Source organism: Microbispora sp. GKU 823 (genome assembly GCF_002027145.1).
In the GTDB taxonomy this organism is placed as follows: Bacteria; Actinomycetota; Actinomycetes; order Streptosporangiales; family Streptosporangiaceae; genus Microbispora; species Microbispora siamensis.
Genome location: NZ_MWJN01000066.1, coordinates 1 through 51,982, shown reverse-complemented (window position 1 = coordinate 51,982; position 51,982 = coordinate 1). Strand labels below are relative to the sequence as shown.

53 protein-coding genes and 4 pseudogenes are annotated in these 51,982 nt (G+C 70.6%); 30 read left to right on the top strand and 27 right to left on the bottom strand.

All coding sequences use genetic code 11. The annotated features are described in order from the left end of the window. Positions 1–230 precede the first annotated feature (230 nt). Entirely contained in the window at positions 231–518 is a 288-nt protein-coding gene (locus tag B1L11_RS29135; RefSeq protein ID WP_079318195.1) for a TipAS antibiotic-recognition domain-containing protein, read from the top strand. A gap of 27 nt (positions 519–545) precedes the next feature. Here the strand turns inward: B1L11_RS29135 and B1L11_RS29130 are convergent, their stop codons facing one another. Next, positions 546–992 carry an SRPBCC domain-containing protein gene (locus B1L11_RS29130; protein ID WP_079318193.1) on the bottom strand — a complete coding sequence of 149 codons (447 nt, stop codon included), beginning with the start codon at positions 990–992 and terminating at the stop codon, positions 546–548. Continuing rightward, positions 989–1,411, bottom strand: coding sequence for a helix-turn-helix transcriptional regulator (locus B1L11_RS29125; protein WP_079318191.1), 423 nt, complete (start codon positions 1,409–1,411; stop codon positions 989–991). The genes B1L11_RS29130 and B1L11_RS29125 overlap by 4 nt, the downstream gene beginning before the upstream one ends. A 96-nt stretch (positions 1,412–1,507) precedes the next feature. Between B1L11_RS29125 and B1L11_RS29120 the strand changes: the two genes are divergently transcribed. Continuing rightward, entirely contained in the window at positions 1,508–2,245 is a 738-nt protein-coding gene (locus tag B1L11_RS29120) for an HAD family hydrolase (RefSeq protein ID WP_179155376.1), read from the top strand. A gap of 11 nt (positions 2,246–2,256) precedes the next feature. Here the strand turns inward: B1L11_RS29120 and B1L11_RS29115 are convergent, their stop codons facing one another. Both B1L11_RS29115 and purB read right to left on the bottom strand, forming a co-directional pair. Next, complete coding sequence (locus B1L11_RS29115; RefSeq protein ID WP_079318187.1) at positions 2,257–3,024, bottom strand: GNAT family N-acetyltransferase; 768 nt, start codon at positions 3,022–3,024, stop codon at positions 2,257–2,259. Between the two features lie 8 nt (positions 3,025–3,032). After that, positions 3,033–4,460, bottom strand: coding sequence for an adenylosuccinate lyase (gene purB, locus B1L11_RS29110; protein WP_079318185.1), 1,428 nt, complete (start codon positions 4,458–4,460; stop codon positions 3,033–3,035). Between the two features lie 382 nt (positions 4,461–4,842). Here purB and B1L11_RS47220 point away from each other — a divergent pair, with 382 nt between their 5' ends. Next, positions 4,843–5,016, top strand: coding sequence for a hypothetical protein (locus B1L11_RS47220; RefSeq protein WP_179155375.1), 174 nt, complete (start codon positions 4,843–4,845; stop codon positions 5,014–5,016). On the opposite strand, the gene B1L11_RS29100 is transcribed toward B1L11_RS47220, so the two are convergent. Next, the gene (locus tag B1L11_RS29100) at positions 5,006–5,512 is read right to left on the bottom strand and encodes a TetR/AcrR family transcriptional regulator C-terminal domain-containing protein (RefSeq protein WP_079318205.1); all 507 of its coding nucleotides are present in this window, start codon (positions 5,510–5,512) and stop codon (positions 5,006–5,008) included. The genes B1L11_RS47220 and B1L11_RS29100 overlap by 11 nt on opposite strands. On the opposite strand from B1L11_RS29100, the gene B1L11_RS29095 reads away from it, so the two are divergent. Next, entirely contained in the window at positions 5,405–6,565 is a 1,161-nt protein-coding gene (locus tag B1L11_RS29095; RefSeq protein ID WP_079318183.1) for an NAD(P)/FAD-dependent oxidoreductase, read from the top strand. The genes B1L11_RS29100 and B1L11_RS29095 overlap by 108 nt on opposite strands. Positions 6,566–6,601: 36 nt before the next feature. On the opposite strand, the gene B1L11_RS29090 is transcribed toward B1L11_RS29095, so the two are convergent. From B1L11_RS29090 to B1L11_RS52240, 4 genes are all read right to left on the bottom strand, one after another. Next, positions 6,602–7,918: an MFS transporter gene (locus B1L11_RS29090; protein ID WP_079318169.1), complete on the bottom strand. Its 1,317-nt coding sequence runs from the start codon at positions 7,916–7,918 to the stop codon at positions 6,602–6,604. Continuing rightward, positions 7,915–8,544 carry a transcriptional regulator gene (locus B1L11_RS29085; RefSeq protein ID WP_079318203.1) on the bottom strand — a complete coding sequence of 210 codons (630 nt, stop codon included), beginning with the start codon at positions 8,542–8,544 and terminating at the stop codon, positions 7,915–7,917. Before B1L11_RS29085 ends, B1L11_RS29090 begins: the two co-directional genes overlap by 4 nt. An 86-nt stretch (positions 8,545–8,630) precedes the next feature. Continuing rightward, entirely contained in the window at positions 8,631–10,991 is a 2,361-nt protein-coding gene (locus tag B1L11_RS29080; RefSeq protein WP_256862993.1) for an efflux RND transporter permease subunit, read from the bottom strand. Next, positions 10,874–11,893: an efflux RND transporter permease subunit gene (locus B1L11_RS52240; RefSeq protein ID WP_256862990.1), complete on the bottom strand. Its 1,020-nt coding sequence runs from the start codon at positions 11,891–11,893 to the stop codon at positions 10,874–10,876. Before B1L11_RS52240 ends, B1L11_RS29080 begins: the two co-directional genes overlap by 118 nt. Before the next feature lie 281 nt (positions 11,894–12,174). Between B1L11_RS52240 and B1L11_RS29070 the strand changes: the two genes are divergently transcribed. From B1L11_RS29070 to B1L11_RS29035, 8 genes are all read left to right on the top strand, one after another. Next, positions 12,175–12,573 carry a MarR family winged helix-turn-helix transcriptional regulator gene (locus B1L11_RS29070; RefSeq protein WP_079318163.1) on the top strand — a complete coding sequence of 133 codons (399 nt, stop codon included), beginning with the start codon at positions 12,175–12,177 and terminating at the stop codon, positions 12,571–12,573. A 128-nt stretch (positions 12,574–12,701) separates the two neighbouring features. Beyond that, positions 12,702–13,391 carry an SDR family NAD(P)-dependent oxidoreductase gene (locus tag B1L11_RS29065; protein ID WP_143737625.1) on the top strand — a complete coding sequence of 230 codons (690 nt, stop codon included), beginning with the start codon at positions 12,702–12,704 and terminating at the stop codon, positions 13,389–13,391. 172 nt (positions 13,392–13,563) lie between these two features. Continuing rightward, the gene (locus B1L11_RS29060) at positions 13,564–13,995 is read left to right on the top strand and encodes a hypothetical protein (protein ID WP_143737624.1); all 432 of its coding nucleotides are present in this window, start codon (positions 13,564–13,566) and stop codon (positions 13,993–13,995) included. A gap of 189 nt (positions 13,996–14,184) precedes the next feature. Further along, positions 14,185–15,069, top strand: coding sequence for a DUF2268 domain-containing protein (locus B1L11_RS29055; RefSeq protein ID WP_079318159.1), 885 nt, complete (start codon positions 14,185–14,187; stop codon positions 15,067–15,069). 10 nt (positions 15,070–15,079) lie between these two features. After that, entirely contained in the window at positions 15,080–15,838 is a 759-nt protein-coding gene (locus tag B1L11_RS29050) for a MerR family transcriptional regulator (protein ID WP_079318157.1), read from the top strand. Positions 15,839–16,309: 471 nt separating this feature from the next. Beyond that, positions 16,310–18,127 carry a cellulose binding domain-containing protein gene (locus B1L11_RS29045; RefSeq protein WP_256862992.1) on the top strand — a complete coding sequence of 606 codons (1,818 nt, stop codon included), beginning with the start codon at positions 16,310–16,312 and terminating at the stop codon, positions 18,125–18,127. Between the two features lie 60 nt (positions 18,128–18,187). Continuing rightward, on the top strand, positions 18,188–18,565 hold the full coding sequence (locus tag B1L11_RS29040; RefSeq protein WP_079318155.1) for a MerR family transcriptional regulator: 378 nt from the start codon (positions 18,188–18,190) through the stop codon (positions 18,563–18,565). Beyond that, positions 18,562–19,524, top strand: coding sequence for an aldo/keto reductase (locus B1L11_RS29035; RefSeq protein WP_079318153.1), 963 nt, complete (start codon positions 18,562–18,564; stop codon positions 19,522–19,524). Before B1L11_RS29040 ends, B1L11_RS29035 begins: the two co-directional genes overlap by 4 nt. A 126-nt stretch (positions 19,525–19,650) precedes the next feature. Here B1L11_RS29035 and B1L11_RS48745 read toward each other — a convergent pair whose 3' ends face one another. The 6 genes from B1L11_RS48745 to B1L11_RS29005 form a co-directional block, all read right to left on the bottom strand. Beyond that, the gene (locus B1L11_RS48745) at positions 19,651–19,914 is read right to left on the bottom strand and encodes an alpha/beta fold hydrolase (RefSeq protein WP_218671380.1); all 264 of its coding nucleotides are present in this window, start codon (positions 19,912–19,914) and stop codon (positions 19,651–19,653) included. Positions 19,915–20,077: 163 nt separating this feature from the next. Beyond that, on the bottom strand, positions 20,078–20,395 hold the full coding sequence (locus tag B1L11_RS48740) for an alpha/beta fold hydrolase (RefSeq protein ID WP_218671379.1): 318 nt from the start codon (positions 20,393–20,395) through the stop codon (positions 20,078–20,080). Next, positions 20,392–21,195 carry a LysE family translocator gene (locus B1L11_RS29025; RefSeq protein WP_256862989.1) on the bottom strand — a complete coding sequence of 268 codons (804 nt, stop codon included), beginning with the start codon at positions 21,193–21,195 and terminating at the stop codon, positions 20,392–20,394. Before B1L11_RS29025 ends, B1L11_RS48740 begins: the two co-directional genes overlap by 4 nt. A gap of 198 nt (positions 21,196–21,393) precedes the next feature. Then, a complete protein-coding gene (locus tag B1L11_RS29020; RefSeq protein WP_079318151.1) occupies positions 21,394–22,479 on the bottom strand; it encodes an NAD(P)/FAD-dependent oxidoreductase in 1,086 nt (361 codons plus the stop codon). 94 nt (positions 22,480–22,573) lie between these two features. Then, on the bottom strand, positions 22,574–23,002 hold the full coding sequence (locus B1L11_RS29015; protein ID WP_218671378.1) for a MarR family winged helix-turn-helix transcriptional regulator: 429 nt from the start codon (positions 23,000–23,002) through the stop codon (positions 22,574–22,576). A gap of 343 nt (positions 23,003–23,345) precedes the next feature. After that, on the bottom strand, positions 23,346–23,567 hold the full coding sequence (locus tag B1L11_RS29005) for a hypothetical protein (protein ID WP_079318147.1): 222 nt from the start codon (positions 23,565–23,567) through the stop codon (positions 23,346–23,348). Positions 23,568–23,621: 54 nt separating this feature from the next. Between B1L11_RS29005 and B1L11_RS48735 the strand changes: the two genes are divergently transcribed. From B1L11_RS48735 to B1L11_RS48725, 4 genes and pseudogenes are all read left to right on the top strand, one after another. After that, on the top strand, positions 23,622–24,077 hold the full coding sequence (locus tag B1L11_RS48735; RefSeq protein WP_218671377.1) for a DUF4158 domain-containing protein: 456 nt from the start codon (positions 23,622–23,624) through the stop codon (positions 24,075–24,077). Then, a complete protein-coding gene (locus B1L11_RS52235; RefSeq protein WP_256862988.1) occupies positions 24,074–24,574 on the top strand; it encodes a hypothetical protein in 501 nt (166 codons plus the stop codon). Before B1L11_RS48735 ends, B1L11_RS52235 begins: the two co-directional genes overlap by 4 nt. 427 nt (positions 24,575–25,001) lie before the next feature. Then, a pseudogene (locus tag B1L11_RS52230) lies at positions 25,002–25,568 on the top strand (Tn3 family transposase); the annotation flags it as partial. A 19-nt stretch (positions 25,569–25,587) separates the two neighbouring features. Further along, positions 25,588–26,328: a Tn3 family transposase gene (locus B1L11_RS48725; RefSeq protein ID WP_218671386.1), complete on the top strand. Its 741-nt coding sequence runs from the start codon at positions 25,588–25,590 to the stop codon at positions 26,326–26,328. Here B1L11_RS48725 and B1L11_RS28995 read toward each other — a convergent pair. After that, a complete protein-coding gene (locus B1L11_RS28995; protein ID WP_079318145.1) occupies positions 26,258–26,875 on the bottom strand; it encodes a TetR/AcrR family transcriptional regulator in 618 nt (205 codons plus the stop codon). The two genes, B1L11_RS48725 and B1L11_RS28995, sit on opposite strands and share 71 nt — an antisense overlap. 140 nt (positions 26,876–27,015) lie before the next feature. Between B1L11_RS28995 and B1L11_RS28990 the strand changes: the two genes are divergently transcribed. The 5 genes and pseudogenes from B1L11_RS28990 to B1L11_RS52220 all read left to right on the top strand — a co-directional run bounded on the left by B1L11_RS28990 (position 27,016) and on the right by B1L11_RS52220 (position 33,605). Continuing rightward, positions 27,016–27,939 (top strand): SDR family oxidoreductase, encoded by a 924-nt coding sequence (locus tag B1L11_RS28990; protein WP_079318143.1) that lies wholly within the window; start codon positions 27,016–27,018, stop codon positions 27,937–27,939. A gap of 125 nt (positions 27,940–28,064) precedes the next feature. Beyond that, positions 28,065–29,048: an alpha/beta hydrolase gene (locus tag B1L11_RS28985; RefSeq protein WP_079318129.1), complete on the top strand. Its 984-nt coding sequence runs from the start codon at positions 28,065–28,067 to the stop codon at positions 29,046–29,048. A gap of 122 nt (positions 29,049–29,170) precedes the next feature. Then, positions 29,171–29,806 (top strand): annotated as a pseudogene (locus B1L11_RS55250) (MFS transporter); the annotation flags it as partial. 193 nt (positions 29,807–29,999) lie between these two features. Beyond that, positions 30,000–31,022 (top strand): MFS transporter, encoded by a 1,023-nt coding sequence (locus tag B1L11_RS28975; protein ID WP_079318127.1) that lies wholly within the window; start codon positions 30,000–30,002, stop codon positions 31,020–31,022. Between the two features lie 1,323 nt (positions 31,023–32,345). Continuing rightward, positions 32,346–33,605 carry a cellulose binding domain-containing protein gene (locus B1L11_RS52220; RefSeq protein ID WP_143737622.1) on the top strand — a complete coding sequence of 420 codons (1,260 nt, stop codon included), beginning with the start codon at positions 32,346–32,348 and terminating at the stop codon, positions 33,603–33,605. A 264-nt stretch (positions 33,606–33,869) separates the two neighbouring features. On the opposite strand, the gene B1L11_RS28965 is transcribed toward B1L11_RS52220, so the two are convergent. Then, the gene (locus B1L11_RS28965) at positions 33,870–34,697 is read right to left on the bottom strand and encodes a MarR family winged helix-turn-helix transcriptional regulator (protein WP_218671376.1); all 828 of its coding nucleotides are present in this window, start codon (positions 34,695–34,697) and stop codon (positions 33,870–33,872) included. 224 nt (positions 34,698–34,921) lie between these two features. Further along, a complete protein-coding gene (locus tag B1L11_RS28960; protein WP_079318123.1) occupies positions 34,922–35,539 on the bottom strand; it encodes a hypothetical protein in 618 nt (205 codons plus the stop codon). A gap of 534 nt (positions 35,540–36,073) precedes the next feature. On the opposite strand from B1L11_RS28960, the pseudogene helR reads away from it, so the two are divergent. Continuing rightward, positions 36,074–38,220 (top strand): annotated as a pseudogene (gene helR / locus B1L11_RS28955) (RNA polymerase recycling motor ATPase HelR). 34 nt (positions 38,221–38,254) lie between these two features. Here helR and B1L11_RS28950 read toward each other — a convergent pair. Then, positions 38,255–38,998 carry an SDR family oxidoreductase gene (locus B1L11_RS28950; protein ID WP_079318121.1) on the bottom strand — a complete coding sequence of 248 codons (744 nt, stop codon included), beginning with the start codon at positions 38,996–38,998 and terminating at the stop codon, positions 38,255–38,257. Between the two features lie 196 nt (positions 38,999–39,194). Here B1L11_RS28950 and B1L11_RS28945 point away from each other — a divergent pair, with 196 nt between their 5' ends. Beyond that, positions 39,195–40,136, top strand: a complete 942-nt coding sequence (locus B1L11_RS28945; RefSeq protein ID WP_372974740.1) for an RNA polymerase sigma-70 factor — start codon at positions 39,195–39,197, stop codon at positions 40,134–40,136. A gap of 141 nt (positions 40,137–40,277) precedes the next feature. On the opposite strand, the gene B1L11_RS28940 is transcribed toward B1L11_RS28945, so the two are convergent. The 4 genes and pseudogenes from B1L11_RS28940 to B1L11_RS28930 all read right to left on the bottom strand — a co-directional run bounded on the left by B1L11_RS28940 (position 40,278) and on the right by B1L11_RS28930 (position 42,781). Then, on the bottom strand, positions 40,278–40,625 hold the full coding sequence (locus B1L11_RS28940) for a cyclophilin-like fold protein (RefSeq protein WP_079318117.1): 348 nt from the start codon (positions 40,623–40,625) through the stop codon (positions 40,278–40,280). 227 nt (positions 40,626–40,852) lie between these two features. Then, complete coding sequence (locus tag B1L11_RS28935) at positions 40,853–41,263, bottom strand: cupin domain-containing protein (RefSeq protein WP_079318115.1); 411 nt, start codon at positions 41,261–41,263, stop codon at positions 40,853–40,855. A gap of 67 nt (positions 41,264–41,330) precedes the next feature. Beyond that, positions 41,331–41,450, bottom strand: a pseudogene (locus B1L11_RS45720) (IMP dehydrogenase); the annotation flags it as partial. 332 nt (positions 41,451–41,782) lie between these two features. Continuing rightward, positions 41,783–42,781 carry a YafY family protein gene (locus B1L11_RS28930; protein ID WP_079318113.1) on the bottom strand — a complete coding sequence of 333 codons (999 nt, stop codon included), beginning with the start codon at positions 42,779–42,781 and terminating at the stop codon, positions 41,783–41,785. Positions 42,782–42,851: 70 nt separating this feature from the next. Between B1L11_RS28930 and B1L11_RS52215 the strand changes: the two genes are divergently transcribed. The 4 genes from B1L11_RS52215 to B1L11_RS52210 all read left to right on the top strand — a co-directional run bounded on the left by B1L11_RS52215 (position 42,852) and on the right by B1L11_RS52210 (position 45,540). Continuing rightward, positions 42,852–43,022, top strand: coding sequence for a DeoR family transcriptional regulator (locus B1L11_RS52215; protein WP_256862986.1), 171 nt, complete (start codon positions 42,852–42,854; stop codon positions 43,020–43,022). Between the two features lie 113 nt (positions 43,023–43,135). Further along, positions 43,136–43,630, top strand: a complete 495-nt coding sequence (locus B1L11_RS28925; protein ID WP_256862985.1) for a DeoR/GlpR family DNA-binding transcription regulator — start codon at positions 43,136–43,138, stop codon at positions 43,628–43,630. Between the two features lie 379 nt (positions 43,631–44,009). Further along, a complete protein-coding gene (locus B1L11_RS28920) occupies positions 44,010–45,230 on the top strand; it encodes an MFS transporter (protein ID WP_079318111.1) in 1,221 nt (406 codons plus the stop codon). A 175-nt stretch (positions 45,231–45,405) separates the two neighbouring features. Continuing rightward, on the top strand, positions 45,406–45,540 hold the full coding sequence (locus tag B1L11_RS52210) for a hypothetical protein (protein WP_256862984.1): 135 nt from the start codon (positions 45,406–45,408) through the stop codon (positions 45,538–45,540). Between the two features lie 36 nt (positions 45,541–45,576). Here the strand turns inward: B1L11_RS52210 and B1L11_RS28915 are convergent, their stop codons facing one another. The 3 genes from B1L11_RS28915 to B1L11_RS28905 are packed head-to-tail and all read right to left on the bottom strand — an operon-like array spanning position 45,577 to position 48,316. Next, positions 45,577–46,176 carry a GNAT family N-acetyltransferase gene (locus B1L11_RS28915; protein ID WP_079318110.1) on the bottom strand — a complete coding sequence of 200 codons (600 nt, stop codon included), beginning with the start codon at positions 46,174–46,176 and terminating at the stop codon, positions 45,577–45,579. After that, a complete protein-coding gene (locus B1L11_RS28910; protein WP_143737621.1) occupies positions 46,173–47,645 on the bottom strand; it encodes an APC family permease in 1,473 nt (490 codons plus the stop codon). The genes B1L11_RS28915 and B1L11_RS28910 overlap by 4 nt, the downstream gene beginning before the upstream one ends. A gap of 29 nt (positions 47,646–47,674) precedes the next feature. Continuing rightward, positions 47,675–48,316 carry a GPP34 family phosphoprotein gene (locus B1L11_RS28905; RefSeq protein ID WP_179155373.1) on the bottom strand — a complete coding sequence of 214 codons (642 nt, stop codon included), beginning with the start codon at positions 48,314–48,316 and terminating at the stop codon, positions 47,675–47,677. Between the two features lie 459 nt (positions 48,317–48,775). On the opposite strand from B1L11_RS28905, the gene B1L11_RS28900 reads away from it, so the two are divergent. Together B1L11_RS28900 and B1L11_RS28895 are read left to right on the top strand one after the other, a co-directional pair. Beyond that, the gene (locus B1L11_RS28900; protein WP_204048550.1) at positions 48,776–49,315 is read left to right on the top strand and encodes a hypothetical protein; all 540 of its coding nucleotides are present in this window, start codon (positions 48,776–48,778) and stop codon (positions 49,313–49,315) included. Positions 49,316–49,375: 60 nt separating this feature from the next. Next, positions 49,376–49,576 (top strand): DUF3072 domain-containing protein, encoded by a 201-nt coding sequence (locus tag B1L11_RS28895; RefSeq protein WP_079318106.1) that lies wholly within the window; start codon positions 49,376–49,378, stop codon positions 49,574–49,576. A 90-nt stretch (positions 49,577–49,666) separates the two neighbouring features. On the opposite strand, the gene B1L11_RS28890 is transcribed toward B1L11_RS28895, so the two are convergent. Next, entirely contained in the window at positions 49,667–50,530 is an 864-nt protein-coding gene (locus B1L11_RS28890; protein WP_079318104.1) for an SDR family oxidoreductase, read from the bottom strand. A gap of 135 nt (positions 50,531–50,665) precedes the next feature. Between B1L11_RS28890 and B1L11_RS45710 the strand changes: the two genes are divergently transcribed. Then, on the top strand, positions 50,666–51,982 hold a 1,317-nt coding region (locus B1L11_RS45710; RefSeq protein WP_179155372.1), incomplete at its 3' end, for a pentapeptide repeat-containing protein.

The following is a 51,982-nucleotide window of genomic DNA, read 5'->3' as shown; positions in this document are numbered from 1 at the left end:
TGTTTCGGGGGGTGTGGGGGGCATCTGCGCTCCTTCGGACGCGCCGGGTGAACGGGAGGACCGCTGCTCGCCCCGGGATTGCCTGCGCCGGCGCGAGAGCCCCCGCACCGTAGAATCACATTCCGGAATATGTCAATCGCCCAAACTAACTCCCTCTCGTTCCTGCTGGTCAATCGTGTGAACCGGCGGGAACTTTCATCGCGGCGCGCCCCGGTTGACCCTCAGGCCGCGTGAGACCGCAGGCTTGGAGCCCGGAAGGGAGGAGAGCCCATGGGCTACTCGGTCGGCGGGCGGATACCGGCGCTACGGCGAGCGGCAAGCGGGCGATGGACGTGGCCGAACGGCACCGCGCGCACATCACCCGCTGGTTCTACGACTGCACCTACGAGATCCACAAGGGTCTCGGGGAGATGTACGTCACCGATCCGCGCTTCGCGGCGAACTACGAGCGGGTCGCCGAGGGGCTGAGCCGGTACGTCCGCGACGCGGTCCACGCCAACGCGGCGCGGCACGCCTGACCCCCGGTGGTCAGCTCAGGGTGATCCTCACAGTACGGCGGCGAGCGAGTTCGTCATCAGGTGGCGCCATCCGCCGTCCATGATGGAGCGGGCCCGCCGCTGCATCTCGTTGCCGGGGTCGAAGCCCTCGTGGGCCAGGAACAGCCGGGTGCCCCGGCCTTCGGGTTCGAGCGTCCAGGTGATCGTCCAGTCGGCGGCGCTGGGGCTGCCGGGGTCGGCGTCGCGCCAGGCCAGGCGGAGCATGCGCTCGGGCTCGAAGGCCAGCACCTCGGCCTGGACGGTGCCGGAGAACCCGGTGCCGGGCATGGCCGTCCCGCGCATCGTGTAGCGGTGGCCCACGCTCAGGCGGAAGTCGCCCGGCATGAACCATTGGGCGAGCAGGCCGGGGTCGGTCAGGGCCTGCCACACCCGGGCGGGCGGGTGCGCCAGGTATTCGTCCAGGCGCAGCACCGTCGGGTCGTCGAGGTCGGTCATGGTCTCTCCTCGTCCTGGTCCGTCCGGGGGCCGCTGCCGCTGTCGTGCGGGCGGCCACCGGTTCCTGTGTCGGTGTCGTCGAGCAGGTGGCGCAGGGCGGACAGCCGGTCGCGCCAGAACCGCTCGTAGGGGTCCAGCCAGTCGCGGACGCGGACGAGCGGGACGGGCTCCAGGCGGTAGAGCCGGCGCCTGCCGTCCCTGCGTTCGCTGACCAGGCCCGCCTCGCGCAGCACCCGCAGGTGCTCGGAGAAGCTGGGCCGGGCCATGGAGAAGCAGGAGGCCAGGTCCTGCACGGACTGGGGGCCGCGCTCGCGGAGCAGGCGCAGCACCTCGCGCCGCACCGGGCTGGCGAGTGCGGCGAAGATCTCGTCTTCCGCCGGTGACGACGGCTGCCGTACGGCGGTGGGGGTGACGTCCACGACCCCATAATAGGTAGGAAATTTCCTACCTGTCACCTGGGGGGCTTCACAACCCGGAAACGCGACGGAAACAGGCCTCTGTCAAGATGGGGACTCGTGATCAGGGCCATTCTGTTCGACCTCGACGAGACCCTTTTCGATCATCGCCGGGCGGTCGCGCACGCCGCGACCCGCTGGACCGAGTCGGTCTGCCCCGGTCACGAGCTGCTGCCGGAGACGCCGGCGCTCTGGCTCGACCTGGAGGACAAGCACCTGCCCGCCTGGCACGCCGGGGAGTGCTCGTTCGCCGAGCAGCGGCGCAGGCGGCTGCGCGAGTTCTGCCGGCGGCTCGGGCTGCCCGAGCCGGCCGACCCGGACGCGGCGTTCGCCCGCTTCCTGACCCACTACGAGTCGGCCTGGGCCGCCTTCCCCGACGTGCCCGAGATGCTGGACGCGCTGGCGGCCCTCGACGACGCCCCCGTGCTGGGTGTCCTCACCAACGGCGTGGCCGTGCAGCAGGAGGCCAAGCTGCGCCGCATCGGGCTGATGGACCGCATGGAGGTGGTCCTGACGCCCGACACGCTCGGCGCGTTCAAGCCCGCCCCGCAGTGCTACCACGAGGCGGCGGCGAAGCTCGGCCTGCGCCCGCAGGAGGTGCTCATGGTCGGCGACAACCTCATGCTCGACGCGATCGCCCCTGCCCGGGCGGGGCTGCACGGGGTGTGGCTCGACCGCTACCGCGCCGAGCCCGGCACCTCCTCCCCCACCGTGACGAGGATCACCACACTGCGCGACCTGCCCGAGGTGCTGGCCGCGCTGAACCCGCGCCTGATCGGCCCGTCACGCGCCGCCTGACCTCGAAGGGCTCAGGTGCAGGTGTACAGGCCGGCGGCGGCGACGCGGCGGCGGGCGAAGCCGAGCCGTTCGTAGACGGCGACGGCCGCCCGGTTCCAGTCGTCCACCATCAGCGCCGCGCGGCCGTGCTCCGCCAGCAGCGCGGACGCCACGAACCGGCACACCCGCTCCCCCAGGCCGCGTCCTCGCGCCGGTGCGGCGGTCGCGACGCCGGCGAGCAGGCCCACCGTCGGCGCGGACCACGCGTCGGCCGCGACCGCCAGCAGGGCGCCCGAGCCGTCCCGTACGCCGGCCCACCGGCGTACGGGCGGCAGGCCCGGCACGGCGTAGGAGCCGGGGTTGGCGGCGGCGAGCAGCTCGGCCACCTCAGGGGCGGCGGACTCCGCCAGCCAGGAGGCCGCCCCCTCCTGGCCCGCCACCTCCCGGCTCGTCTCCTGTCGGGGCGGCGCGAGCTTCTCGGTGCCCATCCAGGAGAAGCGGCCGGCGAGCTCCAGCTCCGGCGCGGCCTCGACGACCTGTTCGATCAGCGCGGCGTCGCCGAGTGGCCGATACGACGGCCCGGCCTCGGCCAGGGCGTGCCGTACGAGCGGGACGACCTGGGCGGCCGGGCCCCGCACCGCCAGGCGGTCGCGCCGCGACGCCTCGGGGCTGGCCACCGCCACCGCGTCCCCGTACGCCCAGGCGCGCACGCCGGGCCGCATGCCCTGCGCCGCCCACACGACGAGGTCGTCGTCTCCCGAGGCGGCGACGACCTCGGCCTCGCTCACCAGCTCACGCACGCGCGTCCCTACAGGATCGCGCCCGGCGCGTAGGCGGCGTCGTCCGGATGGCGTGCGGTGATCTCGCCGATCCGCGTGGTCACGGCCGCCACCTGACCGGCGGCCGCGCCGGCGAAGGAGGCCCGGTCGGCCAGCAGCGCGTCGAGCTCGGCCCGGCCGAGCGGGAAACGGTCGTCGGCGGCCAGCCGGTCGAGCAGCTCGTTGCCGGCGCCCCGCGACCGCATGGCCAGCGCCGAGGCGACCGCGTGCTCCTTGATGATCTCGTGGGCGGTCTCGCGGCCTACCCCGGCCCGCACGGCCGCCATGAGCATCTTGGTCGTGGCGAGGAACGGCAGGTAGCGGCCCAGCTCGGCCTCGATGACCGCCGGGAACGCGCCGAACTCGTCCAGCACGGTCAGCATGGTCTCCACCAGGCCGTCGAAGGCGAAGAACGCGTCGGGCAGGGCGACACGGCGGACGACCGAGCACGACACGTCGCCCTCGTTCCACTGGTCGCCGGCGAGCTCCCCGGCCATCGAGGCGTACCCGCGCAGGATCACGGTCAGGCCGTTGACGCGCTCGCAGGAGCGGGTGTTCATCTTGTGCGGCATCGCCGACGAGCCGACCTGGCCTTCCTTGAAGCCCTCGGTGACCAGCTCGTGCCCGGCCATCAGGCGGATGGTCTTGGCCAGGGACGACGGCGCGGCGGCCAGCTGCACCAGCGCGGTCAGCACGTCGTAGTCGAGCGAGCGGGGGTAGACCTGGCCGACGCTGGTGAAGCGGCGGGCGAACCCCAGGTGCGCGGCCACGCGGTCCTCCAGCGCGGCCAGCCGGTCGGCGCCGCCGAGCAGGTCGAGCATGTCCTGCGCGGTGCCGACCGGGCCCTTGATCCCGCGCAGCGGGTAGCGCTCCAGCAGGTCCTCCAGCCGCTCGTAGGCCACCAGCAGCTCGTCGGCGGCGGTCGCGAAGCGCTTACCGAGCGTGGTCGCCTGCGCGGCGACGTTGTGCGAGCGCCCCGCCATGACCGTCGAGGAGTGCTCGGCGGCCAGGCGGCCCAGGCGGGCCAGCAGCGCCACGACCCGGCCGCGCACCAGCAGCAGGCTGTCGCGGATCTGCAGTTGCTCGACGTTCTCGGTCAGGTCGCGGGAGGTCATGCCCTTGTGCACGTGCTCGTGCCCGGCCAGGGCGTTGAACTCCTCGATGCGGGCCTTCACGTCGTGGCGGGTGACCTTCTCCCGCTCGGCGATGGAGGCCAGGTCGACCTGCTCGGCGACCTTCTCGTAGTCGGCGATCGCCTGCTCGGGCACCTCGATCCCGAGGTCGGCCTGGGCCTTCAGCACGGCGAGCCAGAGCCTGCGCTCCAGCACCACCTTGTGCTCGGGAGACCACAGGCGGGCCAGCTCCGGCGAAGCGTAACGAGCGGCCAGGACATTCGGGATACGCGGCTTGGCATTCACGTTGGCCCAGTCTATTGAGCCCGTTCCCGCCGCCTGTCCGCAGGTGCCGGGGACGCCCGGGGGCGTCTCACGGAGCCGGCCAAGATCGGCGCGGCCGTGCTCGCCGGGATCGGGCTGCGCGGCGTCGGCGGCAGGGGCGCGATGATCGAGGCACGCACGCGGGTCGAGGGCGACGAGCTGGACGTGCTCGTCGACAAGCTCGGCGGCCGGGAGAGCCTGCTGCTGGTCGGCAACTGCGAGCACCTGATCGACGCCGTGGCCCACCTGGTGGCGGCGCTGCTGTCCCGCTGCCCAGGGCTGCGTGTGCTCGCCACCAGCCGCGAACCCCTCGCGGTCGACGGCGAGGCGTTGGTGCCGCAGTCGACCCGCCCCGGCTGTGCAGGTGACCAGTGCGCAGGTGACCAGTGCGCAGGTGACCAGTGCGCAGGTGACCAGTGCGCAGGTGACCAGTGCGCAGGTGACCAGTGCGCAGGCGACCAGACGCCGGGTGATCCGGCCGGGGTGTGCGGACTCGGGCGGCCCGGCGGAGTGCCCGATCGCGGCGGCTACGTGGTGACTGAGTGGATCGCGGTGATGCCGGCGAGGATGAGAGCGATCCCGGCGAGGAACTGTTCGCGGTCGTCGTGCCCGCGCACCTGTTTCGCCACGGCACGGGTGAACGGGTAGTCGTCGGGGTCGAGCCCTTCCCACGCCGCCGACACGGCGTCGAGGAAATCGGCGCGGTCCACATCGGGCCTGGCGGTGCCGGCACTCGCGGTGTTCGCGGCGTTCTGGCCGGCGGCGCCGAGGATGTAGTGCATCAGCGCCGATGTCGCCGTGAACCAGCTTTCCTCGGGCACGCCCAGCGCGCGGACCTGCCGGCCGATGCTTTCGAAGATCCGCGGCGCCACCGTTCCCCAGGGGCTGCGGGAGAGCTGGGTCGCGAGCTGCGTGGCAAGCCACGGATGTTCTTCGATCGCGTCGAACAGGCCGAGCGCGACGGCGCGGATCCCGTCCTGCGGCGAGTCGGCGGACTCGGCGGCCTCACGCTCGCCCGCGTCCTGCACGTCCACGGAATCCCGGCCACCGTCTACGAGGCGGAGTCCTCCCCGGCGGCGCGCGCCCAGGGCGGGATGCTCGACATCCACGACCACAACGGCCAACCGGCTCTCCAGGCGGCGGGCCTGATCGAGGAGTTCCGCGGCCTCGTCCTGGAGGGCCGCCAGGCGGCACGGGCCCTCGCCCCCGACGGGACCGTCCTGTTCGAAGAACCCGACGACGGCACGGGCGGACGCCCCGAGGTGATGCGCGGCGAACTGCGCCGGATGCTGCTCGACTCGCTTCCGGCCGGCACCATCCGATGGGGTCACAAGGCCGGCGACGTCCGCGCCCTCGGCGACGGCCGCCACGAGGTGACCTTCGCCGACGGCACCTCCGTCGTCACGAGCCTGCTGGTCGGCGCGGACGGCGCGTGGTCACGGGTCCGGCCGCTGCTCTCCGACGCCACACCCGAGTACGTCGGCATGTCGTTCATCGAGACCTACCTGTTCGACGCCGACACCCGGCACCCGGCCGGCGCGAAAGCGGTCGGCGACGGGGCGATGTACGCGCTCGCGCCGGGCAAGGCGATCCTGGCTCACCGGGAGAGCGGCGGGACCCTCCACACCTACGTGGCGCTCCGCAAACCGCAGGAATGGTTCGCCGTCATCGATTTCACCGATCCACCCGCGGCCACCGCACGGATCGCGCAGGAGTTCGACGGCTGGGCGCCGGAGCTCACCACGCTGATCACCGACAGCGACACCGCGCCGGTCCTGCGCCCCCTCAACACCCTGCCCAGCGGGCACCGGTGGGATCGCGTGCCGGGCGTGACCCTGCTCGGCGACGCCGCCCACCTCATGCCCCCGTCCGGCGAAGGCGCCAACCTGGCCATGTACGACGGCGCGGAACTCGGCAAGGCCATCGCCGCGCACCCCGGAGACGCCGAGGCCGCGCTCACCGAATACGAGCAGGCCCTGTTCCCCCGCAGCGCCGCGGAAGCCGCCGACGCCGCCCACCTCCACGAGCTCATGTTCGGCGACGACGCACCCCACAGCCTGATCGGCATGTTCACCGGACACGAATAGGCGTCGGTCCCGGCCGCCGCCGCGCACGAGGTCACCTCACAGAACGTCTCCGCCGACGGGAGCCGGATCGGCCGCCCGGGACTCCCGGGCGCCCCGGCCGCGCAGGCGGTCCACCTCACGCCACTGCGGCAGCAGCGCGGCCAGGTTGGTGGTCAGGAAGTATGCCGCGCCGGCCGTCAGCAACACCGGCGCGAGCCCGGACCACGCCACCGCCGCCCCGGCGATCAGCCCGCCCAGAGGGATGCCCGCCCACGCCATCGCGTCACCCAGCGCGTTGACCCGGCCGCGCAGGCCATGCGGCACCCGCTCGAAGGTGATCGCCCCCAGGATCGGATTGAGGAAGCCCCCACCGGCCCCGCTCACCGCGAACACCCCCAGCACCGCCCACATCGGCGCGTCGGCGGCCAGCACCAGGAACCGCGGCGCCCCGGCCAGCAGGAATCCCGCGAAGAACACCGCCCGGCGCGGCATCCGGTGCGCGACGGCCGCGGCGACCAGGCTTCCCGCGACCGCCGTGGCGCTCCACACGCCGTTGCTCAGGCCGATCGCGGCCGGGCCGTTGCCGGACCGCTCAGCCCACACGGGCAGCAGGACGGTGCCGAACGCCGCGTCCAGCAGGTTGGTGATCCCGACCATGACGATGATGGTGAGCAGCAGCGGCTCGCCACGCAGGAAGGCGAAGCCCTCGCCGAAACGCCGCCAGTAGCCGGAAGCGGGCGGGGCGCCGTCCGCCGGGCGTCCCATGCCGCGCGGCAGGGCCAGCGAGATGATCAGCGACCCGAGGGCGAAGCACGCGGCGTTGAGCACGAGACCGGTCATCGGGCCCAGCAAGGCCACGAGAAGGCCGCCGGCCGCCGGTCCGACGGTGGAGGCCAGCCGCTCGGTCACGCCGGACAGGCCGGTCGCCCGCTCCAGCGGCACGCCGGTGCGCTCGGCCGCGTCCGGGACCATCACATGCTTGGCCAGGTCGCCGGGGCCGCGTACGGCACCGATGACCGCGACCAGGGCAAGCAGCACGGGGAAGGACAGCAGACCCGCGGCGTGCAGCAGGGGAATCGCGCCGGCGGCGGCCGCGCTGACCGCATCGGTGCTCCAGGAGACGACCCGCGGGCCGGCCCGATCCACCAGCGGTCCAGTCAGCGCCTTGACCACCACGTACGGAGTCATCTCGCAGAAGGCCACCAGCCCGGTCTGGGTGGCGCTGCCTGTCGTGACCAGCACGAACCACGGCAGCGCGATGGCCGACACCCGGGTGCCGGTCAACGCGACCGCCATGGCCGCGAGCAGCCCGCCCAGCGGCCGCAGCCTGCGCGCGCGAGAGGAACCGCCGGTGATCGCGTCCTTGTCCGTCATCGGGCGTCGTCTTCCTGGCCCTGGGGCGCGTCCAGCTCGGGCAGGATCTGCACGATCACCGACACCCGCTCCGCGCCTTCCGGGGCGCCCGCCGCCTCAGGAGTGTCGCGGCGGTATCGCGTGACGACCGCCCACAGCTCCTCCCGCAGGGCGGTGGCCTCCTGCGAGGTCAGCCGCAGCGCCCAGTCGCTCATGTCGCACGCGGCGCGCCACGCGCGCGGCATCGTCTGGAGCTCGTTGATCGCCCGCTGGGTGCGCATGGTGTAGGTGGCGGCGACGGACTGCAGGTAGGCCACCGTGGCCTCGGGCTCCCGCTCGGCCAGGTCCAGGTCGTCCAGGAAGGTGGACCGGTGGACCGCGCGCCACCAGCGCTCCCGCGCGTTCCCGCGTTCGGTGTCCTCCTGCACGAAGCCCGCGGCGGCGAGCCGGCGCAGGTGGTAGCTGGCCGCGCCGGAGTTGATGTTCAGCAACTCGGCGAGCCGGGTGGCCGTCGACGGGCCGTGCTTGCGCAGCAGGCCCACCACCTGGACGCGCACCGGATGCGCGAGGGCGCGAAGCCCCTTCGCGTCCAGGACGACCGCGTCCTCCGCGTCCGGGGAGTAAAAGGTGTCGCCGTGATCGGTCATGAACCCCACCGTAAACCGCAAACAGTTCTTCGCGAAGAATCCTTCGCGAAGAACTGTTTGCGGTTAGCTACATGTGGCGGCCAGGCTCACTTGGCCGGTTCGAGGGCCTCCTTGCCGTACACGGTCAGATCCCCCTCGCCGTCGCCCGAGGCGGGCTGCTTCGGCGTACGGCGCATCCGCTCCTTCAGCCGCTCCACCATCGTGTACAGCGTCGGCACCAGCACCAGCGTCAGCAGCGTCGAGGAGATCAGGCCGCCGATCACGACGATGGCCAGCGGCTGGGAGATGAACCCACCCGAACCGGTCACGCCCAGCGCCATCGGGGTGAGCGCGCAGATCGTCGCGATCGCGGTCATCAGGATCGGGCGAAGCCGCCGCCGGCCGCCCTCCATGACCGCCTCCACCACGCCCAGCCCCTGCTCGCGGTACTGGTTGATCAGGTCGATCAGCACGATCGCGTTGGTGACGACGATGCCGATCAGCATCAGCATGCCGATCAGCGCGGGCACGCCGAGCGCCGTGTCGGTGACCAGCAGCAGCCCGATCGCGCCGGTCGCCGCGAACGGGATGGACACCAGCAGGATCAGCGGCTGCACCAGGCTGCGGAACGTCGCCACCATGATCATGAAGACGATCGCCACCGCGAGCAGCATGGCCACCCCCAGGTCGGCGAACGCGTCCTGCTGGTCGGAGCTCGCACCGCCGATCTTGTACGTCACCCCTGCCGGCAGCGTCAGCGTCTTCAGCTTGTCGGTGACCTTCGTGGTGATCGCACCGAGGTCGGACGCGTCGGCGGTGCCCGACACCGTCGCGGTGCGGTCGCCGTCCTGCCGGGTGATCTGGGTGGGCCCGTCGGCCTTCACCACGTCGGCGACGTCGCCGAGCTTCACCATGCCCGTCGCCGTGGGGATCGCGAGCTTCCTGATCGCCGCGATGTCGTCGGGCGCGTCACCGCCGGCGCGCAGGATCACGTCGCTGGAGCGGCCGTCGACGTCGATCGAGCCGACCGGGGCGCCGCGGAACGCCTGCGCGACCAACTGCCCGATCCCGGCCTCGGTCAGGCCCCTGGCGGCGGCCTTCTCCCGGTCCACGTGCACCTCGACCCGAGGGACGCTGTCTTCGAGGTTGGAGGCGACGTCCCGCAGCCCGTCGACCCCGGCCATGGCGTCGCGCACCGTGGTGGCCGCCGTCTTCAGCGCGGCCTGGTCCGAGCCCTGCACGATGACCTGCACCTGGTCGGAGTTGAACCCGCCGTCGCTGCCGCCGACCGTGATGTCGCCGATCCCCGTCAGGCCCTTCAGCCTCTCCCTCAGCCGGTCCTCCAGGGCGGACGTCTCCACGCCCTCCTTGAGGGTCACCGAGAACGACGCGCGGTCGGAGCCCCCGCCCAGCCCGCCGAGGAAGCGGTTCCCGCCGCCGACCGTCACCTGGTAGGACTTCACGCCCCCGTCGGCCGCGAGCACCGCCTCGACCTTCTTGGCCGCCGCGTCGGTGGTCGCCAGGTCGGTCCCGGCCGGCATCCGCTGGCTGATCTGCGTGGTGTCGTTGCCCGAGTTGTCGAGGAAGTTCGTCTTCAGGTTGGGCGCCAGCGCCATCGTGGCGACGAACACCACCACCCCGATCAGCACCGTGATCAGGCGCCGCCGCGTCGCGAAACGCAGCACCGGCAGGTAGATCCGCTGCAGCGGGCTGCGCAGCTCCTTGCGCTCGGCGTCCTCGCGTACGGCCTGCACCTCCTGCGGCGTGAGCACCGGCGCCTTGAGGAACCAGTACGCCAGCACCGGGATGACGGTCAGCGCGACCAGCAGCGACGCGAGCAGCGCCACGGTCACCGTGATCGCGAACGGGCTGAACAGCTGCCCCACCATCCCGCCGACGAAGGCGATCGGCAGGAACACCGCGACCGTCGTGAGCGTCGAGGCGGTCACCGCGCCGGACACCTCGCGCACCGCGCCGAGGATCGCCCGCCGCTTCTCCTCACCGTAGGCGAGATGGCGCTTGATGTTCTCCAGCACCACGATCGAGTCGTCGACCACCCGGCCCACGGCGATCGTCAGCGCCCCCAGCGTCAGCAGGTTCAGCGAGTAGTCGCCGATCCACAGCGCGATCAGCGCGATCACCACCGACAACGGGATCGACACGGCCGTGACCAGGGTCGAGCGGACCGACAGTAGGAACACCAGGATCACGACCACGGCGAACGCCAGGCCCAGCAGGCCCTCGGTGGTCAGGTCCTCGATGGACCGCTCGACGTACGGCGCCTGGTCGAACACCACCGTCAGCTCGGCGCTGTCGCCGAGGGCGCGCGTCAGGTCCGGCAGGGCGTCGTTCACGTCGTGGGAGATCTGCACGGCGTTGCCGTCGGGCACCATCGTGATCGACACGCCGAGACTCGGGATGCCGTTGGTGCGGGTGAGCGTGGTCGCGGACGCGTCCTCGACCTTGATGTCGGCCACGTCGCCGAGCTTGACCGGCTTCGGCCGGGCCGCGGCGGCGCGTGCCTGTGCCGCCGCCGTCGCCGAGCTCTGCGGCGCCCCCGCCCGGCGGCCGCGCCCTGTCCTGCGCCTTGTCCCGCGCCGGCGCCGCCGCCCTGGCCCGCCGCGGGCGCGGCAGGGGTCAGGTACAGGTTCTCGAGGTCCTTCACCGTACGCACCGGGTCGCCGATCTGCACGGTCAGCGACTTGCCGTCCTCGGTCAGCGTGCCGGCCGGGATGGACACCCCGTTGGCCCGCAGGAGGTCGGGGATGGCCGCGGCCGACAGCCCCAGCAGGGCGAGCCTGCCCTGATCGGGAGTGATGACGACCTGCTGATCCCGGGCGCCGCTGACGGTGACGTCCCGGACGCCCTCGATCGACTGCAGCTCCGGCACCATGATCTTTTCGATCTTGTCGGCCATGGCGTGCTGGTCGCCGCCGTCGCCCACCGCGATCGCCATCACCGGAATGTCGTCCGTGCTGCCCGCGACCACCTGCGGATCGACGTCGGCCGGAAGCTGGGCCTTGATCCGGCTCACGGCCTGCTGCATCTTCCCGATCATCTGGTCGATGTCGGTGCCGTAGTCATAGGCCACCTGCACCTGGGACATCCCCTCCCGTGAGGTGGAGGTGATGTCGGTGACACCGGCGATACCCTGGAACGCGCTCTCGATCGGCTTGGTGACCTGCTCCTCCACGATCTCGGGAGCGGCACCCGGATAACTCGCAACCGTGAACGCCGCCGGGAACTCCAGCGACGGGAAAAGCTGTTGCTTCAGCGAGGGAATCGCGAACAAGCCGAAACCCGCGAGCACCAGCGTGATCATGATCACGAGAGTGCGGTTGGCAAGGCTCAGCCTGGCCAAGGAGGTCATCCGAGCTCCTGACATCGGGGGAAGTGTTCGCCCCAGCCTAACACTTCGCATCATCCGAACATTCAGCTCTCGTATTAACGGCTGGTAACCTCTTGACCCGAGAGGTGACAGTGAACGACAGCCCAGCCGAGCGCCGCACCGGAACCGGCGCGGGCGGCCGCCCCCCACCCCCAGGACGACCCCGCCACCCTCGGGGAGGACACCGAGCGCGGGTGCATCATCGCCCGCCTCGCGGAGCTGCAGCGCAGCAGTGGGCCGGTTCTTCGCCCGCGACCGCTCGGATGCCGCTGCTGGCCTCCACCCTCACGATGCAGCAGCTCAAGGTCGTCATGTTCCTGTCGTTCGCCGGGTCCGCCTCCGGGCAGGAACTCGCCCGCCACCTCGGCGTCGGCCTGGCCACCGTCACCGGCATCGTCGACCGCGTGGTCGCCCAGGGCCTGGCCGGCCGTCACGAGGACCCCCACGACCGCCGCGTACGCCGCGTCGAGCTCACCGAGGCCGGGCGGCGGCTCACCAGCGAGATCATCGAAGCCGGGACCGGCGGCTACATCCGCCTCCTGCGGCGCCTCGACACCGAGACCCTGCGCACCATGGAGACGGTGATGCGCAAAATCGAGGACGCGATGCGCGAGATGCACGCCGAAGACGCCGAAGACGCCGAAGACGCCGACCCCGCCTGACCCGTCCGCCGGGCCCGCCCCGGCCTGCTGCTACCTTCCGGCGATATGCCGACCTACATCGAGGAACTCTTCTCACTCACCGGCCGGTCGCCCTCGTCACCGGAGGCAGTTCCGGCATCGGATACGCCATGGCGGAGGCGCTCGGACGCGCCGGGGCGGCCGTGGTCCTGGTCGCCCGGCGGCGCAAGGAACTCGCCGAGGCCGTCGGCGAACTCGAAGGCCACGGCGTGCGCGCGGCCGCGATCAGCGCCGACCTCGGGGACCGCGCCGACGTCGCCCGCGTGTGCGAGGAGACGGACGGGTTCTTCGGCGAGATCGACATCCTCGTCAACGACGCCGCCAACAACATCCGCAGGCCCATGGCCGAACTGACCGTCGGCGACTACGACCAGACCATCGCCGTCAACCTCACCGCGCCGTTCCTGCTCGGGCAGCACTTCGGCCCCCGCATGGCGGCCCGGGGGCGGGGACGCATCATCAACATCGGCTCCCAGCAGTCGATCAGCGCCTTCGGCGACAGCGGCGTCTACGGCGCGGCCAAGGCCGCCGTCTGCGGGCTGACCCGCTCCCAGGCCGAGGCATGGTCGGCGCACGGGGTCACCAGCAACACGATCATCCCCGGCTTCGTCCTGACCCCGCTGACCGCGCCCGCCCAGGCCGTCCCCGGACGGGTTGAGCAACTGGCCGCCCGGTCCATGTCCGGGCGCAACGGCGTCCCCGACGACTTCCGCGGCGTGGCCGTCTTCCTCGCCTCCGACGCCTCGTCGTACGTCACCGGCCAGGCCATCTGCGTCGACGGCGGCTTCAGCGTCCACTAGGCCCTACCCCTCGGTCTACCTGCGGGTTTCCCGGGCCGTGGAGGACAGCTGATCGCCACTTGGCCCACCGCCGCAGCTACGGAGTTCCAGGCCGGGTATGAGCCTCACGTCCCGGCGGAACCGGACGAGCGACAGCGAACGCCGGGTCAGGAACAGGAAGGCACGTACCGAGATGTCCCGCTCCCGCGCGCGCGACCCGCGCGACACCAAGGTCCTCGCGATGGTCCTCGCGCCCCGGCGGCTGGCCATGGCCGCGCTCGTGATCACGGCGGTGGGGACCGCGGCCGCGCAGCCCGCGATCGCCCGCGTCGCCCCGCATCACGCGCGCGCGGGGCACGCGGCGCTCCGCGACCCCGGTCCGGGCGGTGGCGGCGGCCAGGTGATCAAAGGAGGGCGCGCGGGCGGCGGCCAGGGGCGGTCCGGTGCGGGCCGGTTCAACCAGAACCTGACCGGCGTCATCGCCCCCACCTTCGTGAAGGGACAGGCGCAGCAGGCCATCACCGACCAAGGCGGTTTCGAGGTGCAGTCCGCCTTCTGCGGATCCCAGCCGGACATCTGCCTGCTCGGGCAGAACATGCCGGTCCGTCACGGTCACGGATCCTGACGTCCCCGCTGTCCGCCGCCCGGCCGCCCCGGGTAGCCGTGCGGTGAGCGGCCTCGGAAACCGGCATGGCGGGCGCTGACCCGCACGCGACGTCGGCCGGGGATGAAGGCATATGGCGATCGCCGGTCACCGCGGTCGCGGTGCTGTTGGCTTGACCTTGACGCTGCGTCAACTTCTAGCATCGCGGCCATGTCGATCACTGTTCTTGACACCCACTCCGCCATGAAGCGGATCCTGCTGGCCCCGGTCGCGGACCGCGTCGACCTGCTGCGTTCGATGCTGGAGCCCAGCAGGGGCATGTACCGCTACCACCCCGGCGAGGTCGACCTGGTCGCCATGCACCTCGAAGCGTCCGGGTTCCCCATCGACCGCGACGAGGAGCGTTGCCTCGACGCGCTCGAAACCCTGGCGACGGCCGGAGCCTGGGAGCGGATGCAACGCGCCCTCGACGAGGCTCTCACCGTACTGCTTGAGGCGACGCCAGGGCTGGGGGCCCCGGACATCACCGTGCTGTTCGTGCTCGGCGATCCGGGTGACGAGCACTTCATGGGTCCCTGCCAAGGAGTGACCGGGTTCGGCGGCATCTCGGGCCACATCGTGATCACGCTCTGGCCCTTCCCGGAGAACGTGGAGCGGCTGGAGGCCACCGCCGTGCACGAACTCCACCACAACCTGCGGTTCGGCCCGGGCGGGGTTGTGTGGGACCCGATGACCGTCACGGTCGGCGATCACATCGTCTCCGAGGGACTGGCCGACGCCTTCGCCCGCCAGCTCTACGGCGACGAGCTCGGCTCCACCCGCATCGGCGTGCCGCACCTGCACGACGACGAGATCTTCGGCAAGGTGCTCACCGGGCTCGAGGTGACAGGCATGCAGAACTTCACTGCCTGGGTGCACGGCGACCCGAGCGCCGAGCGCTTCGGCCTCACCCCGGTGGGACTGCCGATGGGCGCCGGGTACGCCGCGGGCAACCGACTGGTCGACACCTACCTGGCGGCGACCGGGCAGACTGCGGCGCAGGTCCTGCACGCCGACAGCTCGGAGATCATCGCCGCCATGCTCCGCCGCGGGTAACACTGGAACGATGGAGTGGACGATCCAGGAACTCGCGACGAGGGCCGGCGTCACCAGTCGCACCCTGCGTCACTACGACCACGTCGGGCTCTTGACCCCGTCCCGGGTCGGCGCGAACGGATACCGCTACTACAACCTCACCGCGGTCGCCCGGCTACAGCGGATCCTGCTCATGCGCCGGCTCGGCATGGGCTTACCGGCCATCGCCGAGGTCCTGGCCGACGAGGTGGACACCTACGACGGGCTCCGCGCCCACATCGCCGCACTGGAAGAGGAACGGGACCGCATCGAACGGCAGATCCGGTCTGTGCGTCACACGCTCGAGGCCCTGCAGGCGGGGGCGGAACCGCGGATGGACGTCATGCTGGCGGGGTTCAACGACCGCTACAAGGACGAGGTGGTCTCACGCTGGGGCGAGCGCGCGTTCCAGGCGAGCAACGACTGGTGGCACGGCAAGACCCTTGACCAGCAGCGGGCCTGGAAGCAGGCCGCCGAAGACCTCGTCGCCGCATGGGTCGCCGCAGTGAAGGCCGGTGTTTCCCCGACATCGGAACACGCTCAGTCACTGGCTGCCCGGCAGGTTCGGTGGCTGAGCCAGATCCCGGGTACCCCCACGGCCGAGGGCGACCGGGAGCGCTCGATCGAGATGGTGAAATGCCTGGGGGACATGTACGTCGACGACCCCCGCTTCGCCGGCATGTACGACGACGCCGCGGGGGCGACGTTCGTCCGCGACGCGCTGCAAGCGTACGCGCGGACCCGGATGTAGCTCGTATGGCCGGCAGAAACGAGCTCTGCCAATCGGCGGCCAAGTTCCTGGGTCGTGTCCGCCGGACGAGGCCGCCGAGCGCTGCCGTTCTCGAAGGCCATTCCGCATGAAAGTTGCACGACCCGCCTAACTCTGCCGCAGCTCACGGCCGCACCCGAGGGTGCCCGCTTGACCGCTCCACACGTCCTGATCACGATCACACGGCAAGATCCTCCAGAAAAGGGACGTAATGAGCACCCTGCGCATCGCCAGGCCGGCCATCGCACTCCTCATGAGCGCAGCGGTGGCCGCCCAATTCCTCACCGGCGTACCCGCCGCGACCGCCGACACCGCGACCGTCAACGTCATCGTCAACACCCGCGCGGCCTGGCCGCCGCGTCCGACACCGCCGTCGGCACCAACCACGCGATCTGGGACAGCAATCTCGGCACGAACGAGACCGCCGACCTCCTCAAGGCCGCCGGCGTGAAGATGCTGCGCTACCCCGGCGGGTCGTACGGCGACATCTACCACTGGAAGACCCACACGGCCCCGGGCGGCTACGTCGCCCCCGGCACCGACTTCGACACCTTCATCAGCGGGGCCAAGCGCACCGGCGCCCAACCGATCATCATCGCCAACTACGGCACCGGCACCGCCCAGGAAGCCGCCGACTGGGTCGAGTACGCCAACGTCACCAAGAAGTACGGCGTGAAGTACTGGGAGATCGGCAACGAGAACTACGGCAACGGCCACTACGGCGCCGACTGGGAAGCCGACGACCACGCCGACAAGAGCCCGGCCGAGTACGCCAGGAACCTCGTGCAGTACGCGGACGCGATGAAGGCCGTCGACCCGACCATCAAGATCGGCGCGGTGCTGACCACCCCCGCCAACTGGCCCGACGGCATCGTCGCCAGCGGCGACCAGGCCACCTGGAACGACACCGTCCTGTCGATCGCCGCCTCGAAGATCGACTTCGTCATCCTGCACTGGTACCCGCCGTACAACAACGCGGCCGACGTCCTCACCAAGACCGCCCACATCCCCGACATGATCTACCTGGTCCGCAAGCAGATCGCCAAGCACGCGGGCGCCCGCGCCGGCGACATCGGCATCGCGGTGACCGAGATCAACAGCGGGATCGCGCCGAACACCCAGCCCGGCGCGCTGTTCGCCGCCGACGCCTACGCCGGCCTCATGGAACAGGGTGTCTTCACCGTCGACTGGTGGAACGTCCACAACGGCATCGGCACCGTCAGCACCGTCGCCGGCCAGACCGACTACGGCGACTTCGGCATGCTGTCCAGCGGCGCTTGCTCCGGCGACACCTGCGAACCCCCGCTGAACACGCCCTTCGCTCCGTACCACGCGCTCTCCATGATCAGCTCGTTCGCCCGCCCCGGCGACCGGTTCGTCCGCGCGGCGACCGACGAGCCGCTGGTCGCCGCGCACGCCGCACGGCGCCCCAACGGCGATCTCGCCGTCCTGCTGATCAACCGCGACCCGGACGGCGAACACCAGGTGAAGATCGACTACGAGGGGTTCTCCCCCGCCGGCGAAGCGCCCACGGTGCAGACCCTCACCAACGGCGCCACCTCGGTCAGCACCGGCCACAGCGGGACCGCCACCACCCAGACCCTCCCGCCGTACTCGCTGACCACGCTGGTGCTGCACCCGGCCACCGCCACCACGGGCGCCCCCGCCGCTCCCGGGCAGCCCACCGCGAGCGGCGTCACCGACAAGACCGCCACCATCTCCTGGCCCGCCGCCGCGCCCGGCGCGAGCCCCGTCGCCAAGTACGAGATCCACCGCCAGAACGGCGCGATCACCGAACAGCTCGGCGAGACCTCCGGCACCTCCTTCACGGTCCGCAACCTCGTCCCCGGCACCCGTTACACCGTCAACGTCCTCGCCCGTGACACCGCCGGCCGCGTCTCCTGGGCCTCCGCGCCGCTCACCTTCACCACCGGCACCCCCGACAAGAGCTCCTGCTCGGTCCGCCTGAGGGACACCAACGACTGGGGCAACGGGTTCGTCGCCACGGTGGACATCACCAACACCGGCACGGCCGCCGTCGACGGCTGGACCCTCCACTACACCTGGCCCACCGGGTGGCAGACCGTCAGCAGCGGATGGAGCACCAACTGGACGCAGAACGGGACCTCGGTGACCGTCACCAGCACCCCGGACAACGGTAAGCTCGCCCCCGGCGCGAGCACCTCGATCGGCTTCGTCGGCGCCTACAGCGGTCCCAACGTGCTGCCGACCGCCTTCACCCTGAACGGCGCCCTCTGCACGGCCCAATGATCCGCCTCCAGCGATCATGGGCTTGACTTAGAGCGCGCTCTAACTCCCAGACTGGTCCCCATGGACGAGGGGATGACCATCGCGCAGGTAGCGCAGCGTACCGGCCTCTCCGCCCACACGCTGCGCTACTACGAACGCGCCGGCCTCATGCTGGAGCCGCCGCCCCGCGGCGACAACGGCCACCGGCGCTACACCGAGCGGGACGCCGACTGGATCGCGCTGCTCACCCGTCTGCGGGCGAGCGGCATGCCCATCGCCGCGATGCGCAGGTACGCCGAACTCGTCCGCAGGGGCCAGAACACCTACGTGGCCCGCAAGGAGCTGCTCGAGGCCCACAGGGCCGACATGATCGCCAAAATCGAGCAGCTCCGAAGCGATCTCGAGATCGTCGACTACAAGATCGATCTCTACAGCCGCAGAATCTTGGGAGAAGAATGAAGCAGCACACGCTCGGCCAGGGCCTCCGCACCTCGGCGCTCGGCCTGGGCTGCATGGGAATGAGCGACTTCTACGGTCCGGGCGACGAGTCCGAGTCGATCAGGACACTGCACCGCGCGCTCGACCTGGGCATCACCCTCCTCGACACCTCCGACGCGTACGGGCCGTTCACCAACGAGAGGCTCGTCGGCAAGGCCGTCGCCGACCGGCGCGACCAGGTGGTGCTGGCGACCAAGTTCGGCATCGAGCGCCTGCCCGACGGCACCCGCGTGGGCGTCAACGGCCGCCCCGACTACGTACGCCGCTGCTGCGACGCCTCGCTCGAACGGCTCGGGGTCGACCACATCGACCTGTACTACCAGCACCGCATCGACCCCGGCGTCCCCGTCGAGGAGACCTGGGGCGCCATGAAGGAACTCGTCGAGGCCGGCAAGGTCCGCCACCTCGGCATCTCCGAGGCCGCCCCCGCCACCGTCCGCCGCGCCCACGCCGTCCACCCCGTCACCGCCGGACAGTACGAGTACTCCCTGTTCACCCGGGACATCGAAACCGACCTGCTGCCCACGCTCCGGGAACTCGGCATCGGCCTGGTCGCCTACAGCCCGCTCGGCCGCGGCCTCCTCACCGGTGCGATCACGAACACCGGGGAGCTGTCCGACGACGACTTCCGCCACCACAACCCCCGCTGGCAGGGCGACAACTTCGCCGCCAACCAGGCCCTGGTGGCCAAGGTCGGCGAGATCGCCGCCGCACTCGGCGCGACCCCGGCCCAGGTGGCCCTCGCCTGGGTGCTCAACCGGGGCGGGGACGACGTCGTGCCGATCCCCGGCACCAAGCGGGTCACCCGGCTGGAGGAGAACGCCGCGGCTCTGGAGATCAAGTTCGAGGCAGATCACCTCGACGCGCTCGACTCCCTCGCCGGTCAGGTCGCCGGCGACCGGTACAACCGGCCGGAATGAGCACCGTCAACCACTGACGGACCAGCAGGGCCCGGCACGAACGTCGTGCCGGGCCCTGCTGCTCGTGGAGTGGTGTTTGAAGTTGATCTTGATTTCGGTACTAACCGGGCGCCTTTACAAAGTAGATCAGGAAAGGAACCCGGTCAGCAGGCGGATGATCTCGGCGGGGCGCTCCAGGCTCGGCAGGTGACCCGCCCAGTCGAGTTCGAGCAGCGTCGCGTCCGGCAGCGCCTCCGCCATGTGCCGTCCGCTCTCCCGGAAGTACGGCAGGTCGTGGCCGCCGGTGACCACCAGCGTGGGCGCGGTGACCACCGTCAGGTCGATCGGTTCCCTGCGCCGCTCGGGCTCGGGGTCGGCGGCCAGTTGCACCTCGAACGCGTGCCGCTGCATCGCCGCCAGCCGCCCCCCTGACCGGCTCGTCCGCCTCGGGCCCCCAACCACGTGCGGACGTTGAGGTCCACCGCTCCCCCGACGTCGCCCGCCTCGATCAGCCGGTCCTCCTCCGCCCCGAACGCCTCGAGATCGGGAGTCGGCGGCAGGCCGCAGCCCGCGTTCAGCAGCACGAGCCGAGAGACGAGATCGGGATGCCCGGTCGCGAGCTCCAGCGCGACCGCCCGCCGTACGACGATCCGACGAGCCCGACCCGGCGCAGCCCGAGCGCCGCGAGCAGGTCCGCGACGTCGCCGGCGTCCGAGTACGGCCCGTCCGCGACGCACGGCGTGCGCCCGTGCCCCCGGAAATCGAGCCGGATGACGCGGAACCGCTCCCCCAGCGGCTCCCACTGGGGATCCCACATGCCCGAGTCGGCGACGCTGGAGTGCAGCAGGACGACGGGCTCGCCGGAGCCCCGTTCCTCGTACCAGACCGTCATCGGGCCTCCAATGCGACGCGGACGCCGAGGGCGACCAGGACCGTCCCCGACACCTGTTCCAGACGGCGGCGGACCCCGGGCCTGCCGAGCACGGCACCGGCCCGGCCGACCAGCCAGATCACCCCGACGTACCAGATCACGTCCACGACCACCCAGGTCACCGCGAGCAGGGTCAGCGTCAGCGGCACGTGCGCGCCCTGCGGCACGAACTGCGGCAGGAACGACATCGCGAACACGGCGGCCTTGGGGTTGGCGCCGCACGTCGCGAGCCCCAGGCCGTACGAGCGGCGCCAGCCGCCCGCACTCCGCGCCTCGCCCCCGTCGTACGGAGCGGACGCGTCGAGGGCCGCCGGGGCGCGCCTGGCCTTCCACAGCGACTGGACGCCCATCACGATCAAGAGCGCCGCGCCCACCGCCTTCATCGCGCCGTACGCGACCTCCGAGGCCAGGACCAGCGCGGACAGACCGAACACGGCGGCCATCGCCCACAGGAAGATGCCGGTTTCGTTGCCGAGGAGAGCGGCCACTCCGGACGAACGCCCAGCTCTGAGCGTCTGCCGCAGGATCACCGCGGTGCTGACCCCCGGGATCATCGCGAGCAAGAGGCAGGAACCAAGAAAAGCAAGCCAGATCACGCGCTCATCGTCCCGGCCGTGCCCGAGCGCCGCAATGCAATTCCTGCCCCGCTGCGCAGGCGACCGGGCGGTGCCGCCGTCAGGGCCGGCCGTTGGCCCGTGGACGCGCTTGCGGCTGGCCGGCGACAGGTCGGCGAGCTCGGCCAGGTAGGCGTGAATGGGCATCGCGGTCAGCTCGGCGCCTACTCGGCAGCGGCTCCGCCCGCATCGCACCGCTGAACGGCGGCAACTTCGTCAGCTTCGGCTCACTACCGCCACTGGTCGTTCGCTTGCTGCTCAAGCCCCGACACCGGCCTGGCCTGCCTCTCCTACGGCCAGGCCCGGCCAGCACTCCGCGGCGACGCCGCTCGCCTGGGGTAGCTGTCAGTACGGTTTGAAGTCGGGGTAGTAAGCCGCGGCTGCGGTGGCGGTGTCGATGTTCCGCGGGAACAGCGCGGCTTCGTAGACGCGGATGGCCGCGTCCATGTCCTCGGGCTGTTCGGCGATGGCGTTGCCGAGCTGGCCGGCGTCGAACAGCGCCCAGTTCGCTCCTTCGCCGTCCGGCGGTGCCAGGTGGGCGGCGTCTCCGATGAGCGTCACCCCGGGTACATGCTCCCAGCGGTGCCCGATCGGCAGCCCGTACAAGGGGCGGAAAACCGGCGGGATATCGCTGTCCGCGACCAGCGCGACGAGCTCCGGCGCCCACCCCTCGAACATCGCCGCGATCGTACGGGCGGCCGCAGGGCCGTCGTTGAAATCGATCCCATCGAACCAGTCGAGCGGCTGGTCGAACATGGCGTAGGAGTGCAGGGTGTCCGCGCGCTCGCGTTGCACGCCGAGACCGATGCGGGCGACTTCGTCGTAGGCGGTCATCGACCCGCCGCCGACCAGCGCCAGGGTGGCAGGGTGCCGGGTGTCGCTCTCATACAGGTACGTCTCGACCATCGAGCGTCCGGCGTAGGCGGGCGTGGCATCAGACAGCAGCGGCCGGACCTTCGACCAGGCACCGTCGGCACCGACGAGGATGTCGGTGACAATCGTCGATCCGTTGGCGAAGGTCACTTCGTGACGACCGTCCTGGAGGGTCCGGACATTCTGAGTCTTGTGGCCCCAGACGACCGTATCCGCAGGGAGGGATTCCAGCAGCAACTGTCGGAGCTCGCCACGCTGCACCTCGGGGCGGCCTGCGGCGGGGTCGTCGGGCTGGTCCGCCAGGATGGTGCCGTCAGGTGCCACGTCGCGGGACGCCTGGCGACCTTCGAGGATGATGGATCGGAAGCCGTCCATCAGGTCGGCGGCACGGATTCCGTGCTGTCCGTTGTAGTCGTGGATGTCGAGCATGCCGCCTTGGCCGCGGGCCTGCGCAGACGCCTCCGCCTCGTACACCGTGGACGGGATTCCGTGAACCGCCAGGGTTCGGGCCAGCGTCAGTCCCGCAAGACCGGCGCCGATGATCGTGATCTGAGTCATGCATGCGTTCCTTACTGCTCTTGGATGAACCGGCGGTCCTGCCCGCAAGGGCTCCCGGCCACCGCGCGGAACAAGTGGAGTAACAGGGGCCGGGTCAGGGGAAGCTGGGCGGCTCGATCCGGGATGCGAGCTGCTCCAAGAGGTCGTGGAGCAGCGCCCGCCCTTCGGCGCCCAGCGGCGCGAGGATCGACTCCTCGACGCGGTCCATGGCCTCTTCAAAACCCTGGATCAGCTCGGAGCCCGCTGGGGTGACATGCACCCGGCGGCTGCGCGTGTCACCCTCCTGCGTCCGGCGTTCCACGAGTCCGCGCCGCTCCAGCCCGGCCAGGAGCCGCGAGACGCCCGGCGCACTGGTACGCGTGGCCCGGGCGACGTCACGCTGGATGGCATCCGGGTTCTTTGACAGGTACGCCAACACGGCGCTCTGCTCGTGGGTGAGGCCGCGTTCCCGTATCCAGTCATCGGCGATGCGCCGCTGCCCCCACACAACCCACCGCATCAGCTCCAACGTGCTCTCCTTCATAGTTAACATGCTAACTGTTGCATAGTTAACAATCAAATCGGGATACCTCTCACACTGGTGTCCGGCCTCTCCGTGGGCGCGAGGACCTCGGTGACCTCGGCGATGGCTTCGGCATCGGGCTTGACGTAGCGCATAGCGGTGCGGGGGTTCTTGTGCTGGGTTTCGCCCCTGATGAGCTGCAGGGGATTTCGGCCTCGCCGAGGTGGGTGACGGCGCTGTGGCGCAGCTGGTGCAAGTCGAGGCCGTCGTAGGTGTCCAGGAGGACGCGGGCGCGGTCGTAGCCAAGGCGGGCGCGGCCGGTGTGCGGGCAGGGTCGGCCGGTGGCGTACGCCCGTCACGCTGGTCACTGGGATGGACCGGCGACCGCGGTGTCCAACTCCAGATGGCGGTTCATGTCGAGCTCGAAGCGGCCGTACAGGTTCAGATGCGACCAGAACAGGGCGGTCAGCCCCCGCCGATCGACCGCGCTCAGCTGCTTCTTCCAAGCAGGATCGCGCAACACCATCTGGATCCCGACGTTCGTGCCCAGCCCGTACAGGCAGAGCAGCAACCGCCGCTGCAGCACCGCCTCCTCGATGACGGCCCTTGGGGAGTATCAGCGGGCTCTACGTTCCTCGGCATGCCTGTTGAGTACCTCTCTGCTGAGCAAGAGGCCCGCTACGGGCGGTTCGCCACGGAGCCCTCCCCCGGCGAGCTGGAACAGTTCTTCCGCCTGGACACCAAGGCCCTGGGTCTGGCGCGGGCGAAGCGTCGTCCTGCGACCCGGTTAGGTTGGGCGGTGCGGTGGGGCACGGTGCGGATGCTTGGCACGTTCCTGACCGAGGACCCCACGGCGGTCCCGGCCTGCGTGGTGCGGTTCGTCGCCGAGCAGCTCGGCATCGATGACGAGCACTTCGCTGAGTACGGGGCGCGCTCGCAGACGGCATACGAGCACGCGTGGGAGATCCGTGACGAGTACGGCTATCGCGAGTTCGCCGCGGGCGAGGCGGGGCTGCGGGAGTTCCTGGCGGCGCGGGTGTGGACCTCGCTGGAGGGCCGCGCGCGTTGTTCGACCGGGCGGTGGTGTGGCTGGTGAACAACCGGGTTTTGCTGCCCGGGGTCACGACGCTGGCCCGGATGGTAGCTGCGGTCCGCCTGGAGGTGACCCGGCAGACCGCCACCCTGCTGGCGACCGTGCGGCACCTGGAGACCGCGACGGTCGACGACGCGCTCGACCTGCTGCACGCGCTGATGGCCACCAAGCTGCTGGCGAAGGCCGAGCGGATGGGCAACGACGCCAAGCTCAAAGCCTTGCCGCAGTTGCGGAAGGCCGCGAAGAAGGTCGCCGCGGCAGTCGACGTACTCATGACGACGCCGCCCGCGACCGACACCGGCGAACTCGTCTCCGTGCTGGATGCGTGGTCGGGTCCCGGACAGCGACGGGGACGACGACGCGGAATGTCGGGCCGAACTGGTCGCCCGCTACGGCACCGCGCGCGGCTTCATCCGCCTCCTGGTCGAGGTCATCGACTTCGGCGCGGTCGAGGCCGGCGCCCCGATTGTGAAAAGCGCTCAAGGGACTGCCGGACCTGATCGGCCGCAAGAAGGTCGGCGCCGAGGAAGTCGCCTCCGACCTGGTGACCGGCTCCTGGCGGCGGCTGGTCTTCGCCAACCCAACCTGCCACACCGCCTGGTCGACAAGGCCGCCTACTCGTTCTGCGTCCTGGAGCACCTGCACCGCTCCCTGCGCCGGAGGGACGTGTTCGCCAAGCACGGCGACCGCTGGGGCGACCCCCGCGCCAAGCTGCTGGCCGGGGAGAAGCGGACGGCCGCCGAGCCGAAGGTGCTCACCGCGCTCGGCCTGGAGAGCGAACCGGCCGGACATCTCGCCGAACTCGCCTCCGCCCTGCACGCCGCGTACGTCCATGTCGCCGCCGGGCTGCCGGGCAACACCGCGCTGGAGGTCGTGGGCGGCAAGCTGAAGCTTGCCAAGCTCGGCAAGGCCGAGGAGCCCAAGCTCATGCCACCGTTCCGCCAGCTGGTCAACGGCATGCCGCCGAAGGTCGACTTCCCCGAACTGCTGCTGGAGGTCGCCGAACTGACCGGCATGGCGGACTCATTCACGCACATCTCCGGAGCCGACTCCGGCATGGAGGGCTTCACCACAAGCCTGTGCGCCGTGCTGCTGAGTGAGGCGTTCAACGTCGGGATGACCCCGGTCATCAAGCCGGACGTCCCGGCGCTCACCCGGGGCCGTCTGGTCCAGGTCGATCAGGGCTACTTCCGGGCGGAGAACATCTCAGCGGCGAACGGGAGGTTCATCGAGGCACAGGCGAAGATTGATGTCGTGCGGGCCTGGGGCGGCGGCCTGGTTGCCTCCGCTGACGGTGTCCGCTTTACCGTCCCCGTGCAGAACCTGTACGCGGGTTCGAATCCCCGGTACTTCGGCCTGCGGTACAAGGGCGCCACCTGGCTGAACGTGGTCAACGACCATGTGATGGGGCTGGGCGGGGTGGTCGTGCCGGGTACGCTGCGCGACTCTCTGTTCATTCTGGACGCGATCCACGCGCGCGACGGCGGTCCGAAGCCGGAGACCGTATGCCCGGCTGTGGCGCACGAACACCACGGCCGACTACGGGCCGCTCCAGCCGGTCTCGAACCACACCATCCGCCTGGACCGGATACGCGCCCACTGGGGCGACATGCTCCGCGTGGCCGGGTCGCTCACCCTGGGGGAGATCCGCGGCCACGACCTGATCCGCATGCTCTCCCGCGACGGCAAGCCCACCGGGCTCGGCGACGCATTCGCCCACTACGGGCGGATCTTCAAGACCCTGCACCTGCTCCAGTTCGTCTCCGACGAGGCGTACCGGCGGATGATCGGTGCCCAGCTCAACGTCACCGAGGCCCGCCACCGCCTCGCCCGGAAGATCTTCTTCGGTCAGCGCGGCGAACTGCGCCAGCACTACCGCGAGGGCATGGAGGACCAGCTCGGCGCGCTCGGCCTGGCGCTGAACGCCATGGTGCTGTTCAACAGCCTCTACATCGACGCCGCCGTCAAGCAGCTCGCGGCCGACGGCTTTCCCGTCACCGACGAGTTGCTCGCCCGGCTGTCCCCGCTCCAGTACGACCACATCAACTTCCTCGGCCGCTATGCCTTCACCCGGCCGCCGGCGCCGGGCCTGCGGTGGCTTGCGCGACCCGTACAGAGACGACGAGACCGACAACGACGAGGACGGATAGCTGCGGGCCCCTTGCTCGGGGTGCCCACCGCATTCATGCCACGTTCTCCTGGCCTGGGAGGCTCCCGTCGTCGGTCGCGGCGGCATGTTCGGCGGGCGCGGTGAGGTGCCTGGTGGCGTCCAGGGTTTCCCGAATGTGCTGGGCGAGGGTGTGCTGGTCGGGGTCGTTGATCCAGCGGTCGAAGGCGACCTTGAACGCGGCGATCCCGATTTCGGCCGCGAGTGCTGCGGTGGTGGAATCCAGACCGCGTTCCCGAAGCGCGTGGGCGAGGGTGGAGACGAGTGAGGCCAGTTTGGCCAGTTCGCGTTCCTGCAGTTCGGGATTGGCGGCGATGACGGCTTGGCGCTGCCGTACCAGTTCGGCGCGTTCTTCGAAGACCGGAGCGGCTTCGGTCAGGGCGTGGGTGATCACCTCCAGTGGCGCCAGAGGGGCGGCGGCGGCGGCCGTGGCGTGCGCGAGGACGTCGGCCAGGGCGTTGGTCTGGAAGAGGACTTCCCGTTTGTCGACGAAGTGCCGGTAGAAGGTGCGTTCGGTGACCTCGGCCCGGGCGGCGATCTCCGCCACGGTGGTGGCCTCGAAGCCCTTGTCGTTGTAGAGCTCCATCGCCGCCTTCTCCAGGCGGCCTCGTGCGTCGGGTTTCCATCGGCTCATGCTCCGATCCTACACACCGATGACAGAATCTGACATCAGAATGATGACAGGGGCTGACATGGGTGCTACGGTGATGTCACGAACTGACATCACGGCTCTCTGCCCCCTGGTCGGGAGCCCGCAGCAGGAAGGCGCACGCCATGCGCGTATTCGTCACCGGAGCCTCCGGACATCTCGGCTCCGCCGTCGTCCCCGAACTCCTCGAAGCGGGACACCAGGTCGTCGGGCTGGCTCGCTCGGACAAGTCCGCCGCCGCGTTGACGGCTGCCGGCGCCCAGGTGCACCGAGGCGATCTCGACGATCTCGACGGCCTCGCCGCGGCCGCCGCCGCGGCCGACGGTGTCATTCACCTGGCCTTCAAGCACGACGCCATGTTCGCCGGCGACTTCGACGGCGCGGTTGCGGCGGATCTGCGCGCCATCGACACGCTCGGGAACGCGCTCGCCGGCACCGGCAAGCCGTTGGTGGCCACGTCGGGAACCGCGCTGTTCGCCTTCGCGGGACTGCAGGGCTTGCTCACCGAGGCCGACGTGCTCGACGCAGGACCGCGGATCGAGGCCGAGAACGCGGTGGTCGCACTTGCCGAGCGCGGCATCCGCTCGTCCGTCGTCCGGCTCCCTCCGACCGTGCACAGCTCGCTCGACCACCACGGCTTCATCCCGACCTTCATCTCCATCGCCCGCTCCAAGGGCGTCTCCGCCTACGTCGGAGACGGGGCCAACCGGTGGCCCGCCGTGCACACGCTGGATGCGGCACGCCTGTACCGGCTGGCGCTGGAATCCGCGCCGGCGGGGTCACGGCTGCACGCCGTCGATGACGAGGGGATCACCTTCCGGCAGATCGCCGAGGGCATCGGCCGCGGGCTGAACCTGCCCGTGGTCAGCATCCCGCCGACCCAGGCCGAGGCCCACTTCGGCTTCCTGAGCGCCCACGCCCAGGCCGACAACCCGTCCTCGAGCACGCTGACCCGGGACCTCCTGGGCTGGAAGCCCGTCCAGCCGGGCCTTGTCGACGACCTCGGCCAGGGCCACTACTTCGATGCCCCCGCGACCACCCCGCGCTGAGGCCCCCTCTTCTCCATCCCGGTCCGGTCACCGCGCCCATCCAGACGGCCCGGCGGAACCGGTCCAAACGACCCGCCATCCCCCTGTACGACCGGCTGCTGCGCAGCCGAGAGGAAACGAACGACATGAACACCAAGAACGCGCACGAGCGGCTCGACCCCGAACTCGCCGAGGTCCTGAAGGCGGTGCCGATGACGGAGGCTGGGGTGTTCGACCTCAGCGACCTGGAGGGCACGCGCGCCGGCGTCCGCGCCTTCGCCGAGGCGATCGCGGCCCAGATACCGGATGAGCCGTCCGTGTCGGTCGAAGAGGTCGCCGTGGTCCGCCCGGACGGATCCACCCTCCCCATCCGGCTGCTGCGGCCCACCGAGGCAGCCGGGCCGCTTCCGGTGCTGCTCTGGTTCCACGGCGGCGGGCAGGTCCTCGGGTACGCGGCCCAGGACGATCCCACCCTCAAGCACCTGGTCCTGGAGGTCGGCTGCATCGTCGCCTCCGTCGACTACCGGCTCGCGCCGGAGGCTCCCGCCCCGGCCGCCGCCGAGGACGGCCTGCTCGCCTATCGCTGGCTTCGCAGTCAGGCAGCCGCGCTCGACATCGACGAGGACCGCGTCGCCCTGGCCGGGCAAAGCGGTGGCGGTGGTATCGCCGCAGCCACCGCGCTCATGATCCGCGACCAGGGCGAGCCGGCGCCGCTGTTCCAGGCGCTGAGCTACCCGATGCTCGATGACCGCAACACCACCGCGTCCAGTCACGAGGTCACCGACATCGGCATCTGGGACCGCGCGACCAACATCCTGGCCTGGAACCTGATCCTCGGGGACCGCGCCGGCTCCGACGAGGTGCCTCCGTACAGCGCACCCGCGCGCGCGACGGACCTCACCGGCCTGCCGCCCACCTTCATCGCGGCCGCCGAACTCGACGTCTTCCGCGACGAGGACCTGAGCTATGCGACGCGGCTCCAGGCCAGCGGTGTGCCCGTCGAACTGCACCTGTACCCCGGCGCCTACCACGCCTGGGACCTCTTCGCCCCCGAAGCCGCGGTCAGTGCCGCGTACGTCCACGCCTGGTACGGATACCTGCGCCGCCAGTTCATTGCCCGTCAGCCCTGAGCGTCCGGTTCGGGCGGTCCGGCCGCGCGGTGACGGCCGGCAGGCCGCCACACGGGCGTGCTGACAGCCGGTAACCCGCCGAGGAAGCCGGCGCCCACTTCGGCTTCCTCGGCGTCGGCCCCATGCTCTGGCCCCACAACCCGACATCGAGCACCCGAACCCGGCCCTCACGAACCGTAACCCCACCAGGTCCGACCTCATCGGCGACCTCGACCAGGGCCACTTCGAGACCTCCCCCACCTCCTGAACCCCGGCCCCGCGCGGCCCGGCACCGGCAGCACCAATTCCGCCGCCCGCTCTCGCCCACATGCAAACCGCGCCCGCGCCCCACCCCTGCTCCGCTTCTGCGAATTTCCCTGAGGAAAACCCCCATGACAACGCCAACGGCCCTACGGCCACACCCCCCGACCACAAGAACCGCCTGGCAGACCGCCCTGCTGCTCCCCGTGCTGTGCGGCGTGCAGTTCATCGACGCCTTCGACGTGGCGGCGATGGGTCCCGCGCTGCCCAAGATCCAGCACGCGCTCGGCATGACGCCGCAGACGCTCCAATGGGTCGTGACCGCCTACATCCTGGGATACGGCGGGTTCCTGCTCCTGTGCGGCCGACTGGCCGACCTGTTCGACCGCAAGCGGCTGCTGCTGGCCGCGCTGGCCGTGTTCGTCCTGGCCAGCGTCGTGGGCGGGCTCGCCACCAGCGCCACCGTGTTGATCGCGGCCCGCCTCGTCAAGGGCATCACCGCTGCCTTCACCGCCCCCGCAGCCCTGTCGATCCTGCTGCACACCTACGACGACGAAGCCAAACGGCACAAGGCCTCGGGGCGTTCCTGTCGATCTCGGCGATCGGTTTCACCGGCGGCCTGGTCCTCGGCGGCCTGGTGGCGGCCGGCACCTGACGGCTGGTCCTGCTCGTGCCGCTGTTCTCGCGCTGGTCCTGCTGATCTTGGCCCCCATGGTCATCCCCCGCCCCGGGGTGCATGCCGAGCGCCAGCGCGTCGACGTACTCGGGGCGCTGACGGTCACCACGGCCCTGATGGCCCTCGTCTACGGCGTCTCCCTGAGCTCCAGCCACGGCTGGAGCAGCAGCCTCACGATCGGCTCCCTCGCGGCGGCCGCCGTTCTCGGTGCCGCCTTCGTCCAGACGCAGCGGGTGCGTCGCTCTCCGCTCGTCCCGCTGGCGATCTTCCGCAGGCCCGGTCTCGCCCGCGGCAACATCACGATCCTCCTGCTCCAGGGCAGCTACATCGCCTGGCAGTTCGTCGCCACGCTCTACCTCCAGAACGCCCACGGCTGGTCGCCCCTCGAAGTAGGGCTCATCTTCGCGCCGGGCGGATTCCTCACCCTGCTGACCGCGCAGCGCTGGGCCGGGCAAGTCATGCGGCGCGGCGCCTGGCCGATCGCGACCGCGGGCATGGTCCTCATGCTCTTCGGCATCCTGTGGACGGAGACGCTCGGATCGCTCGACAGCATCCTGGTCTTCGGCGTCGCCACCATCGTTATGGGGCTGGGCTTCCCCATGAGTTACGTCGGCGCGAACATCAGCGCGATCGCCGGAGCCCGCCCCCAGGAACACGGCCTCGCCTCCGGCCTGTTCATCGCCTCCGCGCAGGTGGGCAGCGGAGTCGTCCTCGGCGTCGTGGCCACCGTCTTCGGCCACGCTGTCCATGCCGACGTGGCGGACTACCGCGCCGGGCTCGCCGTCGCCCTCGCCGCCGCCGTCCTGGCTACTGCGGCCTGCCTGTGGCCTGTTCTGCGCGTCAAGGCGGCCGCCGAGGCAGCGGGCCTGGACAACCCAGGCAGCTACTCCGCGCACTCACTCCGCGCCGGCGGCACGTCGGCCGCAGCCGCCGCCGGCCGTTCCATGCTGGCCATCGCCCGGCATGGCCGCTGGGTCGAGACCTCACCCGTCGTCCACGGGTACGTCCGGGCAGCTGACATGTGGCGCGACAACCCCATGCGCGGGCTCGGGATGTGATTTCCGACGGCTGCACTTTCGGCGTGCCAGCCATAACTACATCACGTAGCTCGCTTTGAAGTCGCCCTGCCCGTTCGTCTCTCCGCCAGAGCACGAAGATTGGAAGGCCTGAAGTCTTCTGCGAAGGATCCTCTCAAGCATTCGGTCAGCCATTCGGCAAGGGTCATGTTTTGCGGCGTCAACACAGAACGATCTACTCTGATCCCTCTTCTGGACCGAGTCGATCTTGTCGCAGGTAGGGACCCATTGGATCCCATATCCACATCGGGCCTGCAGGATCGCGACAGTCCACGAGTGACCAGATCGCGGTCCCCCAATTGTGCAGCCAAACCAAACCGGGAGGGACATAAGGATCCGGGCGAGCATTCCATATTTTATGGTAGAAGGTAATTTCTCTGCTTCGATAGGCGCCTCCCGTGGGCACGCTCAAGATGCCGCGGCCCGGACCAAATCCACCATTGGCCACTTCTAGGTACAGTTGGCGGAGCAATGGAGGCAGGGCGCGGTGCCGATCTAGCCGGCACCCCTGAAAATGGGTTCGCTGCCATTGACGGCCCGGTACAACGTGAAGCGGCCGACGCCGAGGCGCTTCGCAATCTCGGGACCGTCGTCCCCAGGAGTTCACCGAGTTCTTCTACATCGAGCGAGGCTTCGGCCGTGACCGCGAACGGGTGCGTCTTGACCCCGGCTCGGACACGTTGGCCGCAGGCATACCCCCGACCTAATGTTAACGCTAACAGTCCGACCCGCCTTCGTCCTCCTCCACTTCGAGAGATCAACCGGTGGTGGTAGAGCGGAGCAAAGCCCCGGCGGGGGCACGGTGTCAAGTGACGCGGTACGTCCGGACGCGAACGCGGGAGAGGGCGAACATGGCTCAACTGCCCTATTGAGGGACTCTCCGGGGTCACCGGCGGCGACGACGGATGAAACATTCATCCGGGCGTCTGCGCTCCCGGATCGCGCACCGACCGCGGCGGTTCCGGGATCACGAGGTGATTTAGACGGCACGAGACTTTCGCAGCGGTATCCCACTCTTGACACACTTCGGTGAGGTTTCCACACTGAGCCCCGAGGTGGTCTCCGCTGTCCGGTGGTGGTGCGCGGGGCGGAGGTCCACCGTTCGCGACGCCCTCGTGGAGTGCGCTCCCTTGCACGGAGCACGGCGTCCAGCGTTGAATGCCCCGCGTTTCTCCTTTTTCTGGTTGCAGTCATGGAGGCTCAGGCATGCGCGCACACGCCGTTCCGCCGCCGGGAACCCGGCGACCCCCCACGGATTCGTCCGCGTCCGGGCCCGGCTCGCGGAGCCGGTCGCTCCGGCGTGCGATGGGCCGGTTGATGGCGGCGGCGGTGGCCGTCCTCGGGCTGTTCTCGGCGGCCATCGCGGCCCGGCCGGCGTCGGCCGCGGACAACCCCTTCCAGCGCGGGCCGAACCCGACCGTGGCGAGCGTCGCGGCCACCAGGGGGACCTTCGCGACCGCCCAGACCAGCGTGCCGGCCGGCAACGGCTTCGGCGGCGGAGTCATCTACTACCCGACCGACACCAGCCAGGGGACGTTCGGCGGGGTCGCGATCGTGCCGGGCTACTCCGCCCTGTTCGCCAACGAAGAGGCCTGGATGGGTCCCTGGCTCGCCTCGTTCGGCTTCGTGGTGATCGGCATCGAGACCAACAGCCGCACCGACAGCGCGGACGCGCGAGGGACCCAGCTGCTCGCCGCGCTGGACTACCTCACCCAGCGCAGTTCGGTACGCGACCGGGTCGACCCGAACCGGTTGTCGGTCGTCGGCCACTCCGCGGGCGGCGCGGGAGTCCTCAGCGCGCTGCTCCGGCGACCCTCCCTCAAGGCCGGGGTCGGGCTGGCGCCCGGCTCTCCGGTGGGCAACTACGACCTGTACAACGACCGGGTGCCGACGATGTTCATCTCGGGGCAGCGGGACACGACGGTCACGCAGTCGTATCTCAACGGGCTGTACAGTACGCTGCCGGCCACGACGCCGAGCGCGTGGGTGGAGATCACCGGGGTGGACCACCTGTTCGCGACGCGGGCCAACACGACCGAGATGCGGGTGCTGATCCCGTGGCTGAAGATCTGGGTGGACAACGACACCCGATACACCCAGTTCCTGTGCCCGCTGGCGGACTCCAGCAACATCTCGATGTACCGCAACAAATGCCCGTACGTGCCGCCGGGCGGGTCGTCGCCGTCGCCGAGCGCCTCCCCCTCGTCCAGCCCGTCACGCTCTCCGTCGCCCTCGCCCTCGCCGTCCACCAGTCCGTCGCCCCCGCCGCCGGGTGCCTGCGTGGCCGCGTACCACACGGTGAACTCGTGGCCCGGCGGCTACCAGGGAGAGGTCACGGTGACGACGGGCGGCTCGGCGGTCAACGGCTGGACCGTCAGGTGGACGCTCGGCAGCGGCCAGACGATCACCCAGCTGTGGAACGGCACGCTGAGCACGAGCGGTTCCGCGGTGACGGTGAAGAACGCCTCCTTCAACGGCTCACTCCCGGCGGGCGGCTCGGCCACCTTCGGGTTCCTCGCTACCGGCACGCCGTCGCCCCCCTCGTTCACCTGCACCAGCCCGTGACCGATCGCGGCACGTTGTGCCGATCGATGTCCCGTTGACACCGGAGAGGGCCGCCCACACGACCCTCTCCGGGCTCCGGCAGGGCCTGTTGTGGCGGTGGGAGAGCCTGCCGGGAAACACCTGCCCTTACCGCCACCTCGCTCAGGGCGAGCCGCTTTGCGGCGGCGCCTTCGATTACGCCAGCCGGGTGATCCCGCGCAACGACCTGCTCACCTCGGTGGCCGGGCTGGGGTCGTGGCCGTCCCAGCAGCGTGATGCGCCTGCTCAGCTGTCGAAGGCCCATACGGCGGCGGCGATCGGCTCGAGCCCTGCGGCCAGTTCGTCGAACTCGTCCGCACTGAGCACGTCGTACGCCGGCGCGGCCAGCTCGTCCGTGAGCGCCTCGATCCGCTGCCTGGTCTCCCGGCCGGCGTCGGTGAACCCGCCGGCGGCGTCCACGAGGCCGCGGCCGCGCAGCCCGTCGACCACGGCGGTGAGCCGTGCCTTGGGCAGGTGGTGGATCCGGCCGAACTCCTCCGCCCTCATTCCGAGGGAAACAGCCATGAGGACGTGGGCCTCGGTGCCGCCGATGCCGTGAGCGAGAAGGGCGGCGTTGTGGCCGTCCCCGCGGTGCTCCCGCAGCAGCGTCGCCGCGTGCCAGAGCCTGGCCACCGGCTCCTCGGGCACGTCGAGCGCCCGCAGCCCGGCGTACAGTGGTCGGCCCTCGGTCGGCGCGCTGACCGCTGCTCGGGTGGCGAGGTCGGCGGCCCGCACCAGACCGGGCGAGTCGGCAAGCTCTCCGATCATTTGCCGCAGGGCGGCGGTGCTGCCCCGTTCGCGCACGGCGATTGCCTCCTGCGGGGTGATCTTTCCCCACACCCAGGGGATGTGGCGTGCTACCTCGCCGTCGGCGAAGTTGTAGAAGACCGCGTGTACCACCTCGGCCGGTGCCGGCCCCAGCGGTGCGGCCCGGCCCGCGAAGTATCCGTCCCAGTAATTGCGCATGCCGACGGCCAGGAACGCCTCGTTCGCCACCTCGGAGAAGGTGACGGTGGCGATCGGCTCGACGAGCTCGAACATTTGGTGGATCTTGGCCTGTGAGTGCTGCTGCATCGGTCGGCATCTCCCTTGGTCGTGACGGCTGGTCGTGACAGCACCCTCGTGGGCGACCGTTCACCCTGGCTACGAACGACGCGGCCCAGATACGACAACTCCGGTCGATAATTTTCCGGTCGATTCTGCTGGGCAGCGTCGGGGTGTCACCCGGACTCGGTCACCGCTCGGTTGCCGCGGTCTGGTTGCCGGCTGGGCCAGGGTCGGTCCATGCTCGCCACTGGTCATGTCGGCCATCCGTCTGCGCAAAGAGCCCACGTCCGCAGGTTTGGACGTACGCCGATGGGCCTGGACCAGCGGAAGCTGCCGCGACCCGTGGATGCTGCGTCCACGGAAATGGTGGCGAGCAGCGCGCGGGTCTCGGCGACGACGCGGTCAGCGAAAGCAGGGTCACGGACCTGAGCGGAGCCAACCATCGGCTTGCCGTTCTCGTCGTAGTACACCCCTGTCCGATCCGACCCGTCGGTCAGTACCCCCGTGATCATCCGGGCGGCACGCTTCGGGGTGCTCCAGTACTTGATGAGGGGCGCGAGCGGCGCGGCGACGTACTTCGCCAGAAACCGGACGGCGGCGTTCGCATCGCGGCCGAGGCCGGTGCCCGGATTGAAGCCCGGTTCGACCGCGTTGAAGCGCAGCCGCGGAGTCTCACGCGCGAACGCGAGCACGGTGGCGAGGTTGCACTGCTTCGAGGTGGCGTAGGCGTCGAAGCCGGCTTTGGACGAGCCGCCGGGCCGCCATTCGCCGCGCAGGCCGGCTTCAGCCGAGATGTAGCGCCCGCCGCGGAAGCCGGCGACGACCGCGGGCTTCCGCTCCGGATTCTCGACGCCAGAGCAGACGAACACGATGTTCGCTGTAGGAGTTCGGGGCCGTCAAGAAGGCGTCGCTCGAACTGTGGCCGGCTTCGTGGTGACGGAGGCAACGGCTCGGCTCTTGCGGACACGCGGGTCCGGCGCGCGCTCAGGCGATGGAGAGAGCGGGGACTCCCGCTCCTTTCCATTTTCAACGTATAGCGGACAGGGGGGCTTGCGGCAAGACCCCGGTCGTGCCGCAAAATCGTCGCCCGGAAGCAGCGCCTGCGGAAAACGGGGGAGGCGACGTGCGTGTGTCGTTGTCGACGTACGGGTCCCGCGGGGGCGTCGAGCCCGTGACGGGGCTCGACGCGGCCGGCCGGGAAAGGCCGCCGGTGCTCGCCTGAACCACGGCGGGATCGTCGCGCCAGAACCCAGGAACACGAGAACCTGCGCAGCCTGGCGACCCGAACCGGCAACAGCCATAGGTGTCCACGCCTGCTCGTCATGGCCACCGGGTTCGTCGCGCTGGTTCGGGCACCTTGGTGCGCGTAATGGTCGCAAGCGACCCAGATCGGAGCTGATGACGTGAACCCGCTGCCCACCAGCGCGTTCGACCTTCCCGACCGCCTCGCCCACAAGGCCGATCCGAAGCTGATCGCCGCCGATGAGCAGCACTTCGCGGCCATCGCCGAAAGCCTCGAACAGTCGATCGCCGAGCTGTCCGGCCGCCTCGACGCCGAACTCAGGGCACCCGGCGGCACAGGCCGGCAGGCGCTGGACCGGGACCTGGAGGTCCACCGGCTGACCGCTCGCCTGCGCGTGCTGCGCCGCTTCGGCCTGGATCTGTGCCTCGGACACATGGTCGGCGAGGACGACTCCGAGCCCGTGTACATCGGACGGCTCGGCCTCACCGACAGCGCGGGCCGCCGGCTGCTGCTCGACTGGCGCTCCCCCGCGGCCGAGCCGTTCTTCGGAGCCACCCACGCCAACCCGATGGGGCTGACCAGCCGCCGCAGGTATCGCTGGACCCGCGGCCGGATCAGCGACTACTGGGACGAGGTGTTCACCCTGGACGGGTTCGAAGGGCACGCGGCGCTCGACGACCAGTCCGCCTTCATCGCCAGCCTGGGCAGCAGCCGGTCGCCGCGGATGCGCGACGTGCTCGGCACCATCCAGGCAGACCAGGACGCCATCATCCGCGCGGGGTCCGAGGGCGCTCTCGTCGTCGACGGCGGTCCCGGCACGGGGAAGACCGTCGTCGCCCTGCACCGATCCGCCTACCTCCTCTACTCCGACCCTCGCCTCGGTCAGCGCCGGGGCGGCGTGCTGTTCGTCGGTCCGCATCAGCCCTACCTGGCCTACGTCGCCGACGTGCTGCCCAGCCTCGGAGAGGAGGGCGTCCAGACCTGCACCCTGCGGGACCTCGTCCCCGAGGGCGCCGCGGCGGCAGTGGAGACCGACCCGGACGTGGCCCGCCTGAAGTCGTCCGCGGATCTGGTGAAGGCCATCGAGCCGGCCGTCAGGTTCTACGAGAACCCGCCCACCAAGGAGATGACGGTCACGACTCCCTGGTCCGACATCCGGCTGAGCGCCGACGATTGGGCCGAGGCGTTCGAAGCACCGGAACCCGGCACACCGCACAACGAGGCGCGCGACCAGATCTGGGAGGAGCTGCTCACGATCCTGGTGGACAAGCACGACGGCGACGCCCCGGCCGAGCTGGTCCGCAGGTCGCTGCTGCGGGACAGGGAGCTGCTCACGACCTTCAACCGCGCGTGGCCGCTCATCGAAGCGACCGACCTCGTCGGCGACCTGTGGTCGGTGCCCGCGTACCTGCGGATGTGCGCTCCCTGGCTCAGCGTGGACGACGTACGGAAGCTGCAGCGCGCGGACGCCCAGGCGTGGACGGTGTCCGACCTGCCGCTCCTGGACGCGGCGCGGCAGCGGCTCGGCGACCCGGAGGCCTCACGGCGCAGGCGCCGCCAGGACGCGCTGTCGCGGCCCAGCGCGAAGGCATGGCGCGGGTCGTCGACGACCTGATCGAGGCCGACGACTCCGAGATGCTCGTGATGTCGATGCTGCGCGGACAGGACCTGCAGGAAGCCCTGGTCGACGAGTCCGCGCTGCCCGCCGCCGACCCGGACCGGCTCGCCGGGCCGTTCGCGCACATCGTCGTGGACGAGGCTCAGGAGCTCACCGACGCGGAGTGGCAGATGCTGCTGCTGCGCTGCCCGTCCAGGAGCTTCACCATCGTCGGGGACCGCGCCCAGGCCAGGCACGGGTTCACCGAGTCGTGGCACGAACGGCTGAAGCGGATCGGGCTCGACCGGATCACCCTGGCCTCCCTGAGCATCAACTACCGGACGCCGGAAGAGGTCATGGCGGAGGCCGAGCCGGTCATCCGGGCCGTTCTCCCGGACGCCAACGTGCCGACCTCCATCCGCAGCAGTGGCGTCCCCGTCGTCCACGGATCCGTTTCGGATCTCGGCGCGATTCTCGGCGCCTGGCTCGCCGAGCATGCCGAAGGAACCGCCTGCGTCATCGGCGACCCCTCGTTCGAGGAGACCTCCCGCGTCCGGTCGCTGACCCCCGAGCTGTCGAAGGGACTCGAGTTCGACCTGGTCGTCCTCATCGACCCGGAGAGGTTCGGCGAGGGCATCGAGGGAGCGGTCGACCGCTATGTCGCCATGACCCGGGCGACCCAGCGACTCGTCATCCTCACCGGCTCCTGATGCTGGCCGTCCACCCCGCTGCCGGAGGCGGCGGTCACCACCCGATCGGGCCAAGGCGGTCGATGAAGATCCCCGTCGGCCCGTCGGCGTCGATCATCGCGAGTCTGACGATCGAATCGGTGCCCTCGGTGACCGTCAGCTGACCGGTGTGATTGTTCATGTCGGTGGCGGCGAACGTGCGGTTCGCGACTTCTCCGGGAGTGGCGACGTTGAACTTGACCTTCGGGAGCGCCTGGGCGTACCGAACGGTGATCATGTTCAGCGCCGCCTTCGACGAGCTGTAGGCGAGCTCGTGCATTTTCGAGACTGGCTGATCCGGATCGGTCACGACCGCGAAGGAGCCGCCGCCGCTGGAGACCATCACCACACGCGGATGGTCCGCCGCCTGCAGCAGGGGAAGGAACGCGTTCGTGACCCTGATCGGCCCGTAGACATTGGTGTCGTAGACGGAATGGATCTCCTCCACCGTCGTCTCCGCGGGCGCGACGACCTTTCCCGGCGTGCCGGCGTTGTTGATCAGTACGTCCAGGCGGTCGGTGTGCTCGCGGACGAGTCGTACGGCACCGGCCACCGACTCGTCCGAGGTCACGTCGAGCGGGACCATGATCACGTCGACGCCGCCGGCGGTCAGCTTGTCGGCGGCCGCCCGTCCTCGGCCCTCGTCGCGCGAGCCGAGAAAGACCGTCCAGCCTTCCTCCCCGAGCCGCCGGGCCGCCTCGAAACCGAGTCCCTTGTTGCCACCGGTGATCAGCACCGAGGTCCGCTCCGAGTTCGTCATTCGTCCTCACTCCGTTGAGTCGCGTGCCGCGCGGATCGTCCGCGCGGCGTCCTGGCGAACACGAGACGCCGGCGGCCCGCCCCCTGTGACAGCGCGGCTGTGTGACGTACGCCACCGGCCGCGGGTGTCACAGACCTGCGGGAACCGGCGTCTCGTGCGTGTGGCACAGTCGGGAGCGATGAGGCAGGAGTCGTTGATGAGCGAGGGACGAATGGACGCGGCCGAGCCGCTCGCCGGCGGCGGCCGGATGGATTCCGTCACGGATCCGGCCACGGAGGCGTTCGTCGCCCACCGCAACCTGTTGTTCACCGTCGCCTACGAGATGCTCGGTTCGGCCGCCGACGCCGAGGACGTCCTGCAGGAGGCCTGGCTGCGGTGGGCGGGCGTCGATCTCGGTACCGTGCAGGATCGGCGTGCGTACCTGGTGCGGATCGTCACCCGCCAGGCGCTGAGCAGGCTGCGTACGCTCGGCCGGCGCAGGGAGTCGTACGTCGGGCCGTGGCTGCCCGAGCCGTTGCTGACCGCGCCCGATGTGGCCGAGGACGTCGAGCTGGCCGACAGCGTCTCGACGGCGATGCTGCTGGTGCTGGAGACGCTCACGCCCACCGAGCGGGCGGTGTTCGTCCTGCGCGAGGTGTTCGACCTGGACTACGACGAGATCGCCGAGGCCGTCGGCAAGAGCCAGGCCGCCGTACGCCAGATCGCCCACCGCGCCCGCTCACACGTCGCCGCCCGACGCCCACGCGACGTCGTCTCCCCGGCCGAGACCCGCGACGCCCTCCAGGCCTTCCAACAGGCGGTCGAGACCGGCAACCTGCAACGCCTGCTCGACATCCTCGCCCCCGACGTCGTCGTCCTGAGCGACGGCGGCGGAATCAAGAGGGCCGTGGCGCGACCCGTCGTGGGGGCCGGCAAGGTGGCCCGCCTGCTGACCGCCGGCCTGAGCAGGTTCGGCGCCGAGGTGTCGGTCGAGCCGGTGCAGGTCAACGGCTGCCCGGGGCTCATCATGCGGATCGACGGGGAGATCGACGGCGTCGTGACGATGCGGATCGAGAACGGCCTCGTCGCCGGGATCTACTTCGTCCGCAATCCCGGCAAGCTGTCGCGGGTCGAACGGGAGACCGCGCTGAGCCGCTGAGAGGCCCGCGACGGCGGCCCGCGCCCCGAGACCGTGGTGACCGACACCGCTCCTACTCCGACATCGTGTTCCGCGTCGATCTGCGGCTACCAGTGCGAAGGTGTGCGGTACGGGCCCGGTGCGGGTCTGGTGCCGGCTCGGTCAAGGCGAGGTCTGGATGGTGATGCGCCGGGCCTTGGCGAGCTGGTCGGTGTCGGCGTCGATGTGGCCCAGGATCAGCAGGTCGGCGGAGGCTGAGGGACCGTCGCGGTAGAAGAGCGCGAGGTTGCCCCACGGCGCGAAGTAGGCGATGTCTCCGGCCTTGGCCGCAGCCGGTTCGGGGGCGCCGTCGGTGGTCAGCTTGCGGGGCGGGTAGCCGATCCGCTCGGTGCCGTGGAAGTCCTCCAGGTCCAGGGTGAGCGGGAGCAGGGAGGCCAGGTCGCGGGCGGCGGGGCTGCCGTTCAGGGTGGCGGCGACGCTCTGCCCGTCGAGGGTGACACGAATGTTCATGGCGCTGTTCCTCTCAGGCGGTGCGGAGGGTGTCTGCGACGCGGCCGGCCGACGGAACGAGACGGACGGCTCCGAAGACGGCTCGGCGGAGGGAGCCGACTGGCCGCTACTGCAAGCCGTCATAGCCACGGCCAGTGCCATCGCGACAGCAAGACGAAGAGAGGCACGGGCATGGGCGGTCTCTGGTCCATCCTGTTGACGGCTCGGTGTCGTCTGGCAGAGCGGGGTCATCCGGTGGCCGGGGCGGCGGCGTACTGCTCGTCGGTGACAGGTGCCAGCCAGTGCACGACGTCGTGGTCGGCGTCGCTCTCGTTGATGGCCAGGTGGACCATCAGCCGGTTCGGTGCGGCGCCGTGCCAGTGCTCCTCATCGGCCTCGAACAGCACGCGGTCACCGGGCCGGATGACCTCGACCGGCCCGCCCCGACGCTGGCACAGGCCGATCCCTTCGGTGACGAAGACGGTCTGGCCCAGCGGGTGGCGGTGCCAGTGGGTCCGCGCCCCGGGCATGAAGTGCACCAGATTGGCGGTGACGCGGGACGGGGCGGGAGCGGCGGCGACGGCGTCGATGTAGACCTCGCCGGTGAACCAGTCTGCCGGGCCTTTGACGGTGTCGATCGAGCTTCGCGTGATCTGCATGGTCGTTCCTTGTCTGTGAGCGTGATGGTTAGCGGCCGGTCCTCCCGGCGCGGGCGATCGGATGCGGTCAGGACTTCAGGAGGGTCTTGATGGCATGGCGTTCGTCCATGGCCCGGTAGCCCTCGGCGACCTGGACAAGGGGAAGGGTGAGGTCGAAGATCTTGCCCGGGTCGATGGCGCCGGTCAGCGCCTTGATCCGGGCCACGCCCTGCTCGCCACGCCTGCCAGGTAACCGTCTCTTGGCGCGCGCAGCGAGTCACCGTCATGGGGTGTACCAGCAGTACATCCCTACGGCCGCGGGCGGGACGTACCCGTCGAGGGGTGGACAACCGTGAAGAGGTCCGCGAGTTCCTGACCTCGCGGCGCGCGAAGATCCTCCGAGCAGGCCGGGCTGCCCTCGGGTTCCCGGCGCCGGGTGCCGGGACTGCGCCGCAGCGAGGCTGATTTCCGTGCTCAGCTTCCTCGCGGGCCGAAACCGGAACGACCCGGCAGTCCGCCCCGGGACCGGTGCCGGCCGCTTCAGCGTCCGGCGCCGGGCTCGTCCTCCGGCGCCGTGCCGTACATGCGGGACAGGTCCGCGACGGCCTCGGCCATCAGCGCGCGGAGGTCGGCCGGCTCCAGCACCTCGACGAGGACGCCCATGCGCAGGAACAGCCACCGGGCGTGCGTGAGGGACTCGATCGGCAGCGTCAGCCGGGTCCAGCCGCCGGGCTCCGGCTGTCCGTCGGCGAGCGCCTTGTCGACGACGTCTCCTCCCAGGGTGTATCGGAGCAGGTCCTCCGCGCCGGGCGCGAGCCGTATCACCGCCTCGGCCGTGTACATGCGTGAGGCGAACTCCGCGGCGAAACCGCGCCAGAAATCGGCGAGATCGAAGTCCTGCGGCCGTTCGAAGCGCTCGGACAGCACCTCGGCCTCGATGATCCGGCTCACCCGGTAGGTCCGCACCGTGCCCGAGCAGGCGGCGGCGAGATACCAGGAACCGCCCTTGAGAACCAGCCCGTAGGGATGCACCAGCCGCTCCACCTCGGTCGGTCCCCATCGGCGGTAGCGGAGCCGGAGCATCCGCTCCTCCCACACCGCCTCGGCGACCTCCATGAGGAACGGCGCCTCGTCGGCGCCGCGATACCAGCCCGGCACGTCGAGGTGGAATCTCTCCCGCATCTTGGCCGCGTGGGAACGCGGCTCGGGCGGCAGCGCGGCCAGTAGCTTCAGCTCCGCCGCGGCGGCGAAGTCGGCGAGCCCGAGTTCGGCGGCCGGCCCCGGGAGGCCGGCGAGGAACAGGGAGGACGCCTCCTCGACCGTGAGCCCGTTCAGGCGGGTACGGTAGCCGTCGAGCAGCCGATATCCGCCGAGCGGCCCACGGTCGGCGTAGACGGGCACACCGGCGGCCGACAGGGCTTCGACGTCCCTGTAGACGGTGCGGACGGAAACCTCCAGCTCTTCGGCGATCTCGGTGGCGGTCATCCTGCCGCGTGTCTGTAGCAGGAGCAGCAGGGACAGCAACCGGCTCGCGCGCATGTAACCAGTCTGCCACCTTTACGATGTAGATTTATTTGCTTTCGCACATAGGCTGTGTTCAAATGCACGCATGGAAAGTGCCGAACGGATCCGGGCCATCATGAACGCGCTGCGTACGTCCGACAGCGTCTCCGTGTCCGAACTGGCGCTGGCGTACGGCGTCTCGGAGATGACCATCCGCCGCGACCTGGACGAACTCGCCCAGCAAGGGGTGGTGCGGCGCGTTCGCGGCGCGCCCTGAGCCTGCTGCTGCGGGGCGAGGAGCCGCCGTTCGGTGTACGCGAGCGGGAGGCGATCGATGCCAAGCGCCGCATCGGCGCCGAGGTCGCCGGCCTGCTGGCCGACGGCGAGGCCGTGCTGCTCGACGGCGGCACGACCGCGCTCGAAGTCGCCCGAGCCGTACGCGAGCGCCGCCTGACCATCCTGCCGCTGGCGCTCCAGGCGGCGCAGGAACTGGCGGGCGCACCCCGCGTTCGCCTCGTCCTGCCCGGCGGGGAGGTGCGGCACGGGGAGATGAACTTCGTGGGGCCGCTCACCGAGACGTCGATCAAGGCCCTCCGGTTCGACACCGCGGTGATCGGTTGCTGCGGCCTGTCGGCCGAACACGGCCTGACCGCGCACGACCTGCCGGAGGTCGCCATCAAACAGGCCGCGATCGCCTCGGCCCGCCGCGTCGTCGTCGCGTGCGACTCGGGGAAGTTCACCCGTACGGCGTTCGGCGCGGTCTGCGGGCTCGACCGGCTCGACGTGGTCGTCACCGACGAGAACATCCCCCGGGACCAGCACGATGCTCTCACCGCCGCCGGCGTCGCCGTGCGCACCGTTCCCGCCTCCGTTCCCGTCACCTGAGCACCCGCAGGGGTGCCGTCGTCCTGGGATCGCCCCCGCGTCGGACCTGGGCCGGGCGGATACGCGAGACGGGAGTCCTCCTCCGACCCCGGGTTCCGCCCTCAGATGCCGTTCCGGGAGGTCGCCAAGCCGGGCGGTTTCCCGCGCGGGAGGCGCGAACACCCTCCTTGATCGTTCGCACACCTCGCCGGCGCCGACAGGTTCACCCAGCCCGTCCGTACGGCTGCATCGCACACGAGCGGACCTCCGCGGCAGCACGCCGGCCTGATGTCCCGCCATCCCTCACCGGGCCACTCCCGCGACGACACCCGCGACGACACCCGCGACGACACCGACGAATCTTCCGGTACGAACCTCCCAGCGCCCCGAGGAGCACCACATGGCTCTGTCCGTCCCCGCCCGTCCGGCGCTTCTGCGCGCCCGCGTGGCCGTCTACGGACTGTTCCTGCTGTCCGGCATGGCCATGGGCACGTGGACCAGCCGGATCCCCGCCATCAAGGCGGGCCTGCGGCTGAGCGACGGCGCGCTCAGCCTGGGACTGCTCGGCATCGCGGCCGGCGCCATCACCGGCATGCAGGTCGTCGGCCGGTTGGTGGACCGCTACGGCAGCTACCGGACCATGCTGCCGGTGGCCATCGCCCAGGGCCTCGTCCTCGTGCTTCCCGCCTACATGCCGAGCCTGCCGGCGCTCGCGCTCTCCCTGTTCGTGTTCGGCGCGGTCTGCGGCACGCTCGACGTCGCGATGAACGCCAACGCCGTGGTGGTGGAGCGGGCGTCCGGAAAGTCGATCATGTCGTCCTTCCACGCGGTGTTCAGCGTCGGAGGGTTCGTGGGGGCATCCGCCGGCGGCATGTTCGCCCACGCCGGGATGAGCCCCGGCGTCACCTTCGCGGCGATGGGTGCGGTGATCCTGCTCATCGCCCTGCTGAGCGCCCGCTGGGCGACGCGCGACGAGCCGGCGCGGGAGGCGGCGCAGCCGGGCTCCCCCGAGGCGCGACCCGCACGCCGGCGCGTCGGCGGCACCGTGCTGCTCCTCGGCGTCCTCGCGTTCTGCTGCATGATCGGCGAAGGCGCCGCGGCCGACTGGGGCTCGGTCTACCTGCGTGACAACCTGGGCTCCTCCCCCGGCTTCGCCGCTGCCGCGTACGCCGCGTTCTCGATCATGATGACGGCGGGCAGGTTCGCCGGGGACCGCCTCGCCGCCTGGCTGGGGCAGGTCACGCTGGTGCGCTGCTGCGGAGGGCTCGCCGGGGCAGGTCTCGCGGCCGGGATCCTCGTCGGCGAACCCGTTGCCGGGGTCGTCGGGTTCGGTCTGTTCGGCGCGGGCCTGTCGTGCATCATCCCGCAGGTGTTCTCGGCCGCCGGGCACCGCGACCCGGCCCAGTCGGGCCGCGCGCTCGCCGCCGTGGCGAGCCTCGGCTACACCGGCTTCCTCGCCGGTCCCGTTCTGATCGGCGGCCTGGCCGAGGCCGTCACCCTTCCGCACGCGCTGCTGGTGCCCGCCGTGCTGGCGTTGTTCGTGGCCCTCACCGCTCCGGCGCTGCGCTCGCCCCGTCCGGAGCCCGCGGCCGATCGCCACGCCGAGCCCGTCCGGGACTGAGACGGCGGAGGGCAAGGGTTGGATCGGACGGGTCCGGGCAGTGGTGGGGCGTGGCCGTCACCAACGATCCCGAGGAACCGGTCCCCGCGCACCGGCGGCTCGCGGCGATGCTTCGCGAGGAGATAGTGCGCGGCCGGATCGAGCCCGACGCCCCTCGCCGTCCGAGGAGCGTCTTGTGCGTGAGCACGGGTTCGCCGCCGAAGACGTACGCCGCGCCGTCGAGGTGCTCAGCGGCGAGGGCCTCGTGTACACGATCGAGGGACAGGGGGCGTACGTGTCCACCCGGGCCGAGGAGACGGGCGGCGGCTGAGCGGTCAGCCGACCGTCCCGTCCCCCACCGATACGGCTATCCGGCCTGCCCGGACGAGCGGGGCTCGCGCCACATGGGGTACATGACCGGGCCGCCGGGAAGCCGGAGCAACTCGGGCATGTCGACGTAGCCGTGGCGGAGATAGAGCCGCCGGCTCGCCTCGCTGCTCGCCTCCAGATAGGCCGGGATCCCCTCGGCGTCGAGTTTGCGGTGATGCTCCTCCAGCAGCAGGGTGCCCAGGCCGCGGCCGGTCCTCCCCCGCTCCAGCGCGAGGAACGCCAGGTAGTGGTGGGGCTCCCGGGGGTGGAGCTTCTCCGTCAGCTGCCCGAAGAGGCCGTAGCGTTCGGCGTTGTCCCCCGCGAAGGACGCGATCGCCTCCTGCTCTCCGGGGATCTCGGGGAACGGCGCGGCGAACCAGACCGCCACACCGGCCAGCTCGCCCGACTCGTGGATGCCGTAGACGTCGCCGTGCTCCAGCGCATGCCCGGCCCACATCGTGAAGAACCGCCGCTGCATCGGCAGCCGGTCTTCCGCCCGCGGGATGAGCCACCTGGTGATCTCGTCGGTGTGGAAGGTTTCGGCGATGAGCCCGCCGGCCGCTGCCGCGTCCGTCATCCGGGTGATCTCGATCGTCACTTGACGCCCCCGTTGAGGGCCTGGGCGCCCAGGCCGATGTTGGCGTACACCTCGGGCCGGATCGACTTCAGCACCCGGCCCCAGACCAGGCCGAAGACGATCGCGACAACGAAGATACCGGGCAGGATCCAGCGGAGGACCGAGTCGGGCTCGACCCCGAGGACCGTGTCGAAGTTGACCAGGGTGAGGCAGATGATCACGCAGAGCGCCAGGATCGCCAGGGCCGGGGCCACGCGGGTGCGCCAGGTCGTCTCCCCCCGCGGATCGCGGGCGAAGAACACGATCACCGAGATCGAGGTGACGGTGAGCAGGGTCAGCAGCCCGAGCCCGCCGAAGGTGCCGAAGATGAAGAACATCTTGGTGACCGGGTCGAGGCCGGAGATCGCGTAAACGATGATCACGATCAGCCCGAGCACCGTCTGCAGCAGGGACCCGGCGATCGGCGCGGCGGTCCGGGCCGAGGTGCGGCCGAAGATCGAGGGCAGGACGTTCTCCCGGCCCAGGGCGAAGATGTAGCGGGCCGTGGTGTTGTGGAAGGCGATCATGCAGGCGATGCTGCTGGTCACGAACAGCACCGAGCCGATCGTCGAGACGGCGGAGCCCAGGTGGGCGGCGGCCTGGTTGAAGATCAGCTCGGTCCCCTGCTCCGAGGCGGCCTTGACGATACCGTCCGGCCCGGTCGGCACCGTCTGCGCCCACGCGGAGAACGCGTATAGCACGGCGATGATCGCGATGCCCAGGTAGGTGGCGATGGGCACGGTCCTGTGGCGGTCCTTGGACTCCTCGGCGAAGACCACCGACGACTCGATGCCGGCGAACCCCGCGACGACGGTGGCGAGCGCGGCACCCACGCCGGGCACGAACAGCGCGCCGGGAGTGAAGCCCTCGAGGCTGAGACCGCCCGGGGCCGCGTGGGTCACATCGCCGAGGTCGAACAGCAGCACGATGGCGATCTCACTGACCAGCAGGATGGACAGGATCTTTCCGTTGACGTCCACCCGCAGCAGGCCGAGCACGCCGGTCACCACCCAGGCCACGAGCGCGATCACCCACCACGGGGGCGAGCCGCCGAACCAGTCGACGAGCAGCGGCTCGGCCGCCGATCCGATGATTCCGTAGAGGCCGAGTTGCAGCGCGTTGTACGCCAGCAGCGCCACCCAGGCGGTCGCGACTCCCTGGGTCCGGCCGAGCCCCTGGGCGGCATAGGCATAAAAAGCGCCCGCGTTCACCACGTGCCTGGCCATCGTCACGTATCCGACGGCGAATAGCGCGAAAATGGCGCCCAGCATCAGGAATGCGAACGGGACACCGATGACGCCCGTCACCGTGTACGCCGTAGGGACCGAACCCGCGACGACCATCAGCGGCGCCGCCGCGGAGATGACGAAGAAAACGATGGACGGCACGCCGAGCCGGTCCTCGGCCAGTGCGGCGGTGACGGCGCTGGGCCGTTGCTGTGTGAGGGACACCTGGAACTCCGTGTGAGGGGGGTTGCTGGTCACCGGCGGCTGATGACGGCCTGACCGACGGCGACCTTGGTCTGGGCGATGAGTCTCCGCAGGGGTACGGGGAGCATGGCGGTCACGGCGGCCACGAACCGGGGATCGTGCTCGGACAGCACCCGCTGGGCGCAGCCGGCCGCGTCCAGGAGCCCCAGGAGGACGCAGTCCCCGGTCACCGGCGGCTTGCGTCGCTGCACGGCGAGGTTCAGGCGGGCGAGCGGCCACGCGGCCGTGTTCATGTCCGCGGGAGCCGGGGGCTGCTGCTTCAGCAGGTGCCTGACCGGCGGCTTCAGCAGGTTCGCGGCGATCATCCTGGCGGTGACGTCGGCGTAGATCGTACGAGCGAAGAAGAGGAGCCACGTGCCGACCGGGTGGTGCGGTTCGGCGATGACGTGCCCGAGCACCGCCGTGGTGAGCGGGTCACCGGTGGCGTCCGGGGACGTCGGGTAGAGGCGTTCCGGGTTCGACCCGAAGTCGAGCGCCACGCGCTCGGCGAGCATCAGTTCGCCGAGGACCCCGCCGGCCAGCGCCAGCCCCGTGAGCCGGGAATGAAGCAGCGGATGGCCCGTCACATTGTCGTGCAGGACAAAGTACAGGTCATCGACAAGGGACGGGCTCGAAAGATCGCTTTCAGCCACGGTCGGCGATGATATAGGCGAAATGTTCCGCCTGTCATCGCACAAATTCACCACCGGGCGTTCTCCACGCGGAATGCGAGAATTGTGCCAACCGGAACATACTTTTCGGCTAATGCAACTACGGCCCGTCCCGCGGACGGTCACAACGGGCGACGGAAATCGGCCGGCGGTCGTGATTGCCGGCGAGCGGGTTCGGGAGAACAAGGGCAGCGCACCGTCCGCGAGAAGCGCGCCGGTCCTCTCATCGGATCAGGACGTTGGCCAGGATCGTGAGCAGGATTGACGCGACGACCGAGATGACGATCATCAGGAGACAGCCCGCCGCTCCCCCGAGTGGCCGAATCTTGAAATTTCCGGGCATGGCGTCCTCCCCCGTGGCTGCTCGATGTGCGCCTACCCTCGGCCCTCCTGGCGAACCTAGTGCGGTTTGTCCGTTTTACGGCCGGGCATCGTCGGCCTATGACCACCCAGGACGACAGGGGCGCGGCGGCCCTGGCCCGCGCCCACGGGCTTTTCAACATCGCCGGCGGGCTGTGGCCGCTGCTGCACCTGCCGAGCTTCGAGAAGGTGTTCGGCGCGAAGACCGACCGATGGCTCGAGCGCACCGTCGCCGGGCTGCTCGTCGGGATCGGATGGACGCAGATCCGCGCCGCGTCCACTCCCGGCGGCGCCGACCACGCGCGCCGGCTCGGCATGGCCACGGCGGCGACGCTGCTCGCCGTCGACCTGGTCTACGTGCCCATGGGCCGCGTCCGGCCCACCTATCTGCTCGACGCGGCGGCCGAGGCGATGTGGCTGCGCGCCTGGCGGGCCCGCGCCGTACGGCCGGAGCCTCCGTCCACGCGCGCCGGCTCGATGTTCGCCGCGGCGGCGGCGCTGGCCGCCGGATGCGCCACGGGCGGTGTGCTGGCCGCGCGGATGCTGCGGCGGCGGCGGGCGGAGCCGGGCGATTCGGAGCTCACCCGGGCCCGGTACATACGTCACCCCGCGGCGCGGTGATCGCAGGTTACGGACCACGACGACGGGTAGAGCGAACGGCAGTTCGACAATGGAGGAGTCATGGACCGAGGACCTGTGGAGAAGGACCCCGAGGAGTGGGCGACCGGGGACGAGCCGATGACCGCGCCGCAGGAGTCCTACCTGCGCACACTGGCCAGGGAGGCCGGGCGGGACGTGCCGGAAGGGCTCAGCAAGGCCGAGGCCTCCAAGCTGATCGACGAGCTGCAGGACCAGAGTCGCCGTCTGAACGAGAACGGCTGAAGCAAGCCCAGGGAAGCGAGCCCATGCACAGGGCCGCCCGGGACGATCCCGGGCGGCCCTGTGACGTCGACCCGTGCCGCCGGCCCCACCTCATCCGGGCAGCGTCTCGCCGCCGATCGGGGCGAGGACCTCACCGGTGTAGTACGACGACAGCCGGTTGGCGGCGAAGAACACGTACGAGGGAGCGATCTCGTCCGGGTCGGCCGGCCGGCCCATCGGCACCTGCTGGCCGAACTTGCCCACCTTCTCCTCGGGGAACGTGGACGGGATGAGCGGCGTCCAGACCGGGCCGGGGGCCACGGCGTTGATCCTGATCCCCCGTTCGACCAGCACCTGGGCCATGGAGTAGGTGAACGCGTTGATCGCGCCCTTGGTCGCGGAGTAGTCGATCAGGGTCTTGTTGCCGCGCAACCCGTTGATCGACGAGGTGTTGACGATCGAGCCGCCCTCGGGCATGTGCCGCAGCGCGGCTTTCGTGACCCAGAAGTAGCTGTGGATGTTCACCGCGAAGGTGCGCTCCCACTGATCATTGGACAGCTCTTCCAGTGACTGCACCGGTGACTGCGTGGCCACGTTGTTCACGAGCACGTCGATCCCGCCCAGCTCGCGGACCGTGCGTTCCACGACCTCCTCGCAGTGGCGGGGATCGGCGAGGTCTCCCGGAATGATCAGACAGCGGCGGCCCTTCTGCTCCACCAGCTTCCTGGTGTGCTCGGCGTCCTCGTGCTCGGTCAAGTACGCGATAGCGACGTCCGCCCCCTCCTTGGCGAACGCCACGGCGACGGCCCGCCCGATGCCGGAGTCGCCGCCGGTGACGAGGGCACGCTTGCCCGCGAGCAGGTCGCGTCCGGTGTAGTCGCGCATCTCGTCCCTGGGCTCGGGCGTCATCTCGCCCGTCCGGCCGGGGTACGGCTGCGTCTGCGGTGGCGGTGTGGAGTTCGACTGCTCAGACATGCACGTCGGGTACCCCTGCCTATCCAGGGCAAACGACCGGCGAGGAGCCCCGAGGCGATCGCCCGATGGATACACACTGTTACCTATCCATCACGCTTTAACGTCCCGAGACGGGACATCGGGTATGACGTTGCCATGACACCCCGGTCGCGGATCACTCCGCTCGACGTGGTCTGGAGAACGTGTGACGCCGTGCCCGAGTGCCTCGGCGTCGCCCACGAGCCGTACGGCAGATGCCTGGCGCACCTCACGCCGGCCGAGGCGGCCGAGCTGCTGCGCGGCCTGACGCCCGGTCAGGCCCTCGACCTGCGCGGCACCGTACTGTCGGAGGACCTGCTCACGCGGGTCCTCGACGGCGTGGAGCGCCGTATCGGCAGGGCGAGGTTCGACCGTGCCGTCTTCACCGGCCCGGCCCGCTTCGGCGAGGTCGTCTTCGCCGGTGACGCGACCTTCGACCACGCCAGGTTCGACCGGCTCGCCTCGTTCTACGGCGCCCGGTTCCTCGGCAACGTCTCCTTCCGCGAGGCCCGGTTCCTGCGCGAGTTCTCCCTGCACGACGCGCGGGTGTGCGGTCATGCCGCGTTCGACCACGTCACGGTGCGCGGCGACGCCCTGTTCGGCGCCGCGCGGTTCGGCACCCCGCCACCCGGAGGCACGGCCAACGCGTCGTTCCAGAAGGCGTCGTTCCAAAGGGCGCAATTCCACGGGTTCGCCACGTTCGACGCGGCCACCTTCCACGGGGACGCCTGCTTTCGCGGCGCCCGCTTCCACCGGGCCGTCTCCTTCCGCGGTTCGGACTGCGGGGCGAGCGCCGAGTTCCAGGGCGCCCGTTTCGAGGGGGCGGCCTACCTCGGCCCGATGCGGATCGTGCGGCGCCTGTCGCTCGCGGGCGTACGGGCCTGCGCGCCGTTGCACATAGACACCGGCGGATGCCGTGTGGTGCTTCGCGCGGCGGCCGTCCTCGGGCGGCTCGCCGCACGGCTGTCCGACGCCGAGGTCGACCTGCGGGACGCGACGCTCGCCGGGCTGTCCGCCGTCACCCGGCGCTCCGGCCGGCTGCGCGTGACCTCGCTCGACGGCCTCGACGCGGGCGCGCTCACGCTGACCGGGGCGGACCTGCGGGCGTGCGGCCTCGGCGGGTTGCGCCGTCCCGAGGGCCTGCGCCTGCGGGAGTGCCTGTTCGCCGCGCCCCCGGGCGGGCTCGGGCTGCGCCTGGGCTGGCCGCCCGTACGGTGGTGGAGCCGCCGCCGGGTCATCGCCGACGAGCACCTGTGGCGGGGATGGCCGGCGCAGGCGCCGACGAGCACGCGGCCGGTCCGGCCGGGGAGCGGGAGCCCGACCCGGCGCGCCTGGCGGTTCTGTACGAGCGCCTGCGGCCGGGCGTCGACGACGCGCGCGTGGCGGCCGACTTCGCGTTCGGGGCCTGGAGATGCGGCGGCTGGCAGCCGCGCG

What these genes read in the sequence shown, in the direction of transcription:
- B1L11_RS29130 (WP_079318193.1), bottom strand. Translation starts at nt 992, where the DNA reads ATGACCGACCTCGACGACCCGACGGTGCTGCGCCTGGACGAATACCTG.
- B1L11_RS29095 (WP_079318183.1), top strand. Translation starts at nt 5,405, where the DNA reads ATGTTCTTCGATCGCGTCGAACAGGCCGAGCGCGACGGCGCGGATCCC.
- B1L11_RS29090 (WP_079318169.1), bottom strand. Translation starts at nt 7,918, where the DNA reads ATGACGGACAAGGACGCGATCACCGGCGGTTCCTCTCGCGCGCGCAGG.
- B1L11_RS29085 (WP_079318203.1), bottom strand. Translation starts at nt 8,544, where the DNA reads ATGACCGATCACGGCGACACCTTTTACTCCCCGGACGCGGAGGACGCG.
- B1L11_RS52240 (WP_256862990.1), bottom strand. Translation starts at nt 11,893, where the DNA reads ATGACCTCCTTGGCCAGGCTGAGCCTTGCCAACCGCACTCTCGTGATC.
- B1L11_RS29070 (WP_079318163.1), top strand. Translation starts at nt 12,175, where the DNA reads ATGCCGCTGCTGGCCTCCACCCTCACGATGCAGCAGCTCAAGGTCGTC.
- B1L11_RS29065 (WP_143737625.1), top strand. Translation starts at nt 12,702, where the DNA reads ATGGCGGAGGCGCTCGGACGCGCCGGGGCGGCCGTGGTCCTGGTCGCC.
- B1L11_RS29060 (WP_143737624.1), top strand. Translation starts at nt 13,564, where the DNA reads ATGTCCCGCTCCCGCGCGCGCGACCCGCGCGACACCAAGGTCCTCGCG.
- B1L11_RS29055 (WP_079318159.1), top strand. Translation starts at nt 14,185, where the DNA reads ATGTCGATCACTGTTCTTGACACCCACTCCGCCATGAAGCGGATCCTG.
- B1L11_RS29050 (WP_079318157.1), top strand. Translation starts at nt 15,080, where the DNA reads ATGGAGTGGACGATCCAGGAACTCGCGACGAGGGCCGGCGTCACCAGT.
- B1L11_RS29045 (WP_256862992.1), top strand. Translation starts at nt 16,310, where the DNA reads ATGCTGCGCTACCCCGGCGGGTCGTACGGCGACATCTACCACTGGAAG.
- B1L11_RS29040 (WP_079318155.1), top strand. Translation starts at nt 18,188, where the DNA reads ATGGACGAGGGGATGACCATCGCGCAGGTAGCGCAGCGTACCGGCCTC.
- B1L11_RS29035 (WP_079318153.1), top strand. Translation starts at nt 18,562, where the DNA reads ATGAAGCAGCACACGCTCGGCCAGGGCCTCCGCACCTCGGCGCTCGGC.
- B1L11_RS48745 (WP_218671380.1), bottom strand. Translation starts at nt 19,914, where the DNA reads ATGCAGCGGCACGCGTTCGAGGTGCAACTGGCCGCCGACCCCGAGCCC.
- B1L11_RS48740 (WP_218671379.1), bottom strand. Translation starts at nt 20,395, where the DNA reads ATGACGGTCTGGTACGAGGAACGGGGCTCCGGCGAGCCCGTCGTCCTG.
- B1L11_RS29025 (WP_256862989.1), bottom strand. Translation starts at nt 21,195, where the DNA reads ATGCCCATTCACGCCTACCTGGCCGAGCTCGCCGACCTGTCGCCGGCC.
- B1L11_RS29020 (WP_079318151.1), bottom strand. Translation starts at nt 22,479, where the DNA reads ATGACTCAGATCACGATCATCGGCGCCGGTCTTGCGGGACTGACGCTG.
- B1L11_RS29015 (WP_218671378.1), bottom strand. Translation starts at nt 23,002, where the DNA reads ATGAAGGAGAGCACGTTGGAGCTGATGCGGTGGGTTGTGTGGGGGCAG.
- B1L11_RS48735 (WP_218671377.1), top strand. Translation starts at nt 23,622, where the DNA reads ATGCCTGTTGAGTACCTCTCTGCTGAGCAAGAGGCCCGCTACGGGCGG.
- B1L11_RS28995 (WP_079318145.1), bottom strand. Translation starts at nt 26,875, where the DNA reads ATGAGCCGATGGAAACCCGACGCACGAGGCCGCCTGGAGAAGGCGGCG.
- B1L11_RS28990 (WP_079318143.1), top strand. Translation starts at nt 27,016, where the DNA reads ATGCGCGTATTCGTCACCGGAGCCTCCGGACATCTCGGCTCCGCCGTC.
- B1L11_RS28985 (WP_079318129.1), top strand. Translation starts at nt 28,065, where the DNA reads ATGAACACCAAGAACGCGCACGAGCGGCTCGACCCCGAACTCGCCGAG.
- B1L11_RS28975 (WP_079318127.1), top strand. Translation starts at nt 30,000, where the DNA reads ATGGTCATCCCCCGCCCCGGGGTGCATGCCGAGCGCCAGCGCGTCGAC.
- B1L11_RS52220 (WP_143737622.1), top strand. Translation starts at nt 32,346, where the DNA reads ATGGGCCGGTTGATGGCGGCGGCGGTGGCCGTCCTCGGGCTGTTCTCG.
- B1L11_RS28965 (WP_218671376.1), bottom strand. Translation starts at nt 34,697, where the DNA reads ATGCAGCAGCACTCACAGGCCAAGATCCACCAAATGTTCGAGCTCGTC.
- B1L11_RS28950 (WP_079318121.1), bottom strand. Translation starts at nt 38,998, where the DNA reads ATGACGAACTCGGAGCGGACCTCGGTGCTGATCACCGGTGGCAACAAG.
- B1L11_RS28945 (WP_372974740.1), top strand. Translation starts at nt 39,195, where the DNA reads ATGAGCGAGGGACGAATGGACGCGGCCGAGCCGCTCGCCGGCGGCGGC.
- B1L11_RS28940 (WP_079318117.1), bottom strand. Translation starts at nt 40,625, where the DNA reads ATGAACATTCGTGTCACCCTCGACGGGCAGAGCGTCGCCGCCACCCTG.
- B1L11_RS28935 (WP_079318115.1), bottom strand. Translation starts at nt 41,263, where the DNA reads ATGCAGATCACGCGAAGCTCGATCGACACCGTCAAAGGCCCGGCAGAC.
- B1L11_RS28930 (WP_079318113.1), bottom strand. Translation starts at nt 42,781, where the DNA reads ATGCGCGCGAGCCGGTTGCTGTCCCTGCTGCTCCTGCTACAGACACGC.
- B1L11_RS52215 (WP_256862986.1), top strand. Translation starts at nt 42,852, where the DNA reads ATGGAAAGTGCCGAACGGATCCGGGCCATCATGAACGCGCTGCGTACG.
- B1L11_RS28920 (WP_079318111.1), top strand. Translation starts at nt 44,010, where the DNA reads ATGGCTCTGTCCGTCCCCGCCCGTCCGGCGCTTCTGCGCGCCCGCGTG.
- B1L11_RS28900 (WP_204048550.1), top strand. Translation starts at nt 48,776, where the DNA reads ATGACCACCCAGGACGACAGGGGCGCGGCGGCCCTGGCCCGCGCCCAC.
- B1L11_RS28895 (WP_079318106.1), top strand. Translation starts at nt 49,376, where the DNA reads ATGGACCGAGGACCTGTGGAGAAGGACCCCGAGGAGTGGGCGACCGGG.
- B1L11_RS28890 (WP_079318104.1), bottom strand. Translation starts at nt 50,530, where the DNA reads ATGTCTGAGCAGTCGAACTCCACACCGCCACCGCAGACGCAGCCGTAC.